Genomic DNA, 55939 nt, shown 5'->3' with positions numbered 1-55939 from the left:
CTGGAGGTTGATATGGAGATGAAAAAAACTAAAGGTTTTAAAAAAATATTAGCAGGTGTTGATAAGGCTAATTTTAAAGTTTTATTTATCGCAGGGCTTCTTTTTCTGTTTGCTACCGGTTTTTTTATGGTAAATGTTAATGATGTAGCAGCAAATGAAAAAGTAGTAGCAGGTAATAAGGTGGTAGTGTTTAAAATTGAGGATTTCAATTATTACTTAGTTGACCTTGATAATGACAAAGTTGACACAGTCCGTATGGATACCGCACCAAAGATTTATCCTCCCGGTAGAACTTTTGTACCAGTTAGATTTTTAGGCAATGCACTGGGAGTAGATGATAACAATATAACATGGCAGGCTAATACCCAGACTGCTATATTGAAAGGCAATAAAACTTTAAAATTACAGATAGGTAATAAGACTATGTATAGCAATGATAAGCCCGTCCAGATGGACGTAGCACCCCTCATTCAACATCCTGGCAGAACGATGTTACCTGCCAGATATGTTGCAGAGGGGTTGGGCTACATCGTTGAATGGGACGCCAGGAACCAGATGGTTATAGCCTATCCCGAAGGACAACCGAAGCCTGATGTAAATAAAATCAAAGAAATAATAGAGCAGAAAATTAAGGAACAGCATGAACAGCTTTTACAGGGTGATGGGTATTATAACGATGAATTGAAGCGTAATGTCAGAGGGTTTGTTTTATTCGAGGAAGGACAGAGATATGGTCATATGGCACTTGATAAACATATAAAGATTGACCCTTCCGGCAGAATAGTGGCAGACTTACCTAGAGCACCCAAAGGGACTAGATGGTATTTAGATGTGAATTACACGGTTAAAGAGAATGGAGAGGAAAGGACATACTGGAAGCCATTTGAGGAAAAATACGGTACAAGTTATTTTGAAGGTGGTCATTACGAAATTCAGATGGTAAAACCGCTTAATCAGATTATTGAAGGTTATTTACATGTTGGTCTAATCGCTGATGGTAGGTCGGCTACTAATGGTCGCGTAGTCTTATACCTGCATACTGGACAGAGATATGACCGAAAATAAGGGGGTAAGATTTATGCGGAAGGTACTATCATTAGTCTTGCTTGTATCTTTAATTTTTGGGTTTATTTACTGCCCAGCACCAAAACCTGTATTTGCCAGTAGTTTAAAGCAAATAGACTTCTCCGCTCCCAAGCCTGATGGCGAGCCTTTAGGTAGTTCTATGAGTTTCCCTATGTTTGAATTCTGGCATTATTCTGGAGGTTACTGGAAAGCAGGATTAGCTGGCGGGGACGCTATTTTATGGGATAAAGATGTAGCTAAAGCTATTAATGATACGGGCGAAATACCCTACCAGAAAACAATCAAAAATCAAGTTCCCTTACCGCAGGCGGTAAAGGACTATCTGAAACAGGGAGGCAGACCAGAAAGCATAAAATTGTGGTTTGAGTTTTTAGGTGGTGTAGAACCAGAAGAAATATTTGTAGATGGAAAAGTAAGTTATAGAGTAACAAATGATTATGTAGAGATACAGCTTTAGCTATATTTGGAGATGAGAAGGAGAACAAGGGGTATTAAAAAACAGGTGTATAGGATTTAGTTTATATGTTATATAATTGAAGACATGAAAAAGTATGTCCTTTCTTTGGATTGTTTTTGGGGTGTTTAGTTAACAATACCATAAAGGGATATACTTTTTCTATTTTTCTATTTACTCTTGCTTAAGCAGGGTTAAAAGCTATCGTGCAGCAATTTCGTTCTTCTTTTGTGTCGTTCTAAAACGACACAAAAGAACCGTCCCCTTGTGTCTGCTGGTCTACTTTTGTTTCCTGTAATCTTTCCTAAGCCCTTTTCCCCCTGTAAACTCAGCAGGAATAGACGAAGTTTCCGGAATAGAGTACTGCAAAGCCCCGGAAGGGCAGTTATCGATATTGCGCATAATAGCTACCGGATCAGCTCCTTTAAGATTTACCCAGGGCCTTTTCTCAGGAGCAAAAACCTCGGGAAGGTTTACGAAGCAGTTGGTATCATGTATGCATTTATCCGGATACCAGTAAACTATAAGGTCAGAACTCACATATTCGCGCATATTGCCAGTCCCTGCTTCCTCTTTACCCTCTCTAATATCGCTAAAAATAGGTAGAAAAATATTGGGGATATTTTTTCTCTTTTCCTGTATGGCCTCTACTAACCGTTCAGCAAAAGCTTCTGCTTCTTTAAGTTTTGCCCCATCAGGTTTTAACCTTACCCTCAATCCCGGTACTACATGCATACGCAGGGTAAGCAGCCTCTTTTCAATATTCAAAACTGCTTCTCCGCTCCAGCCATAAGAACCAAAAGCTGCTGCTACCAGCTGCTGATGTACCACCGGTGACAAACGGCTCAGGAAATCCCAGACCACAGAAGGAGCATCCTTGTTGATGGTAGGAGAACCTATAAGCAAAGCACAGGCATCTTCTAGATCTGCCAAAATTCTGGCATATTCAACACTTTCCAGATCATAACATCTTATCTCAAAATCGCCCAACCGGCTCATAGTTTCTATAATCTTATCCTTAAGCAAAGTGGTATAACCGTAGGCACTTGCATATACTATGACTATTTTAGGAATCTCCCTTGCCGGCAAAGGTTCAGACCATTTACGGTAAAGTTCAATATATCTTTGCGGCTCTTTCCTCAATAAAGGCCCGTGAGCAGGACATATCATCTCGATTTCTAAACCTTCCAGCTTGGTCATGGTGGCATAAACCTGCTTTTTAAACGGATGCATTATCTTGTCATAATAATAGGCAAAATCATGCATAAAGCTGTCTCCTATAATATCATCAAAAAGCCTCTCATCTGCATAGTGGCTGCCGAAGGAATCACCAGAAAAAAGTATTTTTTCTTCTTTTAAATAGCTGTATATGTTATCCGGCCAGTGCAGAAGAAGAGCACTTATAAAATGAAGGGTCTTTCCTCCCAAATCAAGCTCTTTTCCATTGCCTACCCGTTTATATTTAAAATCACGGTTTAATATTTCATGTAAAAATTCAACTGTATTGGGATGAGCAACTACTGTCATTTCGGGGTTAAGTTCAAGGATTTTTTCTACGGCTCCGGCATGATCAGGTTCAGCATGTTGCAACACCAGATAGTCTATGTTTTCAATCGGCATAATAGCCTTTATCCGCTCTATAAACTCATCGGCAAATTTAGCTTTAACAGTGTCAATAAGAGCATTTTTTTCTCCCCGCACTAGATAGGCATTATAACTGCTTCCGTTTTCGGTTCGCATTATAATATCAAAGGTCCTGAGTTCAGGATCCTGCACCCCTACCCAGTAAACATCCGGCCTTATCTCTACTGCCTGCATTTTCCCCTCTCCCTTGTACATTTTTACAATAAAATACCATACTTTTTCAGTTTGCGATAGACAGTATTGCGTGATACCTGCATTTCCTGAGCTACCCGGGTGATATTACCGCCATGCTTGGCCAGCAAACTTAAAAGTACGCGGTATTCTTCTCCTTCCCGATTTCTTTTATGCCTTTGTCTCTCCTGCTCTACTGAAAGCATGGGCTTTAAATCATAAAGTGTTCCCATCGTTTTTCCTATCTTCCTTTCCAGGGGAAAGCCTGTTATCTCTTCCGGCAGATGGGAAACAGTTATCCTTTCTCCACCGGTTATATTCAAAATTCTCTCTACTACATTATGCAGTTCCCGCACATTGCCGGGCCAGCTGTAACTGGAAAGATAAGCGAAAACCTCCTTATCTACCTCGGGCACTTTAATACCTATTTTTTTACTCATATCTTCTAAAAAATGGTAAAAAAGCAGAGGAATATCGGCTATCCTTTCTCTTAAAGGAGGAAGTATAATAGATATGACATTAAGCCTGTAATACAGGTCCTGTCTGAAGTTTCCCTTCATAACTTCTTGATAAAGATCCTTGTTGGTTGCACATATTATGCGTACATCAACGGGAATAACCTTATCATCACCTAAACGGGTAATCTCTTTTTCCTGAATAGCTCTTAAAAGGGCAACCTGTTTCCCCAAAGGCATCTCACCAATCTCGTCTAAAAAAAGGGTTCCTCCCGAAGCCAGTTCGAACTTTCCCGGCCTTCCCCCTTTGCAGGCACCAGTGAAGGCTCCTTCCACATAGCCAAAAAGCTCACTGCCCAGAAGTTCCCGGGGTATAGCACCACAGTTTACAGCTATAAAAGGTTCATTACAGCGTGAACTGGCATTATGTATAGCCTGGGCAAAAAGCTCTTTGCCTGTTCCGCTTTCACCTTGTAAAAGAATATTGCTGTTCGTATTAGCTGCCATGCGGGCAATTTTAACTGCTTCCAAAAACCTGGGATCTTTGCCTATAATATCCTCAAAGGAAAAAGTAGCATGGGCCCCGCTGAACCTGTTTACCAGCTTTTTTATCCTTTTTACCGGATTTATTATCATAAGCGTACCGGTTATCTCGCCTTTTTCATTGCGAACCATAATAGTGGAGGCAATGCAATTTATGTCTTCATGAGAATTCTTCACCGTAACTTCTATATCACTGTGCTCGCGCATTTCCCCCTTTTCCAGAGCATCGGCTACCTCGCGAGGAAAAGTGATTAAATCGCCAATAAAACTTCCTTTAAGGGCTGAGCTACCTTTTTTAAAAATCTTCTCCGCAGCAGGATTGGCATGTCCTATCCTTCCATCCCTTTCCAGAAATATTACCCCATCAGACATATTAATAAAGACATCCTGCATCTGTTTATTGACCACTTTAAGTTCCCAGTTCTTTTTTTCTATCCTCATATTAGACATAATAGCTTCCGCTGTAGCTACTACCATGCCTAAGGTATGTATATGGGTCAGGGCAGAAGGCCCGGAAATATCTAAAACCCCGATAAGTTCGCCATTTTCCCCTCTGATCGGTGCTCCTGAACAGGTCCAGCCGTGCAGAAAAGAACAGTAATGTTCCGGTCCAGAAACCTGCAGAGGTTTTCCCATTTTTATAACTGTCCCTATAGCATTAGTACCAGCAAACTCTTCTGCCCAGCAGGTACCTGGAACTAAAAGCTCATCTATCTTCGATATAATATCGCTATCCCCTAGCGCTTCCAGTATATATCCATTTTCATCGGTTAAAACCACGATAAATCCTGAACCAGCTACCAGTGCATAAAGCTTTTGCATTAAAGGAACAGCCAGTTTTAAAAGCCCGGCTTTTTTCTTTTTTATACTTTCTATCTTTTCACGGCTGATAAGCGGCAGGGTATGTTCACTAACAGGATCAACCTTATTTTTATAGCATCTTAGCCAGGATTCCCCGATTTCCTTGCGCACTTTGGCGACATCTAATTGGCCTGTCAGAATAAAATTTTCCCAGGCTTTCCTTACTTCTTCCATTATTATTCCCTCCTTAAATCCTGCCTTCAGGATTTAAAAAGCAAGCCCTAATTTAAATGATAACATAAAAAGCCAGCCTTATTGTAAGGCCGGCTTGGGAAATGGTTCTAAATTTTAAAACTATTACTAATCGAAAAATTTCTTGGCAAATTGCCTCTCTATCTCAACCCGAGAAATTTTTCAACCTGCCTGCCAGGTTTTGGGAACGGCAAGCTTCACAAAGAGCAGGCAAAGAAATCCCCGTCTTACGTTCCACCAGAGCTATCTGCTCTTCCGTGGCATAAGCTTTACCACAGTGCTGACATAAAACCAGATTAAAAACTTTGTTCCATATAATTCTTTGCCCGTTTTCTTCTTTCATCTCTATAGCTCCAGTAGGGCATACCTCATAACAGGCAGCACAGCCGATACATTCCTCAGCAGCTTCTTCATAAGGAGTGCTTATTTTCTTGTCAATTCCCCGCCAAACAGCAGCTAAAACCGAACTCCCCATCAGTTTACAGGCATTAACACAAAGACGGCAAAGTATGCATTTTTCATTGTCTAATCCCGGTAAATCCAGAGGCTCTACTCCATATTGTCCTGCTAAATCCTGTATATAATCACTCCCCTTTGCCCGGCTGGCCAAAAGCCTTATTATGTTTTTTCTAACTTTATCGATCTTGGCGGAAAAAGTAACAATCTTCAAACCTTCTTGTACCGGATAAGTGCAGGAGGCTACCATGCGCCTATTCCCATTTTCATCCTCCAGTTCTACCATACACATGCGGCATACCCCCTGCCCTTTAAAAGCCGGATGATAACACAAAGTAGGTATAAATATATTTTCCCGGCGACACACCTCTAAAATAGTCTCTCCAGGATAAGCACTGACTTCCCTGCCATCAATTATCAGCTTCAACTCCCAACGCCTCCTCTACTTTACCTTAACCGCTCTAAAACGGCAGCTGCGATAACACTCACCACACCGTATGCATTTATCCTGCTGGATGATATGCGCTTTTTTAGCTTCACCGGTAATAGCATCAACCGGACAATTTTTCTGGCAAAGAGTGCAACCGGTACACAGCTCAGCATCAATTTCAAAAACGGTCAGCTCAGGGCATACTCCGGCTGGACATCGTCTATCAATAATATGGGCTACATATTCATCTTGGAAATATTTGAGGGTAGATAAAACAGGATTGGGTGCCGTACGCCCCAGGGCACAAAGCGAGGCTTCCTGCATCACTTCAGAAATTTCCTGTAAGAGCTCTAAATCTTCCATTTTTCCTTCTCCCTTTACTATACGGGTAAGTATAGCCAGAAGAGCTCTTAAGCCTTCCCGGCAGGGAGTACATTTGCCACATGATTCAACAGCTAAAAAGTTAGTATAGTAACGGGCCACTTCTACCATACAGGTAGTATCATCCATGACAATAATGCCCCCTGAGCCCATCATAGATCCTTCCCGGGTAAGGGTATCAAAATCTATCTCTAAATCTAAAAGCTGGGCAGGTATACAGCCTCCGGAAGGCCCGCCTGTCTGTACAGCTTTAAACTGCCGGCCATTCGGTATACCTCCACCTATTTCATAAATTATTTCCCGTAGGGTTATGCCCATAGGCACTTCTACTAACCCGGTATTTACCACTTTGCCTACCAGAGAAAAAACCTTGGTCCCCTTACTTCCTTCCGTCCCCAAAGAAGCAAATTTTTCCCCGCCTTCCAGTATAATTACCGGTATATTAGCCCAGGTTTCCACATTATTGATAACTGTAGGCTGTCCCCATAATCCGCTTTCGGTAGGAAAAATATACTTATCACGAGGTTCGCCTGGGAAACCCTCAATGGACTTTATCAGTGCGGTTTCCTCACCACATACAAAAGCTCCCCCGCCCCTTACCAGCTCTATATCAAACGAAAGGGAACTTCCCAAAATATTTTTCCCTAAAAATCCACATCGGCGTGCATCTAAAATAGCCTGGGTCAAATGTTTGACAGCCAGGTCATATTCATCTCTTACATAAATGAAGCCTTTTTCAGCCTGCAGTACATAAGCACATATAAGCATCCCTTCAATGATAGTATGCGGATCTCCTTCCATTATGCTGCGGTCCATAAAGGCTCCCGGATCTCCTTCATCTCCGTTGCAGATAATATATTTGGGGAAACGGGGTACTTTTTTACAAGCCTGCCACTTGCGCCCGGTCGGAAAACCTCCTCCCCCTCTTCCTCTTAAGCCCGATTTAATAACTTCTTCCAGGACTTCATCAGGCGTCATATACTTCAAGGCTTTTTCCAAAGCCTTATAGCCATCCCTCTCTATATAATCATCTATCGAAGCTGGATCTATTTCCCCGATATTGCGCAAAGCTATTTTTTTCTGTTTGCGATAAAAATCAGTCTGATGCAAAGATACTAAAAACTCTTTGGTTTGGGGATCGCGATACAAAAGCCGCTTTATCTTTTCCCCTCGCAGCAAAGTTTTTTCTATTATCTCATCTACATCTTCTGCCTTCACCTGACAGTAGGTAATATCCTCAGGCATAATCTTTACCAGCGGTCCTTTTTCACACCATCCATTACATCCCGTAGCCTTTAATACTGGTACCACTTCAAAATTCTTATTTCCTCTAAGTTTTTCCTCCAAACGAGCCAAAACTTGCCGCGCCCCGTTAGCTGTACAACCTGTTCCGCAACACACCATTATTTTGGTACAGCCTTTTTCCTTAACATTGTTTTCCTTCATCAGCCCAGCCTCCATATTCCTTGATAATTCTCTCTATATCTGCAGGGGTAACCTTACCATAAACCTTCTCATTTATCACCATTACCGGAGCTAGAGCACAGGCTCCCAGACAATTTACGGTTTCCAGAGAAAAACTGCCATCCCGGGTAGTCTCCCCCGGCCTTATCTGCAAATATTTATAAATCTGCTCTACCAGGGTTTCCGCACCTTTTATATGACAGGCAGTTCCATCACAAACCTTTATTATATAACGCCCTTTAGGTTTGAGGCTGAAGGCCTTATAAAAAGAAGCCATAGCATATACCTGACTAAACGGAACCCCCGTATAGCTAGCCAGCATTTTAAGCCCTTGCGGTGGGAGATAATTAAACCTCTTCTGCATATCCTGCATAATAGCAAGGATATAACGCGGTTCCGGTGCATAATGGTCTAATATTTCTTTACATGCTTTTTCTATAGCAGTTGCATCTATAATCTCCGGCATAAAAATCCTCCTCAAATAAAGTTGTAAAAAGCATAACAAAGAAGCCTTCCCAGAAGAGACAATCCCCCCTAACAGGAAAGGCTTCTTTTATGCCCACGGCAAACTTAACCTTAAGCTAAGCCTAATTCTTTAAGTTTTTCTTCGGTAGGTACTCCGTTTTCATCCCAACCGCGCACTTGGTAATAAATCGGCAGCATAATATCCAGCTTAACTACATTTCCGGCATGAGGCCCGCCCTTCATCGGCTCCTTAAGCAGTCTTTCCGGCAGGGTATCATCTTTCTTGCTGAAGCCTGCCTTAAGGTTAAAAAGCCGTTCCAGATTCCAGATACGCTCACCGGCTTTTAAGTATTCTTCATCACTTATATTAAGTCCGGTAGCCGTTCTGAGCTGCTCGGCGATTTCGGGAAGACCGATGCCAAAAGTTGTAAACAGGCAAATCCCTGCTGAATCAACCAGGGCGGTCAAATCCTGGAACAGCTTAAGCAGTTCTGGTTTGCCTTCAGTAGCATCAGGATCGACCTTTTCCGGTACTCCTAAAACCTCAGGCGAAGTCATATAGCCTCTTACATGACATCCTCCCCGGTTAGAGGTAGCATATTCCAGGCCGATCCCCTGCTGTCCCCGGGGATCATAAGCAGGAAGCTCCTGTTTTTTAACCGTCATAGAAAATTCCGGATGTCCATATTTTTCAGCCAGGCGATAAGAACCTTCTGCCAGTTCATCGCCAAAACCTTCCCGGTAGGCTGTCTTTCTTACCATCTCCACCAGCATAGCTCCGTCGCCCCAGTTCAAATCAGCCTTATCCCGGGGAATAATGCCCTTTTGTACCATCTCTACGGCACAGGCTAAAGTTCCTCCCATGGTTATAGGATCAAGGCCTAGTTCATTACAGAGAAAATTAGCTTTACTTATGGCCTCAAAATCATCAATTCCCAGATTAGCTCCAAAAGCCCAGGTAGCTTCATATTCCGGTCCTTCCCCCAAGCTCTTGAAAGGCCCTTCCTTGATGCGGGTAACCCGCCCACAAGCTATAGAACAGCCAAAACATCCTTTATTGCGTACCAGATATTTTTCCGCCTGGTATTCTCCTGATATCTTCTCCGCATTAGGAAATACAGCTGCCTCGCTGAAGTTCTTAACGGGAAGTCCACCATGCTCATTGAGAATATTTATAAGCACATTGGTACCATAAGCGGCAAGACCACTGCCGGTTACCGGATGTTCTTTCAGTTTCTTTCTGGCATCCAGGGCGGCATTTTTAAATCCTTCGCGATCTGCTACTTTGATTCCTCCCGTTCCCCTTACCGCTATGGCCTTAAGCTGTTTAAAACCTAATACCGCACCTACACCGGAGCGTCCAGCTGCTCTATTATACTCATTCATTATGCAGGCAAATTTGACCAGATTTTCTCCTGCCGGCCCTATACAAGCTACTTTAGCTTCTTCATCCGTTTCTCCCTTTATCGTATCAACCGTAGTTACCACATCAGCCCCCCACAGGTGAGATGCACTCCTCAATTCTACATGTTCATCATTTATCCAGAGGTACACAGGCTCTTTAGCTTTACCTTCGATAATTACGCCATCATAACCGGCATATTTTAATTCTGGCCCAAAACTTCCTCCTGAATTGGAAGCAGCAATAGTACCGTTTAAAACCCCTTTGGTAACTACATTATAACGGCTACCCGAACTGGCCAGGGTACCAGTCAAAGGTCCCGTCATAAATATAACCTTATTCTCTTCACTTAAAGGTTCTACCTTCGGATCTACTTCATCACAGAAAATCTTGGTCCCCAATCCGCGCGCTCCTATATAGTTGTGCAGCAGCTCAGGATTAAGGTCTTCCTTAGTGATGGTACCTGATGTAAGATTAACCCTTAAAACTTTTCCCATCCATCCGTACATCTTTACCTTACCTCCTCTAAAACTTCTTTAATCTTAGCTGCTGCCGCCCGTTTCTTGCTGCCTACCGCCGGATTTAAACTGCTAAAACTCAAAGCTTCTCCCCGGCACATTTTTACACAAGCTGGATCTCCTCCACATAAATCACACTTGATAATCTGGTTAGCCCGTTCATCATAAAAAGTGGCACCAAAAGGACAAGCTATCATACACATCTTGCAGCGGATGCATATTTCATGATTTACTTCCATGGCTCCTGTAGATGCATTGCGAGATATAGCTCCTGTCGGACACACCATCATACAAGGAGCCGGGCTGCACTGCTGGCATACTGCCGGGTAGAAAAAACCTTCTTTTTCAAAGCTCACTACACTTATGCGGGAACGCAAAGGATTAAACTCCCCGGTGTGCAAAAAAGAACAGGTAAGTTCGCAGGTACGACAGCCAGTACATTTTTCTGGTTGTACATAAAGTATTTTTCCCATACTCCTCCTGTCCTACCCCAAGGCAAGACAGTTTACTCCCTCCCTTACTCTTTTTTATAACCCTCTTTATCGAGGCTAATAGGTCCGCACCTATTTTCAAAATATGATCTATTGCAAATTTTATGCCAATAAAAAAAGGCGCTAAAAGCGCCTTAAAACCGGCATTTATCATCACCGCTGTGTAACATAACTGCTACACTATTGTCATTATATTAACACTGATGTTACACATATGTAGCAAAGCTTTACCATGCTAAAATCTCGGTTTCCATATCTAAAAGGTCAATTAAAAAAAACTTGTTGCGCAAAAGTTCTCCCCGTCCCAGTATAATCTTAACTGCTTCCGCTACTTGTATAGAAGCTATAATTGCCGGTACAAAGGATAAAACCCCTTCTTTTTCTTCTACTCCCTTTTCCTTGCCCGCTAAATGGCAAATCTTATCCAGAGTATTTTCCCCCGGAAACTGGGTTCCTACCTGTCCATACCAGCCTGCTACCATGCCGTAAACTAAAGGCAGCTTTTTGGCCCGGCACCAGCCTGCAAGCTCCCGTCTGTCCTTCAGGTTATCCAGAGCATCAATTACTACGGTGTAATCCCCCCTATCATCAGTCCAAAAATCCTGAAATCTTCCTTTAAACCCATAAAACTCCACTTCCGGGTTAATATCTCTTAAAGCTTCCTCAATAACCTCCACCTTGCTTCTTCCTAGAGAAGAAAGCCCGGAAAAAAGCTGGCGATTGAGGTTATGTTCAGCAAAAACATCAGGATCAAAAGCCGTAATCCTTCTTACTCCCAGACGGGCCAAATGAGAAATCACATATCCCCCCAGGCCTCCACAGCCGACTACAGCAACATGGGCCTTAAATATTCTTTCCTGTTCTTCCTCCGTTATAGCTTCTATATTGCGTATATACCTCAAAAGCAGCCTGGTTCCTGGCATCCTAACCACCTCCTACCAGGGGAAAAATAGACAGAACATCCCCCTCTTTAAGCTCAGCATCCAGGGAAGCATCTTTACCGTTTATAAAAACTATTCCCAGCTCCTTTAAAGGTATTTTCAGCTCCTCAATGACATCCCGGACTCTGGTTCCTTCTGGATACTCAAACACTGCTTCCTTAAAGCGTCCCTTGCGGAAAGTAGCAAAAAGCTTAACTTTTACCTGCATCCCTTTCCCTCCTTATTCATATAAAATTATAAACCCCTCATAAGCAGGTATCCAGCCCTGAATATTCTAATTTATTCGCCGTTTTTTCTACCCAAAAAAGAAGATTCATTTCGTCAGTCTAAACATAGCTTCTTTTTCCCAGATCACAGAGGGAAATCTATCTTTGCCTCTCCTCTTTCCATATTACCCATCCAGCCATGACCGATTCCTTCACAGCTTAGGTTGCAGATAATACAAAACCTGAAATCAGCATTATAAATCTTTGAGGGTAGCAGAAGGGCCTTTATTCAATATGCATTCAATAAGCTCGGCTTCACCGCACATACCAAGTATGTGCTGTTCTTTATCTACTACTACTACCAGGGTATATTCTTCCGGCTTTAAAGTACTTAAAATTTTTTTTATTTCCGTATCAGGATAGCTCACCAGCTGCCGGCTTTTCATAAAACCTTTACCGGCAAGCTCCCTTTTCTTGTTCACCAAAAAACGCATAAAAGCATAATTTAAAAGCCATTTCTCCCTTTGGGCTCCCCAAAATAAAAACCCTCCTATCACGGCATAATTAACCCCTCTTAAATCCCCATAAACCATACAGTATCCTCCGCAAACCATCAGTAAAAAAGCCAAAAAAACTCCGGAAAAAGCAGCCGCCTGTGTCGCCTTTCTATAACCCAGCAACCTTGACAAGAAAGCTCTTAAAATCCGTCCCCCATCTAAAGGCAGAGCAGGCAGCATATTAAAAGCTGCCAGCAGTAAATTAACCTTTACGAAATAATGCAGGTTTTTACCGGTAAGAAAATAAAAGACGACTGCAGTAAATAAACTGGCTGCCGGCCCTGCCAGAGCAACATATATCTCTCTATCCGGATGCAGGCCGGTAAAATCTTCAATTTTAGCCTGCCCGCCAAAAGGAAAAAACTCTACTTCCCATACCTTAACCCCTATAGTTCGGGCTACAAAAATGTGCCCCAGCTCATGCACCAGTACGGCAGCTGCTACCATCAGCATTTCCTGACCCCACCCTAGCAATATGCAAATAAGGCATAAGGCCAGAACCAAAAAATTAACCTTTAAGCTGATATTACCAAATCTTCCAATTTTCATCTACTCGATAATGCTTTCCGGATTTATCGGCCCCTCTTCATCCCTGATTTCCAGATATAAAAAGTCAGTGCTTTTGCCCAAAATATCGTCTTTATCTACTTTATCCCCTTTCTGCACTAAAATCTCTTTCAATCCTCCATATAAGGAAAAAAAGGCATCATCATGTCTTAGCAGTAAATATCTTCCCTTATCGTTTTCTCCTATTTCCTCTACTATCCCTTTCATTACAGGTTTTACCGGAGAATTATTTTTTACTTTGCATTTTATTCCCGGTGAAAATTCCTGCCTCTTACTTTTTTCATTCCAGTACCAGCCATAAGGTTTTTCTACATATAAAAAATCACAGGGCTTTTGCCACTTTATCGTATCCGCAGAGGCAGGTAAAACTTCATCTTCGTGTTCCTTACCCTGCAATAATGAGATAATCTTATCTTCTACCCCGTAATCTCTTAATATGTATCTTAAGGCCGGCTCTACTACTTTCTGGCTACTATGCCCTGATTGCAAAGATAAGCTAGCAAATATAGCCAGAAGCAAAGCCAACAACATCCGCCACCGGAAACTTCCTAACACTTCCCTTCCCCCTTTAATCAGGACATACTTTTTTACATAAATATAAAAACCGGGCTTTATTTATTACTCTTATTTTTATACCCGATACAAAAATATTTTGATTTAAATATCTTGTTATTGTAATATATAATTAAGCATAAAGCATACATCTTAAGAGGGGGACTATTTATGAAAATAAGCATGAAAACCCGCATAACAGAATTGTTTGGCATTGAATACCCGATCATCTGCGGGGGAATGTTGTGGCTGGCTACTCCGGAATTATGTGCTGCCATTTCCAATGCCGGAGGGCTAGGAAACATAACTGCCTGCAACTACAACACCGGAGAAGAGCTAAGAGAGGCTATTCAAAAAGCACGTCAGCTCACCAGTAAGCCTATAGGCGTAAACATTACCCTGCTCCCTTCCATGCGCTTTACCGAAGAAATATTTGATGATTTTTTCAAGGTCTGTGCCGAAGAAAAAGTAGAAGTGATCGAAGTATCAGGCAAACCAGCAGTAAAATATCTGGATATGCTGCATAAGGCCGGAGTCAAAGTCATGCATAAAGTGGGGGCAGTTCGCCATGCCAAAAATATTGAAAGATACGGCTATGATGCGGTAATAGCAGCTGGCATCGAAGAAGGCGGTCATCCTCTCAATGATGATGTTACCACTATGGTCTTGCTTCCCCGCATCGTAGAAAGTGTCAATATCCCGGTAATCGCAACCGGTGGTATTGCTACCGGCAAGCAAATGGCAGCCGCTTTAGCTCTAGGTGCGGAAGGAGTGCTTATGGCTACCCGCTTTATCGCTACCAGAGAATGTCCGGTTCATCCTAAAATATGGGAAGAACTTATTAAACGCGAAGAACATGAAACCACCCTCATCTGCAAAACAGTCGGCCTGCAGGGAAGAGCTTTAAAAAACAAGCTTACACAGCAGGTACTGGAAATCGAAGCTAGAGGCGGAAGCTTAACGGAAATTATCCCTCTCCTTTCCGGACAAAGGGCTAAAGAAGCCTGGGCCACAGGAGAAGTCGACAATGCTGCTCTTATGGTCGGCCAATCTATAGGTATGATTAAAGAAGTATTAACCTGTGAAGAACTCATAACCTCCATGGTAAAAGAAGCCAAAGAAACCCTGGAAAAACAGCTAGCTCGCTTCAGTTAATCCATGAAAAATGGACAGGGAATTAAAAACCCTGTCCTCTACTTTATCTCATATTCCACATCAATATACTCTTCTCTTTTTCCCTCCTTTGTATATTCAGCTTTCTTTATCAACTTGCGATAAATGCCCGGGGGGATAAAACCTATGGCTAAATTTATAATCTTCTCCGTCGTTTCCAGGAGATTCTGATCCCCATCCCAGTAAGAAAGCAGCACCTCACGATCAACACTATCCATAAGACGCTTGGTAGTCAGAGCTAAAAGCAGAAGATCATCTAATTTCCCTAAAAAAGGTATAACATCAGGCAAAAAATCGAAGGGAGATAATACATAAGCTACGGTAGCTCCCAATAAAATTTTATCTCCCTTAGGTACCCTTTCATCTTTCATCAGCCGGTACATAAGCTTCATAAAGTTAGGGATAAAAAGAAGGGCTTCTTTTAACCAGTCTTCATCGTCATATTTTTTTTTATCATCTGCCTTAAAATCCACCGTTTTACCCCCCTTAACAATTTTTTAAAAAACGATTTTCTTGCCTCTTATATTAACACTTAAAATCAAACCTACAGCTACTATATTGGTAAGCATTGAACTCCCTCCATAACTTACAAAAGGCAGGGGTATCCCTGTTATGGGCATAATGCCTATAGACATACCTATGTTTTCAAAAACATGAAAAAGCCACATAGCACTTATACCGGCTACTACCAGGGTACCGTATAAATCACGCGCACTGTAGCTTATATAAACAGAGCGCAAAATTAAAACCCCGTAAAGAATGATTACTATCGCAGCCCCTATAAACCCCAGCTCCTCACCGATAACCGCATAGATAAAATCAGTATGGTGTTCAGGAAGAAAATTAAGCTGTACCTGGGTACCGTTAAAAAGCCCTTTTCCCGTTAACCCACCTGATCCTATAGCAATTAAAGATTGAATAGTATTCCAGCCAAATCCTCTTCCCCCTTGCCCATCATTATAAGGATCAATAAAAGCCAAAAGCCTCTTTATCTGGTAATCTTCCAGAGGTAGCCAGGTGCCAAACTGAAAATGCATCCATATCATGATAAAAGCTGCCGTTAAAGCTCCTAGCACCAGGGTCCATATAATGCGCGGATTGGCTCCGGCTATTAACAGCATTACCAGAGTAAAAGCAATATATACAAGTCCGGTACCCAAATCAGGTTGTAACATTATAAGACCAAAAGGAACTCCAATATAAAGCAAACAAAGCATTATCCCTTTTAAGGAATGTAATTCGCTCTTTCTCCTGTTTATAAAATCAGCAAAGGCTAATATAACCAAAACTTTAGTAAATTCAGCCGGTTGTACGGGAGGAAGAGGTCCTATGCTTATCCAACCCGTAGTTCCTCTCACTTCCTGCCCCAGAACAAGTACAGCAAGCAGCATAACTACTGCTATCCCATATAAAATCCAGCTGTAACGTGAAAACTGGGTATAATCATATTGCATAATAAAAAAGGCCAGCAGTAAACCTATAAATATAGCTGCCAGCTGTTTTTTTACATAAAAATAAGAATCAGAGGCCATCCCACTGGAAGCACTGAATAAAACAACTAAACCTAAAGCCATAAGCAAAGCCCAGGCAAAAACAAAAGATTTATCTATAAATTTAAGTCTCTTAAGTTCCACTATATATTACCTCCCACGCCTATTATATCACAGGAGGTTTTGGTTAAAATAAAACTATAAACTATTTAATAATTGCAAAAATAAGAAAAGGAGGTAAATTAACCCCCTTTTTTTAACTTTTTTGGTTAGGCATTAACTGCCCTCTTAAATCCTCTTACCGGAATATTAGCCACCAGAGCCACAGAATTTTCTTCATTTTCTAAATTAACCAGAAGAGCATCTTCATCTATATCCAGGTATTCTTTTATAACCTTTATCAAATCTTCTTTAAGCGCATTTAAAAACTCGGGAGAGACGGAAGCCCTATCATGTACCAGTACCAGCCTCAGCCTTTCCCGCGCAATATCCTTGCTGGCCACCGTGTCTTTATTAAATATTTTGCTTAAAATATCTAACAAAACCATACCCTCCCTCACCTATCTTGCTAATTTAAGCATCCTGCGAAATCTTTCCATAAAGTTTCCTTCATCGAGGGACTCGATAGGAACATTTTCCCCTGTTATCCTGCGGGCAATGCGTTTATAAGCTGCTCCGGCTCTGGAATTACTATCGGTTACAGCTGGTTCTCCTTTATTAGTAGAAATAACTATAGCTTCATCTTCAGGCACTACTCCTAAAAGATCTATGGAAAGAATTTCAATTATATCCCCTATATCCATCATGTCTCCCCGTTTAACCATTTTGCTTCGCAAACGGTTTATTATAAGACGCGGATTATTGAGCCCGGCCGCTTCTAATAGACCTATAATGCGGTCAGCATCTCTTACCGAGGACACTTCAGGGGTAGCTACTACTATGGCATCATCAGCCCCGGCAATAGCATTTTTAAAACCTTGTTCTATGCCAGCCGGACAGTCAACCAGAATAAAATCAAAATCTCCCCTAAGTTCATTAGTAAGATTTTTCATCTGATGAGGAGTTACTGCCGTTTTGTCCTTGGTTTGCGCGGCCGGCAAAAGATAAAGCCCCTCGAACCTTTTGTCTTTGATAAGTGCTTGTTTTAATTTGCAGTTATTATTTACCACATCCACAATATCAAACACAATGCGATTTTCTAATCCCATAACTACATCCAGGTTGCGCAGACCAATGTCAGTATCAATCAGAACAACCTTTTTATTCATCATAGCTAAAGCAGAACCTATGTTGGCGGTGGTTGTTGTTTTACCTACCCCACCTTTCCCAGAAGTAATAACAATAACTTTTCCTTTCATCCTTTTTCCTCCTCATATTTTTAACTTTTCAATAACTACCTTACCAGCTCTTATACGTGCCAATTCCGGAGTATTTACCATGATTACCTCTCCATCGGGAGGGCGGGTGATATGATTGGCTATTCTAAGTTGAGTAGGGATAAGCCTGTAAGCAGCTATAATAGCCTTTTCATCTCCAAATGCCCCGGCATGAGCCATTCCCCTTAAAACCCCCATCACCAGAATATTCCCCCCGGCTATAACTTCAGCTCCTGGATTTACATCGCCCAAAATCACTATATTCCCTCGCGCAAAGCATTTCTGCCCTGACCGCAAATTTTTTCTAATAAGTGCTGTTTCTTCATACTCCGGCATATCAGCCGGGAAACCGGCATTTTCTTCATTTTGGGGTAAAAAAAACGAGTTTTCTTGCCCCGGCGGACCGTTAGTCATAAGTTCCTTAAGGTGTAAACCATAATCAAGCAAAATATCTTCCAGTTCCCTTATTTGTTTTTGACTTAAATTTTTATATCCTATATAAACATTTACTTTATCCCCCAGACGATACTTTTGATTTTGCCTAATTTCTTCCTTAAGTCCTTTTTTCATATCCATAAAAGTATCATAAATCTCAAGGTTTATTATCTTTTCTCCTTCCAAAATTTTTACTGCTGATGACACCGGTAACCCTCCATTCAAAAAGGTGTTCTTTCCTAACAATTCTATTGTTTCATTTTTTTTCCTTTAATGAAAAATAAAAAAATAGGGGATATATTTTCTAAACACCCCTATTTTAGTCGTAACCGAAATAAAAAATTATCTTATTATTCGAGATCAGTATTCGACAATTTTTTATCTATTCATTTGTAGCTTCTATTTCCGCTATATAATCTCTTATGCCAAAATACTGCTCAAAAACAGCCTTGGCTACATAGCCAGCTGATCCTCCACCACTAAAACCATATTCTACTATACCGGCAAAAGCTATTTGGGGATCATCTGCCGGAGCAAAAGCGATAAAAACCCCGTGAAAATCCCGTTTACGATCATCGCCTGCCCTTCCTGTTTCAGCTGTTCCTGTTTTAGCAGCCACCTTTATCTCAGCAGGGAAATTAGCAAAAAGATGATAAGCAGTTCCCCCCGGCTGCGTAACTTCCAGCATAGCCCTTTTAGTTTCGGCAATAGTTTCCGGTTTAACATTCATTTTTCTTACCACTGTCGGTTTAAATTCTTTTACCACTTTACCCTGGGGATTGACTATTTTTTTTACCACATGAGGCTGCATTAATTTGCCGCCGTTGGCAATAGCCGCCACATAATTTGCCAGCTGAATTATAGTGTAATTATTGGATCCCTGTCCAATTGACATGTTAAAAGTATCAAAAGGCTGCCATTTGGTATTAAAATTATAATCAATTTGATACTGAGCTTCTAATATAGTCTTTTCATTAGCTTTCTTCTTTAGGAGACGTTCTCTTTCTTCTTTGGAAACAGCCTCCTGCAGCAACAAGGCATATTTTTCTTCCATTTCCTTTCTTTTTTGTTCGTACTTGCGGTCAACAAGCAAGGCATTAATTTCTCTTTTCCATTCCGGGGTAGGTAAAAGGCCACGCTTTTCACCCGGCAAGTCAATGCCTGTTACCTGGCCTAAACCAAACTCCGAAGCTACTCTTATCAGCTGGTCTTTGCCAGCACGGCGCCCCATTTCCTGAAAGTAGGTATTACAGGAAACAGCCAGGGCTTTATAATAATTAACATTGCCGTGTACCCCGGTACATTTTATATAAGGCGCCACCCAGTATCTGCCCTGACAATTGACATAATCCTTCAAGGGATCTATTACTCCTGCTTCCAGGGCTGCCATACCGGTTATCGGTTTAAAGGTGGATCCTGGCGGATAAGCTGCCTGTATAGCACGGTTAGTAACCGCACCGGGATTTAAAGGATCGTAAACCTGTCCTTGAGGGAAGTAATAAGCTGCTTTCTCCGGTGCTAAATTGCCTTTAAAATCATCGGGATTTAAATCGGGCTTGCTTACCATAGCCAGAATTGCGCCTGTTTTTACATCAATAGCCACCGCAGCTCCCACTTTAGCCTTCGGATGCCCTGATTTTTGCAAGCTAGCAAGCACTTCATCCATGCTTTTTTCCATTACTTTCTGCAAATTCATATCCAGAGTGAGATATATATTATTACCAGGTACAGGCTCCAGAGTAACCAGTTCCCTTATGGGGTACCCCCTGGCATCTACTTCTACCCGGCGAGCCCCATATTTACCCCGCAAATATTTTTCATATTGCTTTTCTACCCCTGACTTTCCTACCAGGCTGTTGATATTGTAAACCCCTTCTTCTGCCTCTGCCAGTTCTTCCCTGGATATGGAATGGATATAACCTAAAACATGCCCGGCCAGAGTACCGTGAGGATAAGTGCGCAGGGGTTCAACATCTACATCAACTCCGCTCAAATATCTCCGATTTTCCTCAATTTTAACTACCAGATCCCAGGGAATATCACGCATAATAACTACCGGTTCATACAACCGGTAACGCTGTTCATTTATTTTTTCCTCAATTTTATCGGCAGTTATTTCCGGATAATAATCAGCTAGCATAGCGGCTAGTTTTTGTATTACCGGTTCCTTATTTCCTTCCAGCGGAGATATGGTGAGAGTATAGACTAACTTATTTGTTGCCAGAACTTCGCCCCGGGAACCATATATTTCCCCCCGCAAAGGTTTTACCGCCAGAAGCCTTATGCGATTCTGCTTGGCCTGCGTTTGGTAAACCTCATTATGCCAGAGTTGAAGTATGGCCAATCTAATTATCAATACAGCTAAAAGCCCTATAACAACATAAGTATATATTTTAAGTCTTTTTTCTAATCTGGATGATTTCATTAATTCTCTCCTCACCCTGTTTCAGCACTCCAAAATGAACAGCCTTGTAATACCATATATAAACAGGAATAGCTAAGAAAATATTATAAACAATCTGCCAGGCTACCATTTTTAATATATTTAAGCTCAAAAAAGCCCCGTTTAACCAGGCTAAGTTTAAAATTAAAACCAGAAAGCTATTTACAACGGTTGCTAAAAATACCCCTAAAACCCCTACCATTAAATTTTCCTTAAAAACCGTCCCCTGCAGGCGGCCAATAATATAAGCAGTCAGAGCCTTGGCAAGAGCGTTAACCCCGATAAGCCTTCCCAAAAATAGATCTTCCAGCAAACCGCATAAATAGCCATAAAATGCACCTCTAACCGGCCCGTTAAACAAAGCAAAAAAAACAGCGAAAATAAGAACTAGATCAGGTATCACACCATTTATACTGTAAAAACTAAAAAAAGTCGACTGTAAAAATAATGCCATAATTGGTAGCAGGGTAAGGACAAAATATCGCATTATTCATTCTCCTCAGCTACATTTTCTACAACCTGCTTAAAATCAGTAATAATTAAGACTTCTTCCAGCTTATCAAAATCCACAGCCGGCTTTACGTCTGCTGATAACAAAATGCCGCCTGCCTCGCGATATACCTCCTTTACCGTACCTACCTTTATCCCTTTGGGATAAATCTGGGACAGCCCCGAAGTTACAATAACATCATTTTTTTTGATAGCGGAATAATAAGGTATATTAGTCATGCGCAAAATATTACTCTCACCAGTTCCCTCCACTATCCCGGTAGTCTCACGGGTATTTTGGATCAATACCCCAACCGCAACGGATCTATCAGTCAGCAGGTTTACATAGGAGGAATATGAGCTGGTACTGGTAACAACCCCTACCAGTCCTTCGGGGGTTATTACCGGCATATCTTTAGTTACCCCGTTCTTTTCTCCTTTATCAATAATAATCACCTGATACCAGTTATTGGGCTTTCTGGCTATAACTTTGGCCGGCAGCAGGTTATAGACCTCCAGATTGTCATTTTGGAATCCTAAAATATTTTTAAGGCGCAAAGCCTCCATTTTATACTCACGTAAGGCCTGGTTCTCCAGTTTGAGTTTATCATTTTCCGCTTCCAACCTGGCAATAGTCTCTTCCAACTGCTTTCTCTCTTCAAAAAAAACGCTTATCTGCGATATCTTTTCCTTAACGCCACTAACCCCGCTAAAAAGCGGGGTATAAATCTCACGCAGCAGGTTTTCCGCCCAGGTTATATCATATCGCTCCTCCGAACTGGAACGAATCAATATAAGCGAAATAAGCAGGATAAAAAATATTATCCAAAAATATTTTTCCCTCATCCATCTAAACAAAGCTTTTCACCTGTCTAAAAGGTTTTTTTCGGAGAAATCAATACTCGTTTTAAAACTTCAATATTCTCAAGCACTTTACCAGTTCCTCTCGCTACTGCCCGCAAGGGGTCTTCACATACATATACAGGCATATTGGTCTCCCGGCTTATGAGTTTATCCAAACCGCGCAGAAGCGAACCGCCGCCAGCCATAACAATACCGCGATCCATAATATCGGAAGCCAGTTCCGGTGGAGTCTTTTCCAAACATACCTTTATGCCATCAATAATAGCATCTATCGTTTCTTTTAAAGCCTGCTGGATCTCTAAACTCGACACCTTTATGACTCTAGGCAGCCCGGTTACCAGATCCCTTCCCTTAACTTCATAATATTCTTCCGGTCCTTCCCATAAAGCAGATCCTATCGATATTTTAATATCTTCTGCCGTTCTTTCGCCAATCAAAAGATTATAATTCTTTTTTAGATGGTGAATTATAGCTTCATCCATATCATCCCCAGCTACCCGCACCGATTTTGCCGTTACAATGCCCCCTAAAGATATAACTGCTACCTCAGTAGTTCCTCCTCCAATATCCACAATCAAATTTCCCGTAGGTTCATGTACAGGAAGCCCGGCTCCAATGGCTGCTGCCATGGGTTCTTCAATAAGATAGGCTTCCTTCGCTCCTCCCTGCAGGGCTGCTTCCCTAACTGCTCTTTCTTCCACCGTCGTACATCCGGTAGGAACACTTATCACCACCCGGGGCCTTGCTAGAGGGTTTTTTTGTCCTAAAGCTTTGGTTATAAAATATTTAAGCATAGCCTGGGTTACATCAAAATCAGCAATAACCCCGTCTTTCATAGGCCTTATAGCCACAATATTCCCCGGTGTCCTGCCTATCATCCTTTTAGCTTCATCCCCAACTGCCAGCACTTTTCCCGTATCACTCTGGATAGCTACTACTGAAGGTTCATTTATTACTACTCCTTTGCCCTTAACATGTACCAGGGTATTAGCAGTTCCCAAATCTATTCCCAGATCTTTCCCAAACAAAGCTTTTTCCTCCTTCATTAAATGAAATGTTCAGCTTTTAAACTGCAGTAGCGGTTATCGCCGATTATTATATGATCAAGCACTTCAATCCCTAATATCCTGCCTGCTTCTATAAGCCTCTGGGTAATTTCTATGTCTTCCCGGCTAGGAAAGGGATCACCGCTGGGATGGTTATGTACTAATATCACAGCTGCTGCACTCATTTTAACCGCATTTTTAAAAACTTCCCGGGGATGTACTACCGCACTATTAAGTCCTCCTACCGATATGTCTTCCATAAAAATAATGCCATTTTTGCGGTCCAGATACAAAACCCGGAAATGTTCACGGTCAAAATACCTCATTTCTTCCATTACTATATTTTTAACATCTTCGGGAGATTTTACAACCTCCTTCTGGTTGCAGCTCAAAGCAGCACGCCTTCCCAATTCAAAAGCTGCTTTAATAGCCACGGCTTTAGCCGGTCCCACCCCATGTTCACTTATAAGTTCATTAAGGCTTACTTCCCTTAAATTACGAAGCCCTCTGTATTTTACCAGCAAATATTTGGCCAAATCCAGAGCACTAAGATTTTTTGTCCCCATGCCCAGTATTATAGCCAGAAGCTCTTCTTCGCTCAGGCTTCTTTCTCCTTTAGCCATCATCTTTTCCCGCGGGCGCATAGCAAGGGGCATATCCTTAATCCCAATATTATATTCGCCCAAAGCCTTACCCCCCTAAAAGATTTACCCCCATTTGTTTCAACATAAGGTATAACCGGTACAGCGGTAGTCCTACCACATTAAAATAGCAGCCTTCTATTCTTTCCACAAACAAAGCTCCTAACCCCTGAATTCCATAGGCCCCTGCTTTATCCATAGGCTCTCCTGTCCTTATATAATGCCATATTTCACCTTCTTCTAAAACCCGAAAATAAACCTTGGTCCTCTCTGTTTCCAGCAAAGTTATACCCCTTTTTATATCCCTAAGACATACAGCCGTAATCACCTGATGACTCCTTCCGCTCAGCATAGCCAGCATCTCATAAGCCTCTTTTGCCGAGCCAGGCTTTCCTAAAACTTTATCCTCTAAAACTACTATGGTATCGGCAGCAATAATTATACCTTCATCATAATTACAGCTGCCGGCTACATACTCGGCTTTATTTAATGCCAGCCTTCTAGCCCCTTCTTCCGGAGTTTCGTAAGGAAAAATCTCTTCTTCGGTATAAGCAGGATATTTTATAAACTCTATCCCTATATTTTGCAAAAGCTCACTGCGTCTTGGTGAAGCAGAAGCAAGTATTATCCTGGACAAGCTATCTCCCCTTTACGGCATCATATTTTGCGGTAGAGTATATAAGCCAGAACAAATCCCAGCAGGGTAAATAGATTTATATTAAGCATAAATCCAAAGGTAAAAGTTAAAACCTGTAAATCAACTGTAAAACCGGGTATGCCCAGGCTCTGATTCGTACCTAAAAAACTCAAAGCTGGCCATAACTTTATTATAGCATTCCCTATCCATCCCCCAACAATTCCACCTAGAATGACCAGCAATAATAGTACCTGCCAGCCAGGATATGAACGTGATCTTGCCACCATGCATTCCCCTTTTATCCCATGTTTTTCTAAAGTTTAGCATTACTTACCGCTAAAAACAAGGCAGGTAAAAACAGCAAAAGCCCTCATAAGGAGAGCTTTTGGCTATTATTTGCAGCTATTCTGACTTATCTATTAAAAGCAAGATTGAAACTTAACACTTCTAGATTTACTGACAGATCAACATTGCGTAAAACTACTTCCCGCGGTACCTTTAAAACCCGGGGAGAAAAATTCAAAATAGCTTTAACCCCTGTCTTTACCAGACGGTCCGTAACCTCCTGAGCCGCTGAAGCAGGTACAGCTATTACGCCTATAGTTATATTTTGCTCTCTTACTCTCTCTTCCAGCAATTCCAAAGGTTCTACCTCTATATTCCCCAGCTTAGTACCTATTATATCAGGATCAACATCTAATACGGTGACAATCTTAAAACCCCGTTCGGCAAAGCCTTGATAAAGAGCCAAAGCCGACCCTAATTTCCCGGCTCCTACAATTATAACATTCCATTCCCGATCTAATCCTAATATCTTTATAAGGTGATTATAAAGCTCATCTACCTTATACCCTACTCCACGCGTGCCAAATTCTCCAAAGTAAGCCAGATCTTTTCTTACCTGGGCTGAACTCACCCCTGTTCCCTTGGCTATATCTCCGGAAGAAACCGTTTCTACTCCTTCTCTAGCTAACTGGTTAAGGTACCGGGAGTAAACCGAAAGCCTCATAACAGTCGCCTCAGGAATCTTAAAGACCTTCAAAAATCTCCCACTCCTTTTACCTCTTGATAATCTATTTTAACATTTTGTGAAAAAAATAGCTATAATAATGCCTTAACTTATTATGAAAAAAATAGCATAAAATATGGCTGCCACCAGTCCGGAAGAGGGAATAGTTATTAACCATGCCAGTATCATCTGACGGGCAATATTCCATCTTACCCCCTTAAACCTTTTAGCTGCTCCTACTCCCATTATGGAGGAAGAGACAACATGGGTGGTACTTACCGGCGCTCCCAGCAGGGTGGCAGTATAAATAGTTAGCGCAGAAGTAAAATCAGCTGCAAAACCATTTATCGGTTCAATACGAAAAATTTTTCCTCCCATAGTACGGATAATCTTCCAACCGCCAACTGCTGTTCCCATAGCCATAGCTGTTGCACAGGCCATCTTTACCCATAAAGGAACCTGAAAGCTGGATATTAAACCTCCTCCTACCAGAACCATGGTAATAATCCCCATCGATTTTTGCGCATCATTGGAGCCGTGGGCAAAAGAAGCCATAGCCGCCGCCAATCTCTGCAGCTTGCGAAACTTATTATTGATCCTTGCCGGTGAACTCCAGCCAAAAAGCCAGAAAAAAATAGTCATAACCGTACCGCCCATAACAAATCCTATTACCGGAGAAATTATCAGTCCCGCAAATATTTTTATAAAACCATGCCAGTTTATAATATCAAAACCAAAGGCTGCCGCAGCAGCTCCACTCAATCCTCCGATTAAAGCATGAGAGGAACTGCTGGGGATGCCGAAATACCAAGTAAAAAGGTTCCAAAAAATAGCTCCCATAAGAGCAGCAATTAATACTAAAGGAGAAATCACTTCGGGCGGCACAATATTTTTCCCAATAGTAGCAGCTACAGCCGTTCCACTCAAGGCTCCCAAAAAATTTAAAACGGCTGCCATAATCACAGCAGTACGCGGCATTAACGCTTTGGTGGATACAGAAGTAGCAATAGCATTAGCGGTATCATGAAAGCCGTTTATATAATCAAAAACCAGAGCTAATAAAATAACTACAAATATAAGCCAGAGACTAAACATACTTTACCGCAATCGCCTTTAATACATTGCTTACATTTTCACAATCATCCAGGCTGCTTTCTAAATGTTCATAAATTTCTTTCCATTTTATAACCTCGACTACATTCTCCGTTTTCTCAAAAAGAAGGGCAATACCTGCCCGATACAGATAATCCCCTTCATGTTCCAAAGCTCTTATCTTGTCACAAGATTTTATTATCTCCCTGTACTCTTCACGGATTTTAGGAAGCTTTTTCACCGCATTTTTGATTTCCAAAGCAGCTTCTTCCAAAACCGCAGCCAGTTTCAATATATAATCTGCCTTCGGTTTACCGGCCTTATATATAACTATTTTTTCCATAGTCCCCTGAATATGGTCAACAACATTATTAAGCTCTCTTACCAGCAGCAAAATATCTTCCCGGTCAAAAGGAGTAACTAAAGAACTGTTAAGCTGTCTCATAACCTGGGATAATATTTTATCTCCCTCTTCTTCTACCTGATTCATTTTCTCCAGATTCTTTTCCGGTTCTTCATAGGCAGATAAAAATTGTTTTAATAGACAAGATGCCTCCCACAGGATATCTGCCATCTGGTTAAAATAGACAAAAAATTTTTCATCACGCGGCTTCAAGCGAAAAAGCACTTTTTAGCCTCCTTAGCAGTTTCTGTATACATTATATCAACAACTAATTTAAATTATTGTTAAGAATATGTTAACAGCCTAGGGTCTTATAAAAACTCGCCGGGCCTGATTTATTACATAAAAAGATCCGGTTATAAGCAGGTAATCATCTCCTGCCAGAGCTTTTAGGCCTTTTCCCACCGCTTCTTTTATATCTTCGACCTGATAAACTTCCACCTGCGGATATAGAGAATGTATAATAGCGGCTACCCGGTTCCAGTTTTCCCCGCGCGGGCCTTCCGGTCTGGTTACTATACATTTTACGGTATCTTTTCCTAAAAACCTCAGTGTCTCTACGGCATCTTTATCATCTACTATCCCGCATACCAGCACTTTTTTCCGGCCGGGGAGCAAAGTATAAAGCGATGTGCTAAGTGCTTCCGCCCCTTGCGGATTATGAGCCACATCTACAATAACCAGAGGATCCCGGCTTACTATTTCTAAACGGCCCGGTATTTTAAGAAAAGATAAAGCACTTCTTATATGTTCATCACTTATCTTAAATCCCTGCTTCTTTAAAAGCATCAGGGTGGTATAGGAAGTGGCCAAATTATCCAGCTGATAGTCTCCCAAAAGGGAGAAAAAAACCCCTTTTAATTCATGCCCCGCAAATTCAATTGTCACCTCTTGGCCGTAAATATCCTGCTTTTCCCTTTCTACCCAGGTCATACTGCTGGCATAAATAGGAGCTGTCTTATTCATGGCTTCATCAACTATAACCCGGAAAGCCTCTTCAGGAACCCGGCCTACTACTACTGGCACCCCATGTTTTATGATCCCTGCTTTGTTATAGGCAACTTCAGCTATAGTCCCCCCTAGAAAATCCATGTGATCAAGCCCTATACTGGTTATTACCGAGACCAGGGGAGTAATTACATTGGTAGAATCATACCTTCCCCCCATTCCCACCTCTATAACGGCTATATCTACCTTTTCATCTTTAAAATATTGAAAAGCTATAGCCGTCAGCACTTCAAATTCTGTGGGATGGGGAAAACCTTTTTCCGTCATCGTTTTTATCCCTGCTTCAACCTGGTCTATATACTGCTTCAAAGTTTGCGCATCAATTTCCTGTCCATTGATAGTAAACCTTTCCCGGTAAGAATGCACATGGGGGGAAATAAACCTCCCCACCTTATAACCAGCTTGGGCCAGAACTGAAGAGATTATGAGGGAAGTTGAACCTTTCCCGTTGGTACCGGCTATATGCACATAATGCAGATCTTTTTCCGGATTTCCCATTTCCTTTAACAACTGTTCTATGCGCTCTAATCCCGGCTGGCTCCCTAAAGCGGTGAGCCTGTATAAATGTTCTTCTATGAGTTTTTCAATATGGCTAATCGTTGTAAAATCCCCTCCTTCTTCAATTTAGCCTCCCTGGCTTTGCCCTCTTCTTTTGCGATTACTTCAGGCGGGGCTTTAGCCAGGAAGTTCTCATTCTTAAGTTTATTTTCCGCTTTGGCAAGTTCATTTTCTACCTGAGCTAATTCCTTATTAAGCCGGGATATTTCTTTCTCAATATCTATAACCCCTTCTAAGGGAACATAAATTTCGGCCCAGGCCGTAAGAGCCGACACCGCTTGTTTTGGTTTATTTTCCATCTTATCGACTATTTCGGCTTCAATTAAATGAGCAAGCTCTTCTATATAAGGTTTATTTTCGCTAAATACCGCTAACTTATCCTTATCTTTAACCAATACTATGGCCTTTATTTTGGCTCCTGGCCCTACATTAAATTCAGCCCTTATGTTTCTTATAGCTCTTATAGTTTGCATAATATGCTGCATCTCTTCTAACGCATCCTTCATTACTCTATTCTCGTCAAACTCCGGCCAGGGATCCAGCATAATAGTTTCCGTATGGCCAGGTAAATGTTGATAAATTTCCTCGGTTATAAAAGGCATAAAAGGATGCAAAAGCCTTAAGGTAGTAGTTAAAACTTCTACCAGAACATTTTGTACTAGCAGCTTTTCCCGGTTATCTTTGGGCCTAAACAACCTGGGTTTAGCCAGCTCGATATACCAGTCGCAAAACTCATCCCATATAAAATCATACAAACAGCGGGCTGCTTCCCCTATATCATACTGTTCCAAAAGCCTTTCTACCTCTTTTATGGTAAGGTTAAGCCTTGATATTATCCATTTATCAGGAAGTGCCATCTCTTTCTCATCCAGGTCTATTTTTCTGTATCCTTCTAGATTCATAAGCACAAAGCGGGAAGCATTCCATATCTTGTTGGCAAAATTGCGCGTATTCTCAACCTTTTCCCAGTGGAAACGCACATCATTACCGGGAGTTACGCCGGTAATCAGAGAAAACCGCAGAGTATCAGCTCCATATTTTTCGATAACTTCAATAGGATCTATGCCGTTGCCCAGAGATTTGCTCATTTTGCGCCCTTGGGCGTCAAGTATAAGCCCGTGAATATTTACCACCCGGAAAGGTACTTTCCCGGTATGCTCCAGGGAAGAAAAAATCATCCTGGCTACCCAGAAAAATATTATGTCCCTTCCCGTAACTAAAACATCAGTAGGGAAGAAGTATTCCAGATCCGGGGTAGAATCCGGCCAGCCCATAGTAGAGAAAGGCCATAAAGCACTGGAAAACCAGGTATCAAGAACATCCTCATCCTGTTTTAAGTTGTCTGAAGCACAGGCGGTACATCTTTCCGGATCTTCTTTGCTGCAGATAACTTCTCCACAATCCTGGCAATACCATACAGGAATCCGATGTCCCCACCACAGCTGCCTTGATATACACCAATCTTTTATATTCTCCATCCAGTTAAGATAAATGCGGGTAAATCTCTCCGGCACAAAACGTATTTCTCCATCTACTACCGCTTTGATCGCCGGCTCAGCCAGGGGTTTCATCTTTACAAACCACTGTTTCGATACCATAGGCTCAACTATCGTATCACACCTCTGGCAATGCCCCACCGCATGGTTATGCGGCTCTACCTTCAATAAATAACCTTGCTCTTCTAAATCTTTTACAATAGCTCGGCGACATTCGCTGCGGTCTAAACCCTGGTACTTACCGGCATTTTCGTTCATCACTCCATGTTTATCCATAACCACAATCTGTTCCAGATTATGTCTAAGGCCCATCTCAAAATCGTTGGGATCATGAGCCGGGGTAACCTTGACAGCACCGGTTCCAAATTCCTTATCTACATACTCATCAGCAAAAATAGGTATAACCCTGTTCACCAGAGGAAGCACTACTTTTTTGCCAATAAGATGTTTATATCTTTCATCTTCCGGATGTACAGCAACTCCCGTATCTCCCAGCATCGTTTCCGGCCTGGTGGTAGCTACTACTATATATCCATCTTCCCCTTCTACGGGATATTTTATATACCACAAATTTCCTGCCGTTTCCTCATGTTCTACTTCAATATCAGAAATAGCTGTATGACAGCGCGGACACCAGTTTATTATGTAGTCCCCCTGGTAAATAAGCCCTTTTTGGTAGAGATTAACGAAAACTTCCCGTACCGCCCGCGAACATCCTTCATCCATAGTAAAGCGCTCCCGTGTCCAGTCACAGGAAGCTCCCAGGAGACAAAGCTGGCTCGTAATACGGCTGCCGTAAAGGTTTTTCCACTCCCATACCCTTTCCAGAAACTTTTCCCGGCCTAAATCATATTTGCTCAAACCTTCTTTAGCCAGAGCTTCTTCTACTTTAGCCTGGGTCGCAATACCGGCATGGTCAGTTCCCGGCAGCCACAAAGTATTGTATCCCTGCATACGGCGCCAGCGTACCAGAATATCTTGCAGAGTATTATCCAGAGCATGTCCCAGATGAAGTGAGCCGGTAACATTAGGAGGGGGCATCACTATAGAAAAAGGTTTTTTGCTGCGATCTTCACTAGGAGTAAAATAGCCGTTTTTACGCCAGTATTCATACCACTTTTTTTCTACATTCTGCGGGTTATAAACACTCGGCAGTAGATTGTCAGCTGACATCTAAAAACCTCCTCTGATTAAGGAATCTCTTTGCGCTTTTAAACTATACTTTATAAATTTTAATTAATACCAGTTATTTAAAGCAAGCTTTTCTGTCCATATTTCAATTATTAGGCAAAATCCCCTTTAATAAACATGAGCTAATTTCCCATTGTCCATACTACCTGTATTATGATAAGCTAAACCTGAAACACGGTCAAATTATTAAAACAGCTTGGGGGTATAAATAATGGCTATCCTTAAAATAGGCAGAAACGAACCTTGTCCCTGCGGCAGCGGAAAAAAATATAAAAAATGCTGCGGGCAGCTGGAAGAACTTGCCGAGATATCATCTGACCCTTTTATTCACTATAGCCAGCTTATCCTGGCTGCTAAAGCCAAGTTAGACAGCCATTACCAGTCAGGACTTAGAAAAATAAGAAACGAAGCTAAAGAACTCTTTTTGCGCTTTACTACCAGTAAAACACTTCCCCAGCAGAACGAATCCATCTTTTCCGACTGGCTGTGGTTTGATAAAACCGATTCTAAAGGAAATACCCTGGGTTACTACTATCTCAAGGAAAACGGGAATTTTATGGAAACCAATCTTAAATCATGCTTATCAGCCCTGGTTATGTCATATCTCTCGGTATATGAAATAATAAAGGCAGAAGAGAGAACATTAACCGTAAAAGATATCTTCCTAAACCGGGAAGAGAAAGTTCTGCTTAAAGAGCCCTGGGAAGAAGAAAAAAACCCCGGTTCTTATCTGCTTCTGGGAAGAATCTTAAAGCTCCCTCAGACAAGCCTTTTTTCCGGTATGGTTTTACTGGCCAAAAACGAGCCGGAAACGCGGGATTTTATCATAAAACATATGGAATATCTGCAAGAAGTGCTTAGAGAAGATATAAGCTGGCTTTTGAAATTCAAAGGGGAAATTCTATACGGCATCTTTGATCATGCCCTGCATAAAACCTGGGTAAATCTTCATGATATGCGTTATATTCCTCTTAACCAGGGAGAAAAAGATATTATAATAGCTAAACTGCAAGAAAATCCTGCCTACGAATTGCTACACAGCACCCTGGGCATAAACTGGTTTCGCCCTACCTGTCCCAATCGCGGGTACATAAGAATAGCTGTGAGTGATGACTATGCTGTCGCCTGTGCAGATGTGCTGGAGGATGTATACCATCTTAAGGAAACAATTAAAAATATCTTTCCGGATAAAGAATGCCAGGTGTTAAACAGCTTTTTCCTTACCAGACCTCCTTCTCCGGAGACAGCTGATATATGGTTTACCATAATGAAAGATTATGAAACCGAACGCTGGCTGGATATGCCTTATGAGCAAACAGAAGGAAAAACCCCACGCCAGCTTTTGCAAGAAGAAAACGGCAGGCAAAAAGTAGCCCAAATGCTTAAAGAATTTGCTTCGCGGGCAACTTCTGAGCCCCAAAAAGAATTAATCACCTACATGCAGGCCAGAATAAACTAAAAGACCGGAACCCCTCCGGTCTTTTCGGTCTTTTTATAAAATTTCTTCAATAGCAGCTAAAACTTCTTTGACCCCTTCACCTGTTTCCGCGGAAAAAGGGATCAAAATATGGTTGGCATCCAGTTCTAATTTTTCTCTTATCTGCCTTATATGTTTCTCTCTTTTTCCCCGCGAGATTTTATCGGCCTTAGTAGCCACCATTAAAATAGGTATTTCATGGTACATAAGCCAGTCTTTCATCAGAACATCATTTTCGGTAGGAACATGACGGATGTCCAGCAGTTGAATTACTCCTTTAAGCTGCCGGCGCTGACTCAGGTAGCCCTCAATCATCTTTTTCCACTTCAGCCTTTCCTCTTTGGAAACCTGAGCAAAACCATAGCCAGGCAAATCCACAAAGTACCAGCTGTCATTTATCATGTAAAAATTGATAGTGCGGGTTTTACCAGGATTGGAACTTGATTTGGCTAAATTCCTGCGGTTTACAACCTTGTTTATAAGTGAAGATTTTCCCACATTCGACCTGCCTACCAGGGCTATTTCTGGATATTCGCCTTGCGGGAGTTTATCCAGATCTACAAAAGCCCCTCTGAATTCAACTTTTTTTATCTCTATCATCCTTACCACCTTTTAAAGCCTATTTTAGTTGAAAGACCAAGCTTTTAGGCTTGGTCTTTTACCAGGGTTTCTTTTAAAACTTCATCCATATGTTCCACCAGGACAAAGCGCATCTTCTTTTTTACATTAGCCGGGATTTCCTCTAAATCTTTCTTGTTTTCAGCTGGCAGGATGACGGTATTAATCCCTGCCCGGTGGGCAGCCAGCACTTTTTCTTTTACTCCCCCAATAGGAAGCACCCTGCCTCTTAAGGTTATCTCTCCGGTCATGGCCACATCGCTTCTAACTGGTTTTCCTGACATAGCCGAAGCTAGAGCCGTAGCAATGGTAATACCGGCTGAAGGCCCATCTTTGGGAATAGCACCTTCGGGAACATGCAGGTGTACATCATAACTATCCCTTACCTCATCACTTATTCCCAGCTCTTCGGCTCTTGAACGCACATAGGTAAGTGCCGCCTGCGCCGATTCCTTCATGACATCTCCTAATTTTCCGGTAAGGGTTAAATTGCCTTTGCCTTTAAGCAAGGCTACTTCGACCGCCAGAATATCTCCACCCGTTTCCGTCCAGGCCAAGCCAGTTGCCACCCCTACCTGATTTTCTTTCTCCGCCGTCCCATAGCGATACTTTTCGGGCCCGAGCATATTTACCACGCTATTCGCCGTTATACGAGCATAGTAGTTCCTATCCTCCACTACCTTGCGGGCTACCTTGCGGCAAATAGCTGCAATCTGTCGTTCCAGATTTCTGACTCCTGCTTCTCTGGTATATTCCCTTATTATTTTGCGTATAGCACCTTCGCTGAAAGATATATTAGTCTCTTTAAGCCCATGTTCTTTTATCTGTTTAGGTATAAGATAATCCATGGCAATATGCAGTTTATCTTCTTCAGTATAGCCGCCTAGTTCGATTATTTCCATACGGTCAAGCAGAGGCCGCGGAATGTTGTGTACTGAATTGGCCGTCGTTATAAACATGACTTTGGAAAGATCAAAAGGTATTTCCAAATAATGATCACTAAAGCTGTTATTCTGTTCAGGATCCAAAACTTCAAGCAGAGCAGATGCCGGATCTCCTCTAAAATCCATAGTCATCTTATCAATTTCATCCAGAAGGAAAACAGGATTTTTAGAACCTGCCTGCTTCATTCCCTGCAAAATCCTTCCCGGCATAGAACCTACATAGGTGCGCCGGTGTCCTCTTATCTCTGCCTCATCTCTTATACCCCCCAGCGATATGCGGACAAAATTGCGGTTTAAAGCATGGGCTACTGATCTCCCCAGCGACGTTTTTCCTACTCCGGGAGGTCCTACCAGACATAATATAGGACCTTTCATCTTTTTAGCCAGTTTGCGTATAGCCAGATATTCTATGATTCTCTCCTTGGGTTTTTTTAAGCCATAATGCTCTCTTTCCAATATTTCTTCTGCCACTTTTATATCCAGCCGGTCCCGGGTTTCCACCGACCAGGGAAGGGATAAAAGCCAGTCCAGATAATTTCTCACTACTACTGCTTCGGCCACCATAGGAGGCATTTTTTCAAGCCTTTCCAGTTCTTTGTAGGCTTTCTCCCGGGCATGTTTGGGTAAATTAGCCTTTTCTATCTTTTCTTTCCATTCTTCAATCTCCATGCTCTTCTCATCTTTTTCTCCCAGCTCTTTCTGAATCGCCTTCATCTGTTCTCTTAAGTAATATTCCTTCTGGGTCTTTTCCATCTGCTTGCGTACCCGGATATTTATCTTTCTCTCCAGTTCCAGAACTTCCATTTCTTTGGCCAAAATTTCACAAAGATATTCTAAGCGCTTGTTTACATCCAGAGCTTCCAGTATCCTTTGTTTTTCATCGATTTTCAAGGTCAAATGGGAAGCAATCACATCTGCCAGTCTTCCGGGTTCTTCAATGGCTACTACTGATATTACCGTTTCCGGAGGAATTTTTTTGCTCATCCGCACATACTGTTCGAACTGGGAAACCAGGGTACGCATAAGAGCTTCAATTTCGGCATCTTTTTCCAGGTTATTCTCCTTAAACTGCTCCACCTTTACCTTCATATACGGTTCCATAGCTATAAACTCTTTTATCTGCGCCCGGCACAGCCCTTCTACCAGTATGCGCATGGTTCCACCCGGCATTTTTAATATCTGCCGGATCTCCGCAATCGTACCTATATGATAAATATCATCTTCATAAGGATCTTCATTTTGAGCATCTTTCTGGGTAACCAAAAATATTTCCTTATCGGCCAGCATGGCTTCTTCTATGGCATTAACCGATTTTTTTCTTCCCACATCCAGGTGAATAACTGTATAAGGAAAAACCAGCACTCCTCTTAAAGGAAGCAGCGGCATAATTCGGTATTCATTTTCCTGCTGCAACTATAACACCTCCCAAGCAAATACATTCTACTACAAGTGGATACTCTGTGCAATAATTCCTGTTTAACCCAATATAATTATATTATTACCTGCGCAAAAAGCCGACCTAAAAAGCAATACCCCTTTCTAAAAAGACAAAGTGCTAAACTCTTTTACCCCACCTGTTTTTTCAGGAAGCAAAGCTATTTTAAATACTTCATCAAGTTTTTTTACCGGTATAACTTCTAATTCAGGGAAATCTTCAAAAATACCCAGCCAGTTATCAGCAGGTATTATAACCTTTTTTATTCCTGCACGTCTTGCCGCTTCAATCTTACTTATTACGCCTCCCACCGGCTTTATCCACCCGTGTACCGAAACTTCGCCCGTCATGGCCACCTCATTATCCACAGCCATTTTGCATATAGCAGAATAAACCGCTACGGCAATGCTTACCCCGGCTGAAGGTCCATCAACCGGAATACTTCCCGGAAAATTTATATGAATGTCATAATTTCTGATATTAAGTCCATACAGGCTTTTTAGCACTGTAAGCACATTTTCTACGGCTCCTTTGGCCATACTCTTACGCCGCACCTTGCGATTTCGGTTTTCTACCTGCTCTTCTTCTACCACCCCGGTAACTATCAATTCTCCTTTACCCTGCCAGGCTGGAAAGGCTGCCGCCTCAATTTCTATCAATGTTCCCATACCTGCTCCATAAACAGCCATCCCGTTAACAACGCCTATTCTAGGTGTAGCAGAGGGTCTTACATCTATTCTAGGGGAAAACCTTCCATTATTCAAAACTTTTTCTACTATCCTGGCATCTATTTTTTTCTTTCCTTCCATCATAGCTATACCAGCTGCCAGCTGTACCATATTTACTGCTTCCCGGCCATTGCTTGCATACTTGACTATTTCCTGCAGAGCTTCTTCCTCCAGCATAAAATCGACTTTTAAAGCTGCATTGGAAGCAATAATTTTTATATGTTCCTTCTCTAAAGGTTTGAAAAAAACTTCTACACAACGCGACCTAAGAGCGGGGGGAAGTTCTTCCGGCATCCGGGTAGTAGCTCCCACTAATCTAAAATCAGCAGGTAATCCATTTTGAAAAATATCATGGATATGAGGGGGGATATTACGGTCATTTTCGTTGTAATAAGCACTTTCCAGCATAACCTTGCGATCTTCCAGAACTTTTAAGAGCTTATTCATCTGCATGGGATGAAGTTCACCTATCTCATCTATGAAAAGAATACCTCCATGTGCTTTGGTACAAGCTCCCGGTTTAGGCTGAGGAATACCAGCCGAGCCCATAGGCCCTGCCCCCTGATATATGGGATCATGTACCGAACCTATCAAGGGATCAGCAATATTCCTCTCATCAAAACGGGTAATAGTAGCATCTACCTCTACAAAATTAGCATCCTTACCAAACGGCGATAAAGGGTTAGCCTTGGCTTCCTCTAAAACTAGCCTGGCAGCAGCTGTTTTCCCTACTCCTGGAGGCCCATAAATAATAACATGCTGAGGATTAGGCCCACATAGAGCAGATCTTAAAATACTTATCCCCTCTTCCTGCCCTATAATATCTTGCAAACAAGTCGGTCTGGTTAAACTGGACAAAGGTTCAGTAAGCCTTAGGCTGCGCATTTTTTTCAACCTTAAGCTTTCGCGTTCTGATTCTCTAGTAACAATAATCTTTTTACTCTGTTGATTTTTAAGAAGGGTCCAAAAATAAATGCCGATTATTATGGCAAAAAACAGCTGTACCAGATACAAAACTCCGCCATACTTTATAAAAAACTCATTCATAATTTTTCCTTCCCTCAAGGAATTTTTAATATTATCCCCGGTAATTCCCTGAGAAATGAAAAAAAAGCCCAAGTAAAAAAAGGTAGCATGAGCTACCTTTTCCTCATCTTAAATTAATTAACTAATTAACTTTTCTTTTGGCATCTATAGTAACCAGCAAAGGCTTTTCTTTTTTCTCAATAACTTCTCTGGTTATCACCACTTTGGTTACATCAGCACGGGAAGGGACTTCATACATAACATCAAGCATAATATCCTCTATAATAGCCCTAAGCCCTCTAGCGCCGGTATTCCTTTTAAGAGCTTCCGTAGCCACTGCATCCAATGCATCCTCGGTAAACTCAAGCTCAACTCCATCCAGTTCAAACAGCTTTTTATACTGCTTTATAATAGCATTTCTGGGCTCGGTAAGAATTCTAATTAGGGCTTGTTTGTCCAGAGCATCAAGAGTAACTATTATGGGAACCCGGCCAACAAATTCTGGAATCAGTCCATAGCGCAAAAGATCCTGGGGCAGAATCATTTCCAAAATCTCACCGATTTTCTTTTCTTCCTTACTCTTTATATCTGCCCCAAAACCTATGCTCTTTTGCCCTATGCGCTGCTGAATAATTTTATCTATACCTTCAAAAGCTCCGCCACATATAAACAGGATATTAGTGGTATCAATCTGTATAAACTCCTGATGCGGATGTTTGCGCCCTCCCTGGGGTGGAACACTGGCAATAGTACCTTCCAGTATTTTAAGCAAAGCCTGCTGTACCCCTTCGCCTGATACGTCGCGGGTAATGCTGGGATTATCTGTTTTACGCGCTATTTTATCTATTTCATCGATATACACAATACCTTTTTCGGCCTTCTCTATATCATAATCAGCAGCCTGGATAAGTTTTAAGAGAATATTTTCCACATCTTCACCAACATATCCAGCTTCCGTAAGAGAAGTAGCATCAGCAATAGCAAAAGGCACATTCAATATTTTAGCCAAGGTCTGCGCCAAAAGAGTCTTTCCGCTGCCAGTTGGGCCCAAAAGCAAAATATTGCTTTTTTGCAGTTCAACATCATCTAATTTATTGCCCAAATTTATGCGTTTATAATGATTATAAACAGCTACCGCTAAAGCCTTTTTAGCCTTTTCCTGTCCGATTACGTATTCATCAAGTATAGCTTTTATTTCCTGAGGCCGCGGAATGTCTCCCAATTCAAAATCAAAATCATCAGCTAATTCTTCCTCAATTATTTCATTACAAAGCTCAATACACTCGTCACAAATATATACGCCAGGTCCTGCCACCAGTTTTTTTACCTGATCCTGACTTTTCCCGCAAAAAGAACATTTTAATTGGCCTCTGTCGTCCCCGTATTTATGCATAACTTCACCTCTTCTTTAAAAAAGCTATTTAGAACTAGCTTTTTTCGCTTTAGTTATCACCTCGTCGATGATACCATATTCTTTAGCTTCCTGAGCCGTCATGAAATAATCCCTTTCCGTATCCTGCTGTATCTTTTCTAATTTCTGCCCGGTTCTTTCGGCCAGGATACGATTCAAAGAATCTTTCATTTTTAATATCCGACGAGCATGGATTTCGATATCAGTTGCCTGACCCTGAGCCCCTCCTAAAGGCTGATGAATCATAATCTCAGCATTGGGGAGGGCATATCTTTTGCCCTTTTCCCCAGCTGCTAAAAGAAATGCCCCCATGCTGGCTGCCAGTCCTACACATATAGTACATACATCAGGCCTTATATACTGCATAGTATCATAAATAGCCATTCCCGCACTTATAGATCCACCTGGGCTATTTATATAAAGATATATATCTTTGTCTGGATCTTCTGCTTCCAAAAAAAGCAATTGGGCTATAACCAGGTTAGCTACGGTATCATCAATAGCACTTCCTAAAAATACTATGCGATCCTTAAGCAAACGCGAATAAATATCATAAGCTCTTTCTCCACGGTTCGTCTGTTCTACTACCATGGGAACAAGATAAGACATCTGCTCCACCCCTTTCCCAATGCCTACATTATAACCAATTATGCACCTGGCTTACAAACTATATTATTCTTTATATTATATTTTTTTTACTCAGATTTTTCTTCCTTTTCCTCAGCCTTTTTTACCTCTATATTTGCTTTGCTGATCAGATAATCGAAAGCTTTATCAACCTTAAGAGCATAAGCCATCCTTTCCCGCATACCCGCAAAAACTTCTTTGGCCTTTTCCAAATCCATTCCCATGTTTTCAGCCATTTCTCCTATTTCTTTATCTATTTCTTCATCGGTAACGGTAAAACCTTTTTCCTCAATAATTTTTTCCAAAATAAAGTTGGTTTTTACCCTTTTCTCAGCCTCCGGCCATATATCCTGAATAAATTCATCTTCGGTCATATTCATAGCATTAAAATAAGCCTGTAAATTAAGCCCTTGTGCATAAAGGTTGCGTTCAAATTCCTGCATCATCCTTCTGGCCTGATCCTCGACTACGGCCCTGGGCACTGCTATCTCACATACCTCTAAAAGCTTTTCTACGATTTCATTTTTCAGTATTTCTTTTTTCTGCCTTTCTACGGTTTCCTCCAATCTCTTTCTTATATCATCTTTTAATTCATCCAGGGTATTAAATTCACTTATTTCCTGAGCAAATTCATCATTTAATTCTTTTAACTTTTTCGTCTCCACTTTGTTTACCTTTACTACAAAGCGGGCTTCTTTCCCGGCTAAATCTTCAGCATGATAATCTTCCGGGAAAATCACATTTACTTCTACGGTATCTCCTGCTTTAGCACCTATCAGCTGCTCCTCAAAGCCAGGAATAAAAGTATTGGAACCTAATTCCAGAGGATAACCTTCTCCTTTGCCTCCTTTAAACGGTTCATCTCCTATAAACCCTTCAAAATCAATAACTACCGTATCTCCAGATGCAGCCGGTTCATCAACTTTAGTTACCAGTTCTGCATAACTAGCCCGTAAATTTTCCAGGCTTCTTTCCACTTCTTTTTCCGTCACTACCAGTTCAGGCACTTCTATCTCTAAGCCTTCTATATTACCCAGCTTCACTTCAGGTTTAACGGGAACAACCGCCTTAAAGGTAAACGGTTTTCCGGCTTCAATCTCCCCTATTTCAAAATCAGGTTCAGCAATAGGCTCAATATTCAATTCTTCCAATGCCTTTTCATAGGCCTCAGGAACTATATATTCCAGAGCATCCTGATAAAGAATTTCCTTGCCATAATAAGCTTCTAGAAGCGGTCTTGGCGCCTTACCTTTGCGAAATCCAGGAATAGAAACTTTTTTTACTATTTTACGATATGCATACTGCAGACCTTCTTCCAGCTTATCGGCATCTACTTCAATCTGTATACATGCCTCACTGTTTTCTATCTTTTCTAACCTAGCCTCCATTTATGCTCCTCCTAACTGATAAATATTTAAATATTGATAAAAGGCTTAGAGAATATAGAACCTTACAATTAAATAGCCCTCTTAAAGAATTTACCCTAATTTTATTAAAAACACAACACCTCGGCTTATGCCGAGGTATTTTTTTCTTTATGGAGCGGAAGACGGGATTCGAACCCGCGACCCTCGCCTTGGCAAGGCGATGCTCTACCACTGAGCCACTTCCGCACTCAATTGTCTCCTATATAAGAATATATAATTCCTACCCTTTTCGTCAAGAGCCTGCACAACATTTTTCTATTTTCCTTAATTTACAACCTGTAATCATTATTAAGCATTATTACCCTAACCAAACTTCTTTAATCATTTTAATCACTATACTAATAATTTAATTTCCCCCCTCTTCTTTTAAACATTCCATAAGCCGAGCTCCTAGCTTTAATAAAAATATGCCTTGCTTTACCTCCAGCTCTTCATCCTCCAGATCATCCTGCTTCAAAAGAGCCAAAGATATCTCAGGATACCGGTTAAAAAATTTCGCCAGATGTCTTATCATATAAGTTTCCAGGCGTTTAAGGCTTCCTAAACTCCCCCGATAATCGCGGAAAAAAATTACAATATCTTCCTCTTTAAATGCCCGGCGTATGTCGCGAATCAGCTTATTCTTATCTTTACCTGGGGGGGTAGTAAAAAAGATCTTGTTATTAACTACTATAACATATCCCCACTGGTAATTTTGATCCGGAGAAAATGTCAGCCACAGAAAAGAAGCATTATCGCCATATTCCTCTAATAGTTGAAATCTCTTATAGCTTTTAAGCTGTTTTAAAGCCTGATGGGGATTTATGACTTCTCCTACCTGCCAGGAAATCTCCAAAGGTTGATTAATCAAATTTAAAGTGTTCTGTTCCATCTCATCCAGGGCGGTTATGTAAGATTGCAAAATGACATTTCCCTTAGCTTTCAGATAATTAAAATCGCTCACATCATAAGGATTATACTCTTCCAGAAACATAGGAACCTTAGACATAAAATTTTCTGCCATTTCAGGCATTACTACAAAAACAGGTGAAAAAATCCAGTAACTATCTCCCAGAGGAAGCAACCGGGTTATACATATCATACCCGGAATTACCTGTTCTTTTCGCCTTTTATCCAGTACCCCATATATTCTATACTTCTCCCCGGTAAAAATATCTTCCAGCCATATCTCAGATAAATTTTTAATCTTAATCCAGTAAGCACTGACATAACTCATCATCATATTGAAAGCAGCTGTTCTTAAATAAGGCGGAAACATAGACGCATGCAGTTCCCAAAACGCATGGGCCAGGGTTCTATCATCTTCCCCGGCCAAATCAAGCAAAAAAGCTCGTTTCCAAAATTCCCTATAAGTGGCCTGGAAATCCTTATTCCAGAATTTGCGCTTTTCATTTACCAATTGATAAAATTTTTTTCTGCTTTCTTCTTCTCTCCTCTCTACATCTTTTTCTATAGAGTTTTTAAAAATCTGCATATGCATCCATACTTCCTCATAAGTCCTTATTTTATCCCCGGCATCCATTTCCTCAAAACGCGGGTATTGAGCAAGAGGACGGGAAAAATCAAGCGGATATTGAGTAAAATGGCGCACTATCTCTTCGGAATTTTTTCTTATCAGGCTGCTGGCCACGCCAAATCTTTTTCCTACTTTAGAAAAATAGATCTTTTCCCCTGACAGCTCGCTATAAGCATATTCCAAAGCCGCCATCCACCATTCCGGCTTATAAATAGTTGGCTTAAAAATACTGGAAAATTCATTCCACATAAAAATCAGCCATGCCAGTTTAGTTCTCTTTTCAGGAAGGCTATAATACATCTGGTAAAAAGCTGCTGCTATCTGGCGATAAAGCTCATTAAGCCAGGTATAAGCGGACACATAAGGAGTAACCTCCTGGCGGGTTCTAAATTTTCCTACCCTTATCGCCAGCGTTTCTCCATCAGTTATTCCTCTAGGTACCTTACTTTTAGCCAGCTTAAGTTTTTTCCTTATGACATCAGCAGAAATATAATACTCTCCTAGAATCCTGGCTTTAATCTCGTTCAATTCTAATTCATCCAAAACCTGTTCCAGCAATACCCGTCCCTGCATACTATTAACAGCTTGCAGAGGAGTCATACCATCGAGTTCGCGTTTAGGAGTATTAAGCCAATTTTCCAAATATTTATCCTGCATTATTTGCCCCAATATTTCTTCGGCTTCTTCCCTATCCGTAAAATTGAAACCTTCGCTCCATTCCCCTGTCCAACCAAAATGGCAAATAATCTGGTTTATTTTATCTGTAATCAAATCCAAATAGTTTTTGCTCTCGGTAACTATTACCAATAAACTACTGCCTACATAAATTCTTTTAAAACTATTATCACCTTTTGCAACAGTCAGCTTTACATACTTACGGTCTTTTTCCAATACCAAAAAACCCTGCTTCTTTAAGCATCTTATCCAATCCTCTTTATTACCCTTTTTCCATATAAAGCTCCGGCTTTTCAGGCTGTTTTCTCTTATTCCCAGGCTTAAATCTATCACCAAACCGCACAAAACTTCGGCATATTCCCAGAGAAAAAGTTCCATATCACCAACCTGTTCATTTATGCGGCGTGAGTTTATTTCTTCACATAAAAACTCTTTATTCTCCCCAGGGATAATTACCGTTTTCCCAGCCGCTATTACCGAATTATTTATCCTAACCAATCTTAAAAGTAAAAGGTCTCCTTCCTCTACTGCTTTAGTTACATCCCCAAAATTTCTCTCTACCACAAAAGTTTTATCACAAAAAATATCCCTTAGTCCCACAGCATTATTTCTGATCCACTCTACCTGGTAAACAGATAGATAAGACCTCTTTAAAGCCTTTAAAATCTCTTTCATCTTTTCATCCAATTTGTCCTCATATTCCACAAAATAAAAATCAATAATAGGAGATACATCCCGGTAAAATCTGTAATTAGTCAGATACCATAACCAGAAGACCTGCTGCATCTTTTCATCTATTTCCCCTGCCTGAGTATAGGACATAAATTTATCCCGGGCGTTTTTTTCCCAGTTATAATAATAACTTTTAGCATAGATAGTAAGATTATTTATGGCTTTCTCCAGATATTTTCCATACTGGTTTTTCTTGCCTAAAGGAAAATGTATTACCAAACACTCATTAACCAAACATCGCTGTTCAGCATATTCTTTATTATCACTATATACACGGGCATCCGGTCCATCTATTCTGGTCATGCAAGACCCCCCCATACTCCTCCCTCATTTTATGACACTACAAAATTGTTATAACAAAATGATATAATATTCTATTATCATAATAACAAATTTTATAATGATTTGTATATTTATTTAGGAAAAAACTAAAAGGGGTTCTGGTATCCCCCTTTTCATTCTCCTATTTAATAATTTTTTTGTATAAATCACTTGTAACATACCCACTACCGGGAAAAAGTTCTTTAAGCTGAAGTAGCATCTCCCTGGCCCTATCCAGATCTCCTCTTTTATAATATAGAGCAGCCAGATAATAAAGGCTCTCATCATGATAATTAGAATGAGGAAATAAATTTATATATTCAATATAATACTTTTCAGCCCTATCATAATCTCCCTGTAGATAATAAACCCGAGCCAAATAATACAGAGCTTCCCGATTTATATAGCTATGCGACTTCATAGCCACAGCGTTCTCTAAATGCCAGGCAGCATTTTGCCAGTCCCTTTTTCTATAGGCCTTAAATCCTTCCCTATAATAATACATCTCGGCATCTTTATCGTAACATACTGCTCCTTCTTCCTTTATTTCGGCAAGTTTATCCTCATCCATCATACTCAAAACAGGTAGCGCTTCTTCTTTTTGGTCCCCTTTACTGCTGATAACCGTCCCCACTTCAGAAACTTCTTTTACCTTCGGTCTTATTAAATCATGGCTGTTAACAGCTGTAACTATCTGCCAGCTCAAAACGAGAGCAGCCATCCCTGAAAATGCCCAAACGGCTTTACTTTTACTAAAAGGCCATACTAAAGAAGGAACAAGAGAAATCTCCTTTTCTCCACCAGATGCACAATTTAACAGCAAACTTTCCCTTTCCTTCAAGGTTTGCGTAATAAAACCATGCAGCTCCTCATTATTCCTGTCCCTTTTCAGTCCTTGCCTCCATACCTTAAGCGCTTCATCAAGTTTGCCCATTTCTTTATAACACACACCCAAAAATTTGTATACACTAACAAAATTATCATTTTCCTCCAGCAGTTCATGTAAAATAGCCCCTGCTTCTTCGTATTCCCTAAACTTAAGCAAAGCCAGAGCTTTATAATAACGTTTAAGCCAGAACTTAAAAGCCGGATTCCTAACCTTTTTTAAATTGCTCCGGGCAATTTTATTAGCAGGGTCAAATTTTAAAACCTCATCCCAGTAAGATTCAGCCTCTGCAAATTCCCCCAACACATAACAACAATCAGCCATAAGATTAAGCATCATTACATCCCTGGCATCAGCCAGCAAAACTTCTCTTATTTTTTTCATCGCCCCGCTTATATCCTGCTGGCTAAGCATCTCTAAAATCTGACGACGTTTTACTTCCATTCCCCCATCAGCATTACTGTACACCACTAAAATTACACCACCCTTGTCCTGCCGTTTTCATAATTATTTCCACAAGGGTGGTGTAAATTCCTTCCATTTATTTATTTATTTTCTAATTGCTTCCAGAATCTTATCTATCCCAGCTATAACTTGCCCGGAAACCTTGTTCATTTCCTCTATTCTGGATACCGCCTCGTTTTTGCGCCCTTCATTATTTAATCTTACCGCTTCTTTAGCAAGAGCATGCAGCTCTTTATGCGGTTTATCCACATATTCATTAAATACTTTAAGCACTTTTTCATCCTGCACATTTCTGATCCATCTGCCTAACCGGCACTGTTCATGGTTAAATATAGTCTCCGGATCTATATAAAGGTCGTGTTCAACTATAAATTCATGTTTTTTTACAAAACCCAGGTGATCCTGTTTTACCTGATCAAGAACTACTTCAGCCGGCAGCTTATACTGAGCCAGTATCGCCCGCAAACGATCAGATATATTATTAGTATCCTCGATGACTTTAATAAGCTCTTCAAAATCACCTATGCGGTTTTCGGTTTCTTTAATCTGTCCCTCTAAAGCAGAAATGAGCATGGTTACCGCAGCACTAACTTCATTTACCACCGCAGAAATCTCTTCAGAAGAAGCACTCTGCTCTTCTACTGCACTGCTTATCTCAAGTATGCTGGCTTCAACTGCAACAATATTATTAACTATATTCTCCAAGCTTTTTACTACGGTCTCAGTTATCCGGCCGCTTTCCGCCACTGCCGAACCTACGGATTCAATTTCCCCGGCAAAACTGTTAATATTAGCCTGCACCCGCTCGATAAGGCTGCTTATCTGCTTGGTATAGCCTGCTGTTTCCTCGGCCAGTTTCCGAATTTCCTCGGCTACTACGGCAAATCCCCGGCCATGTTCTCCCGCCCTGGCCGATTCGATAGCCGCGTTCAGAGCTAAAAGGTTAGTCTGTTCAGACACCGCCATGATAGTACTGGTAATCTGCCCGATATCATTAGATATGGCCGTAAGCTCCCTCACTTTTTCTACGGCTCTGCCTGCTCTCTCTCCAAGCAGACTCATCACTTCTTTTATCTGCTCAATTTCTTCTTTTCCCTTACGCGCATCATCAGCTAAGACTACATAAGTTTCCTGCAGGTTCTGGGTCTGCTTGGCCACCATCTGGGAAGCGCCGGCAATCTCCTCTACCCCGGCATCGGCTTCGCGCAGATTTTCCCCCGCTTCCTTAAGCCTTCTTCCTATGCCTTCTAACTCGTCTATGCTGTTTTTAAGTTTAAAAACAGCCGATGCTGCTACATCATTCATAAAATAGGCATTGGTAGTAAGGCTAGAAGTATTATGGAAAAGTTCATAGAAGACATTTTTTATCTTTTCCAGCAGCCTGGAAAAATCCCTGGCAATTAAACCAATTTCATTTTTGGAAGCGATATCTACAACTCTGGTCAGGTCGCCTTCACTGACTTCTCTTATCACTTCTTTCAAAGGAGCAACATGTTTAAGGGCATTATGTAAAACTATATAAGCAGCCAGACAGAGAATAGCCAAACCGGCTATTATAATCAGCAAGGCCCGATGTTTAGCTTTGGCTTCGGCTGCCATAAAAGCCTCGCGGGGCACTTCCCCCTGGGCAAAAGCTATTACCTTTCCCTCGGCATCTTTAATCGGAACTAAAGTCAAAATATATCTCTTATCAGAACTCAGGCGATAAAAGGCTTCTCCTTTACCTATCTCATTTACATCTTCTTCCGTAAGGCTTACCCTTGCTTCTCCATTCTGCCACAAAACCTGGCCATCAGCCTTTTTTAAAACATATATGCCATCAAGCTCAGCTAACCTTTCCCCTATTTCTTTTTCCAAAGACATGCCTATTTCAAAAACGCCGATAAACCGGTCATTATGATATACAGGATTTATACAGCGTATGCCGTAACCTGCTACTCCTTCTTCCAGTGCCACTACCTGCTCTTTATTCCTTATCGCCTGCATAAGAGCCGGGCGAAAGCTTAAGTCATCCCCATATTTTTCCGGCATATGCGCCCGGTAAAAAGAACGCCCGTTTTCATCTATAAACTGCAGCTGGGCTACGGCATGTTTTTCCTGCCATCTCTTATAGATAGGATCAACCACTTTTTTCAACCCTTCCCTGTCCCTGGCGGCAAAAGCTGTTATAATATCTTCATGCGCAGCCAGAGAATCAGAAAGCAAAACTGCCTCCTCCTTGGCTCTTTCCACACTTGCCGCGGTGGTGGCTATAATTTTCTTAGCATACTCATCTTCAAAATCCTTGATGAGCAGTTTCTGTAAAGCCAGGTTATTCCAGTAAAATACCGAAAAAATAACTACATTAAATAAAATCAGGTAAAATATAATCCTTACTTTTATACTGTTTTTAATTTTAAATCTTGCCATCCCCCATCAACCCTCCTGGAATACAAAGCATTAATTTTCCATCTAATTTTAACATATGTTCAGATACATTTGACATTATATTAGTGTAAAATTAATATTTAGCAATTCTTAAATATGCAGCCGAAAAAACACAGACACATAATTCAAGAAAGCAGGTGGGAATTTGCAATTAACTGTCAAAAACATGCTCGATATGTTTGCTGACTTTAAAGTTATTGCCGGCAGGAGGGGAATCTACCGCCAGATAACTACGGTGAGCGTCATAGATGCCCCGGACATACATGAATGGCTGAAAGGCGGAGAATTTTTGATAACTACGGGATATATAATGCGCGATAACACTTTAAAATTCGCTGTCTAGTAATAGAACAGAGAAAATGTCCCATGTCTCGCAGGATAGAAGCTAAGTCTTTTCCTGTAAATAGATAACATGGGGGTTGATAGAATAGTGAAAAATGTCCTTTTGGGGATCCACGGATATTTCAACATAATCAAAGACCAAAAGAACCTTAATTTCTTGGGTTGTAAAGACCACGCTCATATCTTCCATACTGACCGTCCGGGGATAGTTATTCTCATCCGGCGGATATTTCTTAATTATGTGCTTAATATAATCTTTCATATCCTCCTTTAGAATCTCCTTATCATTTAACACTATCCTTAGAGTGGGAAGACCATAAGGAGGATTAACCAGCCAGTAAATTCTGTATAAACCGCGTTCGCTTTCTACGGTTGCCGGTTTGCTCGTCAGATCGTAGCCCTCCAAGACGGTGACTGCCCATTTATACTGGCTGATATCAACGGCCCCCAGCGGTCTCTGCAGGACAATGGCTGGGTAAGGTATTCCTCTATCCTGGCCACTGATTTGAGGCCACGCTTGTTCAAATCCCAGTTTGGTTTTGAAGGTTTCCGGGTTAATCAGATTCCGATCCAACCAAGGCGGAAGCTCGGCCTCTGAAGATGAAACCAGAAAAACCAAAGCATCGGTTATCGCCTCCCGGACTGCTAATTCCGGCTCCTTAACTGCCGCCACCAGCTTGCCGTCAGTAAGCATCCCCTGGCTGACGAGCAGGCTCTCCAGCCGATTAACTTGCCACTTAACAGACAAGTCGTGGTAACCAACCATGGGAAGAACAGATATTAATGCCAATATGCAGGCGAGTTCGGCTATAAAGCGGTGTCCTTTATCCTTCTTCACTATCAAGATAATAGCGGCACATACCGACAGTATCCAGATCATACCGAACCAGTACTCGGTGGTTTTAAGACCCCAGTGGCCAAGCTGGATCCAGAAGGCCCGGGCTTCAAAAGCCAGGATTATCAGAGCTGCATAAGGGAAAAACCGACGGTAAAAGCCAGCAAGGCTTGATTCATGATGGGTCACCATGATGTGCAACAGGAGTCCACCTAAGGCATAAGTAGTGGCAATGGACGAAAGCTGGGTAAAAGAAACCTCGACCCCGGTTATTAAAGATTTAACCGTCCACAGCAAAAGAACCAAGGTCATAGCCAGCATAAGCGGGATTAAGATGGAAGAAAAGAGCACTTCCACAAAGCGCGGCTGTTTCTCAGCTTCCTGGCGGCGAAAATCCATTTCATCCTTGGTAAAGTCAGGAAAGTAGCCGACAAAAATCGCAAAGCTAATAAAACCGCTTATAGTCGCCAGGTACAGGTAAACCTTCTCGCTCATTTGGCTATACAATAAGACCTGTACAGCTCCAGCCACAGCGGAAAGTCCGGCCATAATGGTTCCCCCATAGATAAGGGCGATAAAAAAAGCCTTTAGGATCATAAACAAAGATTTCGCCAAATCTGAACCGACTTTCTGATCCCCCGCCAGCACCACAAATCCCAGAAAACATATTAGCATAGCAGCAGTTACCCGTGCCGCTGCCAGTTCAGATAGTACCGGATAGTTATAGAAATCAGTAAGGAGAGGATCAACTCTGCCGCAATAATAAAGCAAAAAGAACGTAACCAGAGGAACTAACAAACCCAAGCCATTGGCCACCATAAACATTTTATGGCTTTTATAAATCCTCTGAGCTGCGGTTATGGCAGTCAGGCTAAATACTGCTCCTAAAGCCAGGGAAAGATGAAGACAGTTGAAAAGAAAATTATATAACTCTTGTTGCGGCCAATCAATATTTATCCTTATGATAGTCACTATGGCAAAGGCCAAAGCATTTACCATGGCCGCCGGAAAACTTTTAAAAGCATTCAAGGCATCTTTGGTTAATTGAATTACCCTTCCCCATAAACCTTCCAAAAAATCACCCTCTAGTTCCTTTTCTCCAATTAATTCTAGAGTTTTTTGCCTTCCTCCTTGGCCCTTTATTTCATCAAGGCTTTTTTAGATAAAAAAAAATGGTGGGCGATACAGGATTCGAACCTGTGACTTCTTCCGTGTGAAGGAAGCACTCTCCCGCTGAGTTAATCGCCCCCAACTGTTTATGTATTTTCTTGCTCATATGATAATACCGTTGCCGGTTAATTGTCAACTTCAGCAGCTAGTATAATGAGCAGATGATCAAGGCAGCTTTAGACAGCATGAGTCTAATGAGCTACCGGAGGATCCCCGGTTTGGACCATATGCCCTTTAATGACAAAATTAAGATTATTTAAAAACAGCAGTAATGGTAGTAAAAAATTTCCCCTATTTCGTAATCGTACACTGCATTACCGTACTATGGACATAAAAAAAGTAGCAGGTATTTGCTCCTCACCTGCTACCTTAACTATCCTAAAGAAACTAGCTACATAATGGTCGGGGCGACAGGACTTGAACCTGCGGCCTTCTGATCCCAAATCAGACGCGCTCCCAAACTGCGCCACGCCCCGAACAGCGTAAATATATTATCATTTTAAGCTGATTTTTGTCAAGGCAAATAACTCATCAATTTTTAGGCGGCTGCCATACTTCCCATACCTTGCCGGCCAAAGCAGTAGAAGGCTTTAAGGTAGCCTGTCCTTCTTGCCATCCGGAGGGCATAACTTCACCTGTATTCCTGTTATGCTGGAAAGCCTTTATCTGTCTTAACAGCTCTTCGGGATTTCTGCCTACCGGGGGAGCTAAAATTTCCGCTGCTTGAATTACTCCATCCGGGTCAATCAAAAACCTTCCCCTTATATCTACTCCGGCTTCTTCATCATATACACCATATAAACTCCCTATCTTGCCTCCGCGATCTGATAACATGGGAAAAGGTATACCACCATCTACCATTTTCGCAAGCTCAGTTTCATTCCAAACCTTGTGAGAAAATACACTGTCTACACTCACAGCCAGAACTTCGACCCCTAGAGCTTGCAATTTATCATAGCTTACAGCTATGTGTGAAAGCTCCGTAGGTCATACAAAAGTAAAATCCCCGGGATAAAAACAAAGCACTACCCACTTGCCCCGATAATCGGACAATTTCACCTTAGTAATTTTCCCCTGATAAAAAGCATCGGCTTCAAAATCAGGAGCTTTTCTCGTTACCAGCATACAGACCCTCCTTTTTGCAAATTTTTCTATATAACTTAATTTTATCATTTTTTAGACAACAACAATATAAACCCCCTAAAAATCGGCACTAAATAACTTATAAACATTTATAAAATAACCAAAATTTATAATTATATAAACATCTCCGGGCTATCCAAAATCTGTAAACAACAAAAATCCACAAAAACATTAAAAACTACCAGGGCGCCAGCACACATATTTGCTTGTATTTTATTTTCCAGAATATTATAATTTTTATATGAAAAATTTTTACTTTATAAACAAAAGGAGGTTCTTGTATGGCATACCAGCTCCCCCCTCTGCCTTATGCAGCAGACGCATTAGAACCGGTTATATCCCGCGAAACTATTGAATACCACTACGGCAAACATCATCAAACTTATGTAAATAACCTGAACAATCTCATCAAAGATACCCCCATGGAAAACCTAACCCTAGAAGAAATAGTCCTGCGCTCTTCAGGAACTATATTCAATAACGCCGCCCAGGTATTTAACCATAATTTCTACTGGAACTGTCTGACTCCTAACGGCAAAGGCCAGCCTTCCGGAGCTCTGGCTGAAGCCATATGCCAGCAGTGGGGAGATTTTGCCAAGTTTAAAGAAGAGTTTAGCAAAGCTGCCATTTCCCTTTTCGGTTCGGGCTGGACCTGGCTGGTTAAGGATGAGCAAGGAAAGCTCTCCATCGAAAACACCAGCAATGCCGACACCCCTATCTTGAGAGGTAAAAAGCCGCTTTTGACTTTCGATGTGTGGGAACATGCCTATTATATAGACTACCGCAACGCACGGGCTACCTATGTAGAAAAGCTATGGGATATAATAAACTGGGATTTTGTAGAATCCAACTTTTAAAAAAAGAAAGGGGGGCACCAGATTTGTCCCCCTTGGCTATTCCTTATTCAGCATCCAGAAGATAGAGGTCATCTCCCCAGTAAAGATGGCGAAGTCCAATCTTCTGATCTTTTCCTTTTGCTTGACGGAAATATTCAGATATATAAACATCTACACCGTCAATAGTATCCAAAACAAATTTCTCCCTTTCCTGAGGCCTGCCCAATTTCACGGACCTCATAGGCTGAGGAGGAGCTCAAGAACAAGGCTGATATATGATATCTATCACTACTTCCCCTCCGTTATTTAATATAAAAGCACGCGCTTCTTCTTCTATCCCTACTATATTAATAATTCCACCTCCTCTCTGGGGGTTAAAAGCTTTTTGTTATATAATTTAATAGACAGGTTTGCTCCTGTCAAAAGCTAACCTCGATTTTCCGGGGTTTTAACAAACCCCAAAAAAATTTTAAAATTTCTCTTGCATTCATATTGGAAACATAGTATAATACTTTTCGCGGGCGGGTGTAGCTCAATGGTAGAGCCCCAGCCTTCCAAGCTGGTTGCGAGGGTTCGATTCCCTTCACCCGCTCCATTTTTATGTCCCTGTAGCTCAGCTGGATAGAGCAACGGACTTCTAATCCGTAGGTCGGGGGTTCGAATCCTCCCGGGGACGCCATTTGTGGTGGATGTAGCTCAGCTGGTCAGAGCACCAGATTGTGGCTCTGGGGGTCGTGGGTTCGAGTCCCATCATCCACCCCATAATTACCCTTGACAACCCCGGACGAAAATTGATATAATTCGTACCGTTGGGGTGTAGCCAAGCGGTAAGGCAACGGACTTTGACTCCGTCATTCGTTGGTTCGAATCCAGCCACCCCAGCCAGTTTGATACATGGGTCATTAGCTCAGTTGGCAGAGCACCTGACTTTTAATCAGGGTGTCCCGCGTTCGAGTCGCGGATGACCCACCATCTTAAGAAAAATAATTTCCTCCGCTGTAAGCGGAGGTTTTTGTATTTCAGGAACAATTTTCTATTTCCTGCAGCAGTTTAATATATTGGTCTATTTCCCATTCCGGCCGGTATTTTGCCCGGACTAGCTCTTTCGCATTTTTTCCCATTCTCTCCTTTTCCTCAGGATTCTCCACGAAAAAGGCAGCTGCTCTAGCTAGTTCATCAAGGTTTTTTACATACAACCCCTCTTTTTTATCTTCGATTACCCCCAGATTACCTGGTACGGCTGTCAATATAGCCGGCTTGCCAAGTCCCATAGCTTCTAAAGCCGCCTGCGGCTGTCCCTCAGATAAAGAACAGTTTATAACTACATCGCTTAAAGCCAAGTAATCACCTATTTTTTCATGCTCAATTTCCCCTAAATACCTTATCCAGCTATATTCTTTTACAGCCTTTAAAACCTCTTTCCCATAATCCTCATCTATCAGAGGACCTAATATAACCAACCTTATTTGCGGATAGGATAAATAAACCTTGTGCAGGGCTTTTACTGCCAGCATAATATTTTTTACCGGCCTTATTCCACTAGGTAGAATAAAAACTATTTCTTTTTCCTCCCATCCTAAATCTCTTCTGGTTTTTCCCTCAACAAGAGGAATTTTTACTCCCTGGGGAATAATACGAATCTTTTCTTTAAGATCTGGATAAACCTTGCTTAAACCGTGGGCAAAATAAGCTTGAAAAACTACAATATAAGAAGCCCAGCTTAATACCGGGTAAAAAGTATACCCTCTATCCTCATTTATATCGGTTCCGGTAAGGGTAAGTAAAAGAGGCAACTTTTTTAATTCCGGCATCCTTTCTAAAGCATTCATCATATAACGGGCATTGAACCCATGTAAAACAGCCAGATTATTGGTATTTTTCAAAATATCCCTTATTTTAAAAATCCACTCCGTATCATCCAGAGAAACGAGATAAGCTTTAACTCCTCTACCCCTATATCCCGCCCACAATCGGGAAGCAGTGATCTTATTACCTCTCTGCTGACTATAAAAAGGGGTCAAAAGAATCACTTCTTTACCCAAACCTTTATATTTTTTAAGCATATATTCCTCCCTTAAAAACATCATGGCATAAGTATACAGGCATAAACCTTATAAAATAACGTAAAAAAGCCGTCCAGGCAAATATTCCCGGGCGGCTTTTTTTATCTTATTTAAGCCAGATTAGCTAAATTATGAGCCATGCGATCAAGTTCTTCGGCCATAGCTTCTAACTGCTCTATATTAGCAAAAACTGATTGGGTTAAGTCGGCCTGTTTTTGTACTACCTGGGCCGCAGCTGTAACCCCTTTAGTAATTTTCTTCACCGAATCTTCTATATTACCTAATATACTGGAAATCCTCTGCACCGAAGCCGAGCTATTTTCAGCCAATTTACGCACCTCATCGGCTACAACAGCAAAGCCTTTGCCATGTTCGCCGCTTCTGGCCGCCTCGATAGCGGCATTAAAACCTAAAAGCTTGGTCTGTTTGGCTGTATTGTTTATTATGTTGAGCACTTCCCCGGTTTCTCCTAAATGAGTAGAAGCCAGATTGCCCAGTTCAAGCAGAGTCTGTCCGCCACTGGCTACTTCCTGGGCAAAATTGGCCACTTCTTCTACTATCCGGCTCACATTCTGCATAGTAGCCGTCATCTCTGAAGCCATATCCGCCAATTTTTGCGCTTCAGCATGCAGTTTCCTTATCATCTCTTCCCGGGCCTCTACCATAGTCATCATAAGATCAGCTCCATGCGAATCAACTACAGCTACATTTTCTTTTTTATTTTCATATATAATCTGCTGTACTTTGGAACTACCCGTAGCTTCAACAATAACATTCACTCCAGCTAAATTAAGTATACGATTTATATCTGTATAAAAAGGGATTCCCTTTTCCCGTGCCAACACAGCTCCCGGAGCCCTATCATTTACATCACATACTCCCAGTACCTTCACCTGTTCAATCCCTTGCAGAGCTTTTAAAACCGAAGTTCCCCCGGCTCCTAATCCGACAATTGCCACATTAATCATTTACCATCCACCCCCTGGCAATATTTTAACTATTTTTCCACAGCTTAACCTGCCGTCCCAACTTTTATATACATTATAACAAAGATTCAAACACAAAATAGGATAATCTTTATATTTTTAAAAATTAATTTAATATAAATCTACCATCCGGTTAAACTAGGTACAAAGGAGGTGAGGAAATATCGAAAAAGACCATAACTCCCGCAAAAGAGTAGCTTATCTGCAGGACATAATCTGCAACAACCCACTTATAAAAGATTCGCTGGACAGCAATTACTACCAGATTATAGATCAAAACAGCGATTTAGAAGATTTAACCTAAAAAACGCGTACAGAAGGAGGTTAAAAACTTCCTTCTGTTTTTATTAAGCAGGTAAATGCCATAATAAATAGAATTATATAAATAACTCAAGTTTCGCATCCAGAAAACCCTGCTCAAACAGCAATAAATCGGGGGTAACTGAGCAAAAAAATTGTTGTTGACAATAAAAAACGCCTTGTTCTGCGATGAGGTACAGGATATTGACTACCAGACCGCCATACGGTATCTTTTGCTTTTTATTGCCGAACTGCGCAAAAAAATTTCCCAGGATTTATACGCAGAAATTTTGTGTCAAGTTCGATATTGGATTGCTGGTCAACCAGCATACATTAGGGCTTTGATGCCTGTTTTAAACTGC

Annotated in this window: 48 protein-coding genes, 8 tRNA genes and 1 pseudogene; 12 read left to right on the top strand and 45 right to left on the bottom strand. The window is 41.4% G+C overall.

Annotated features, from left to right (window positions below; translation table 11 throughout):
* Both BUB92_RS04930 and BUB92_RS04925 read left to right on the top strand, forming a co-directional pair.
* The coding region (locus tag BUB92_RS04930) for a copper amine oxidase N-terminal domain-containing protein (protein ID WP_143156864.1) at positions 1–1065 on the top strand (1065 nt) is incomplete at its 5' end.
* Positions 1066–1078: 13 nt separating this feature from the next.
* Complete coding sequence (locus tag BUB92_RS04925; protein ID WP_073090877.1) at positions 1079–1543, top strand: hypothetical protein; 465 nt, start codon at positions 1079–1081, stop codon at positions 1541–1543.
* 276 nt (positions 1544–1819) lie between these two features.
* Here the strand turns inward: BUB92_RS04925 and BUB92_RS04920 are convergent, their stop codons facing one another.
* From BUB92_RS04920 to BUB92_RS04870, 11 genes are all read right to left on the bottom strand, one after another.
* Positions 1820–3358 (bottom strand): oxygen-binding di-iron domain-containing protein, encoded by a 1539-nt coding sequence (locus BUB92_RS04920; protein WP_073090874.1) that lies wholly within the window; start codon positions 3356–3358, stop codon positions 1820–1822.
* Between the two features lie 23 nt (positions 3359–3381).
* Positions 3382–5388, bottom strand: coding sequence for a sigma-54-dependent Fis family transcriptional regulator (locus BUB92_RS04915; RefSeq protein ID WP_073090872.1), 2007 nt, complete (start codon positions 5386–5388; stop codon positions 3382–3384).
* 163 nt (positions 5389–5551) lie between these two features.
* Positions 5552–6289, bottom strand: a complete 738-nt coding sequence (locus tag BUB92_RS04910) for a 2Fe-2S iron-sulfur cluster-binding protein (protein WP_073090870.1) — start codon at positions 6287–6289, stop codon at positions 5552–5554.
* 15 nt (positions 6290–6304) lie between these two features.
* Positions 6305–8119 carry an NADH-ubiquinone oxidoreductase-F iron-sulfur binding region domain-containing protein gene (locus BUB92_RS04905; RefSeq protein WP_073090867.1) on the bottom strand — a complete coding sequence of 605 codons (1815 nt, stop codon included), beginning with the start codon at positions 8117–8119 and terminating at the stop codon, positions 6305–6307.
* Positions 8100–8603 carry an NADH-quinone oxidoreductase subunit NuoE gene (gene nuoE, locus BUB92_RS04900; protein WP_073090865.1) on the bottom strand — a complete coding sequence of 168 codons (504 nt, stop codon included), beginning with the start codon at positions 8601–8603 and terminating at the stop codon, positions 8100–8102. The genes BUB92_RS04905 and nuoE overlap by 20 nt, the downstream gene beginning before the upstream one ends.
* A 110-nt stretch (positions 8604–8713) precedes the next feature.
* Positions 8714–10513: an aldehyde ferredoxin oxidoreductase family protein gene (locus tag BUB92_RS04895; RefSeq protein WP_073090863.1), complete on the bottom strand. Its 1800-nt coding sequence runs from the start codon at positions 10511–10513 to the stop codon at positions 8714–8716.
* Positions 10514–10515: 2 nt separating this feature from the next.
* Positions 10516–10995, bottom strand: a complete 480-nt coding sequence (locus BUB92_RS04890; protein ID WP_073090860.1) for a 4Fe-4S dicluster domain-containing protein — start codon at positions 10993–10995, stop codon at positions 10516–10518.
* A gap of 245 nt (positions 10996–11240) precedes the next feature.
* A complete protein-coding gene (locus tag BUB92_RS04885; RefSeq protein WP_073090858.1) occupies positions 11241–11936 on the bottom strand; it encodes a HesA/MoeB/ThiF family protein in 696 nt (231 codons plus the stop codon).
* Position 11937: 1 nt separating this feature from the next.
* Positions 11938–12162, bottom strand: coding sequence for a MoaD/ThiS family protein (locus tag BUB92_RS04880; protein WP_073090856.1), 225 nt, complete (start codon positions 12160–12162; stop codon positions 11938–11940).
* Between the two features lie 252 nt (positions 12163–12414).
* On the bottom strand, positions 12415–13170 hold the full coding sequence (locus BUB92_RS04875) for a M50 family metallopeptidase (RefSeq protein ID WP_159432306.1): 756 nt from the start codon (positions 13168–13170) through the stop codon (positions 12415–12417).
* A gap of 96 nt (positions 13171–13266) precedes the next feature.
* Complete coding sequence (locus tag BUB92_RS04870) at positions 13267–13839, bottom strand: M23 family metallopeptidase (protein WP_073090851.1); 573 nt, start codon at positions 13837–13839, stop codon at positions 13267–13269.
* A gap of 168 nt (positions 13840–14007) precedes the next feature.
* Between BUB92_RS04870 and BUB92_RS04865 the strand changes: the two genes are divergently transcribed.
* On the top strand, positions 14008–14991 hold the full coding sequence (locus BUB92_RS04865; protein ID WP_084728336.1) for an NAD(P)H-dependent flavin oxidoreductase: 984 nt from the start codon (positions 14008–14010) through the stop codon (positions 14989–14991).
* 38 nt (positions 14992–15029) lie between these two features.
* On the opposite strand, the gene BUB92_RS04860 is transcribed toward BUB92_RS04865, so the two are convergent.
* From BUB92_RS04860 to BUB92_RS04780, 17 genes are all read right to left on the bottom strand, one after another.
* Complete coding sequence (locus tag BUB92_RS04860) at positions 15030–15482, bottom strand: YkvA family protein (protein ID WP_073090848.1); 453 nt, start codon at positions 15480–15482, stop codon at positions 15030–15032.
* 24 nt (positions 15483–15506) lie between these two features.
* Entirely contained in the window at positions 15507–16643 is a 1137-nt protein-coding gene (gene rodA / locus BUB92_RS04855) for a rod shape-determining protein RodA (protein ID WP_084728335.1), read from the bottom strand.
* 125 nt (positions 16644–16768) lie between these two features.
* Complete coding sequence (minE, locus tag BUB92_RS04850; RefSeq protein WP_073090843.1) at positions 16769–17041, bottom strand: cell division topological specificity factor MinE; 273 nt, start codon at positions 17039–17041, stop codon at positions 16769–16771.
* A gap of 18 nt (positions 17042–17059) precedes the next feature.
* A complete protein-coding gene (minD, locus tag BUB92_RS04845) occupies positions 17060–17857 on the bottom strand; it encodes a septum site-determining protein MinD (protein WP_073090841.1) in 798 nt (265 codons plus the stop codon).
* Positions 17858–17869: 12 nt separating this feature from the next.
* Entirely contained in the window at positions 17870–18517 is a 648-nt protein-coding gene (gene minC / locus BUB92_RS04840) for a septum site-determining protein MinC (protein WP_341372072.1), read from the bottom strand.
* Between the two features lie 175 nt (positions 18518–18692).
* Positions 18693–20735, bottom strand: a complete 2043-nt coding sequence (locus BUB92_RS04835; RefSeq protein ID WP_073090839.1) for a penicillin-binding protein 2 — start codon at positions 20733–20735, stop codon at positions 18693–18695.
* Positions 20704–21240 (bottom strand): rod shape-determining protein MreD, encoded by a 537-nt coding sequence (gene mreD, locus BUB92_RS04830; protein ID WP_073090837.1) that lies wholly within the window; start codon positions 21238–21240, stop codon positions 20704–20706. The genes BUB92_RS04835 and mreD overlap by 32 nt, the downstream gene beginning before the upstream one ends.
* Positions 21240–22100: a rod shape-determining protein MreC gene (mreC, locus tag BUB92_RS04825; protein ID WP_073090834.1), complete on the bottom strand. Its 861-nt coding sequence runs from the start codon at positions 22098–22100 to the stop codon at positions 21240–21242. Before mreC ends, mreD begins: the two co-directional genes overlap by 1 nt.
* Before the next feature lie 14 nt (positions 22101–22114).
* Entirely contained in the window at positions 22115–23152 is a 1038-nt protein-coding gene (locus BUB92_RS04820; RefSeq protein WP_073090832.1) for a rod shape-determining protein, read from the bottom strand.
* Positions 23152–23838: a RadC family protein gene (gene radC / locus BUB92_RS04815; RefSeq protein WP_073090830.1), complete on the bottom strand. Its 687-nt coding sequence runs from the start codon at positions 23836–23838 to the stop codon at positions 23152–23154. Before radC ends, BUB92_RS04820 begins: the two co-directional genes overlap by 1 nt.
* Positions 23839–23842: 4 nt before the next feature.
* Positions 23843–24430: a Maf family protein gene (locus BUB92_RS04810; RefSeq protein ID WP_073090827.1), complete on the bottom strand. Its 588-nt coding sequence runs from the start codon at positions 24428–24430 to the stop codon at positions 23843–23845.
* Between the two features lie 20 nt (positions 24431–24450).
* Positions 24451–24714 (bottom strand): DUF4321 domain-containing protein, encoded by a 264-nt coding sequence (locus tag BUB92_RS04805; RefSeq protein WP_242939004.1) that lies wholly within the window; start codon positions 24712–24714, stop codon positions 24451–24453.
* A gap of 128 nt (positions 24715–24842) precedes the next feature.
* Positions 24843–25472 (bottom strand): redox-sensing transcriptional repressor Rex, encoded by a 630-nt coding sequence (locus BUB92_RS04800; RefSeq protein WP_073090822.1) that lies wholly within the window; start codon positions 25470–25472, stop codon positions 24843–24845.
* Between the two features lie 72 nt (positions 25473–25544).
* A complete protein-coding gene (locus BUB92_RS04795) occupies positions 25545–26534 on the bottom strand; it encodes an inorganic phosphate transporter (protein WP_073090820.1) in 990 nt (329 codons plus the stop codon).
* Positions 26527–27159, bottom strand: coding sequence for a DUF47 domain-containing protein (locus BUB92_RS04790; protein ID WP_073090818.1), 633 nt, complete (start codon positions 27157–27159; stop codon positions 26527–26529). Before BUB92_RS04790 ends, BUB92_RS04795 begins: the two co-directional genes overlap by 8 nt.
* Before the next feature lie 78 nt (positions 27160–27237).
* Positions 27238–28461: a bifunctional folylpolyglutamate synthase/dihydrofolate synthase gene (locus BUB92_RS04785; RefSeq protein ID WP_278280499.1), complete on the bottom strand. Its 1224-nt coding sequence runs from the start codon at positions 28459–28461 to the stop codon at positions 27238–27240.
* 53 nt (positions 28462–28514) lie between these two features.
* The gene (locus BUB92_RS04780) at positions 28515–31169 is read right to left on the bottom strand and encodes a valine--tRNA ligase (RefSeq protein WP_073090813.1); all 2655 of its coding nucleotides are present in this window, start codon (positions 31167–31169) and stop codon (positions 28515–28517) included.
* Between the two features lie 229 nt (positions 31170–31398).
* On the opposite strand from BUB92_RS04780, the gene BUB92_RS11970 reads away from it, so the two are divergent.
* Positions 31399–32646, top strand: a complete 1248-nt coding sequence (locus tag BUB92_RS11970) for a YecA family protein (RefSeq protein WP_073090811.1) — start codon at positions 31399–31401, stop codon at positions 32644–32646.
* Positions 32647–32679: 33 nt separating this feature from the next.
* On the opposite strand, the gene yihA is transcribed toward BUB92_RS11970, so the two are convergent.
* From yihA to BUB92_RS04725, 10 genes are all read right to left on the bottom strand, one after another.
* A complete protein-coding gene (gene yihA, locus BUB92_RS04770) occupies positions 32680–33264 on the bottom strand; it encodes a ribosome biogenesis GTP-binding protein YihA/YsxC (RefSeq protein WP_073090808.1) in 585 nt (194 codons plus the stop codon).
* Positions 33265–33308: 44 nt separating this feature from the next.
* Positions 33309–35612 (bottom strand): endopeptidase La, encoded by a 2304-nt coding sequence (gene lon / locus BUB92_RS04765; RefSeq protein WP_073090889.1) that lies wholly within the window; start codon positions 35610–35612, stop codon positions 33309–33311.
* A 153-nt stretch (positions 35613–35765) separates the two neighbouring features.
* A complete protein-coding gene (gene lonB, locus BUB92_RS04760; protein WP_073090886.1) occupies positions 35766–37436 on the bottom strand; it encodes an ATP-dependent protease LonB in 1671 nt (556 codons plus the stop codon).
* 121 nt (positions 37437–37557) lie between these two features.
* Entirely contained in the window at positions 37558–38808 is a 1251-nt protein-coding gene (clpX, locus tag BUB92_RS04755; protein ID WP_073090805.1) for an ATP-dependent protease ATP-binding subunit ClpX, read from the bottom strand.
* Between the two features lie 24 nt (positions 38809–38832).
* Positions 38833–39435, bottom strand: a complete 603-nt coding sequence (gene clpP / locus BUB92_RS04750) for an ATP-dependent Clp endopeptidase proteolytic subunit ClpP (protein ID WP_073090802.1) — start codon at positions 39433–39435, stop codon at positions 38833–38835.
* Between the two features lie 86 nt (positions 39436–39521).
* Positions 39522–40841, bottom strand: a complete 1320-nt coding sequence (gene tig, locus BUB92_RS04745) for a trigger factor (protein WP_073090799.1) — start codon at positions 40839–40841, stop codon at positions 39522–39524.
* Positions 40842–40991: 150 nt separating this feature from the next.
* Positions 40992–41066: transfer RNA gene (locus tag BUB92_RS04740), tRNA-Gly, on the bottom strand.
* Positions 41067–41226: 160 nt separating this feature from the next.
* Complete coding sequence (locus BUB92_RS04735) at positions 41227–44106, bottom strand: MbcA/ParS/Xre antitoxin family protein (protein ID WP_073090796.1); 2880 nt, start codon at positions 44104–44106, stop codon at positions 41227–41229.
* Positions 44107–44266: 160 nt separating this feature from the next.
* Positions 44267–45481, bottom strand: a complete 1215-nt coding sequence (locus BUB92_RS04730; RefSeq protein ID WP_073090794.1) for a tetratricopeptide repeat protein — start codon at positions 45479–45481, stop codon at positions 44267–44269.
* A 78-nt stretch (positions 45482–45559) separates the two neighbouring features.
* On the bottom strand, positions 45560–47884 hold the full coding sequence (locus tag BUB92_RS04725; RefSeq protein ID WP_073090791.1) for a methyl-accepting chemotaxis protein: 2325 nt from the start codon (positions 47882–47884) through the stop codon (positions 45560–45562).
* A 163-nt stretch (positions 47885–48047) separates the two neighbouring features.
* Between BUB92_RS04725 and BUB92_RS04720 the strand changes: the two genes are divergently transcribed.
* Complete coding sequence (locus BUB92_RS04720; protein ID WP_084728332.1) at positions 48048–48245, top strand: PucR family transcriptional regulator ligand-binding domain-containing protein; 198 nt, start codon at positions 48048–48050, stop codon at positions 48243–48245.
* 42 nt (positions 48246–48287) lie between these two features.
* Here the strand turns inward: BUB92_RS04720 and BUB92_RS04715 are convergent, their stop codons facing one another.
* From BUB92_RS04715 to prxU, 4 genes are all read right to left on the bottom strand, one after another.
* The gene (locus BUB92_RS04715) at positions 48288–50153 is read right to left on the bottom strand and encodes a DUF4153 domain-containing protein (RefSeq protein WP_073090788.1); all 1866 of its coding nucleotides are present in this window, start codon (positions 50151–50153) and stop codon (positions 48288–48290) included.
* A 99-nt stretch (positions 50154–50252) separates the two neighbouring features.
* Positions 50253–50327, bottom strand: a tRNA-Val gene (locus BUB92_RS04710).
* 321 nt (positions 50328–50648) lie between these two features.
* A tRNA-Pro gene (locus BUB92_RS04705) sits at positions 50649–50725 on the bottom strand.
* 55 nt (positions 50726–50780) lie between these two features.
* Positions 50781–51374 (bottom strand): thioredoxin-dependent peroxiredoxin, encoded by a 594-nt coding sequence (gene prxU / locus BUB92_RS04700; RefSeq protein WP_143156863.1) that lies wholly within the window; start codon positions 51372–51374, stop codon positions 50781–50783.
* Positions 51375–51673: 299 nt separating this feature from the next.
* Here prxU and BUB92_RS04690 point away from each other — a divergent pair, with 299 nt between their 5' ends.
* On the top strand, positions 51674–52249 hold the full coding sequence (locus BUB92_RS04690; RefSeq protein WP_073090781.1) for a superoxide dismutase: 576 nt from the start codon (positions 51674–51676) through the stop codon (positions 52247–52249).
* Between the two features lie 43 nt (positions 52250–52292).
* On the opposite strand, the gene BUB92_RS11945 is transcribed toward BUB92_RS04690, so the two are convergent.
* On the bottom strand, positions 52293–52421 hold the full coding sequence (locus BUB92_RS11945) for a hypothetical protein (protein WP_278280497.1): 129 nt from the start codon (positions 52419–52421) through the stop codon (positions 52293–52295).
* A 328-nt stretch (positions 52422–52749) separates the two neighbouring features.
* On the opposite strand from BUB92_RS11945, the gene BUB92_RS04685 reads away from it, so the two are divergent.
* The 5 genes from BUB92_RS04685 to BUB92_RS04665 all read left to right on the top strand — a co-directional run bounded on the left by BUB92_RS04685 (position 52750) and on the right by BUB92_RS04665 (position 53200).
* Positions 52750–52823: transfer RNA gene (locus tag BUB92_RS04685), tRNA-Gly, on the top strand.
* Positions 52824–52830: 7 nt separating this feature from the next.
* Positions 52831–52907 (top strand) — tRNA-Arg (locus tag BUB92_RS04680).
* Positions 52908–52913: 6 nt separating this feature from the next.
* A tRNA-His gene (locus BUB92_RS04675) sits at positions 52914–52990 on the top strand.
* A 48-nt stretch (positions 52991–53038) separates the two neighbouring features.
* Positions 53039–53113: transfer RNA gene (locus BUB92_RS04670), tRNA-Gln, on the top strand.
* An 11-nt stretch (positions 53114–53124) separates the two neighbouring features.
* Positions 53125–53200, top strand: a tRNA-Lys gene (locus tag BUB92_RS04665).
* 47 nt (positions 53201–53247) lie between these two features.
* Here the strand turns inward: BUB92_RS04665 and BUB92_RS04660 are convergent.
* Together BUB92_RS04660 and BUB92_RS04655 are read right to left on the bottom strand one after the other, a co-directional pair.
* Positions 53248–54291 carry a glycosyltransferase gene (locus BUB92_RS04660; protein WP_073090778.1) on the bottom strand — a complete coding sequence of 348 codons (1044 nt, stop codon included), beginning with the start codon at positions 54289–54291 and terminating at the stop codon, positions 53248–53250.
* 110 nt (positions 54292–54401) lie between these two features.
* The gene (locus BUB92_RS04655) at positions 54402–55259 is read right to left on the bottom strand and encodes a methyl-accepting chemotaxis protein (RefSeq protein WP_073090775.1); all 858 of its coding nucleotides are present in this window, start codon (positions 55257–55259) and stop codon (positions 54402–54404) included.
* A 479-nt stretch (positions 55260–55738) separates the two neighbouring features.
* On the opposite strand from BUB92_RS04655, the pseudogene BUB92_RS04650 reads away from it, so the two are divergent.
* Positions 55739–55939: pseudogene (locus BUB92_RS04650) on the top strand (hypothetical protein); the annotation flags it as partial.

The organism is Thermosyntropha lipolytica DSM 11003 (assembly GCF_900129805.1).
GTDB classification, from domain to species: domain Bacteria; phylum Bacillota; class Syntrophomonadia; order Syntrophomonadales; family Syntrophomonadaceae; genus Thermosyntropha; species Thermosyntropha lipolytica.
The sequence above is the reverse complement of the archived record's forward strand: the minus strand, read 5'-3'. Positions and strand labels throughout refer to the sequence as shown.

Excerpts from the sequence above, each read along its gene's own strand:
- BUB92_RS04925 (WP_073090877.1), top strand. The coding sequence starts at position 1,079 with ATGCGGAAGGTACTATCATTAGTCTTGCTTGTATCTTTAATTTTTGGG.
- BUB92_RS04920 (WP_073090874.1), bottom strand. The coding sequence starts at position 3,358 with ATGCAGGCAGTAGAGATAAGGCCGGATGTTTACTGGGTAGGGGTGCAG.
- BUB92_RS04915 (WP_073090872.1), bottom strand. The coding sequence starts at position 5,388 with ATGGAAGAAGTAAGGAAAGCCTGGGAAAATTTTATTCTGACAGGCCAA.
- BUB92_RS04905 (WP_073090867.1), bottom strand. The coding sequence starts at position 8,119 with ATGAAGGAAAACAATGTTAAGGAAAAAGGCTGTACCAAAATAATGGTG.
- nuoE (WP_073090865.1), bottom strand. The coding sequence starts at position 8,603 with ATGCCGGAGATTATAGATGCAACTGCTATAGAAAAAGCATGTAAAGAA.
- BUB92_RS04895 (WP_073090863.1), bottom strand. The coding sequence starts at position 10,513 with ATGTACGGATGGATGGGAAAAGTTTTAAGGGTTAATCTTACATCAGGT.
- BUB92_RS04890 (WP_073090860.1), bottom strand. The coding sequence starts at position 10,995 with ATGGGAAAAATACTTTATGTACAACCAGAAAAATGTACTGGCTGTCGT.
- BUB92_RS04885 (WP_073090858.1), bottom strand. The coding sequence starts at position 11,936 with ATGCCAGGAACCAGGCTGCTTTTGAGGTATATACGCAATATAGAAGCT.
- BUB92_RS04880 (WP_073090856.1), bottom strand. The coding sequence starts at position 12,162 with ATGCAGGTAAAAGTTAAGCTTTTTGCTACTTTCCGCAAGGGACGCTTT.
- BUB92_RS04875 (WP_159432306.1), bottom strand. The coding sequence starts at position 13,170 with ATGCTGATGGTAGCAGCTGCCGTACTGGTGCATGAGCTGGGGCACATT.
- BUB92_RS04865 (WP_084728336.1), top strand. The coding sequence starts at position 14,008 with ATGAAAATAAGCATGAAAACCCGCATAACAGAATTGTTTGGCATTGAA.
- minD (WP_073090841.1), bottom strand. The coding sequence starts at position 17,857 with ATGAAAGGAAAAGTTATTGTTATTACTTCTGGGAAAGGTGGGGTAGGT.
- BUB92_RS04835 (WP_073090839.1), bottom strand. The coding sequence starts at position 20,735 with ATGAAATCATCCAGATTAGAAAAAAGACTTAAAATATATACTTATGTT.
- mreD (WP_073090837.1), bottom strand. The coding sequence starts at position 21,240 with ATGCGATATTTTGTCCTTACCCTGCTACCAATTATGGCATTATTTTTA.
- BUB92_RS04820 (WP_073090832.1), bottom strand. The coding sequence starts at position 23,152 with ATGAAGGAGGAAAAAGCTTTGTTTGGGAAAGATCTGGGAATAGATTTG.
- BUB92_RS04795 (WP_073090820.1), bottom strand. The coding sequence starts at position 26,534 with ATGTTTAGTCTCTGGCTTATATTTGTAGTTATTTTATTAGCTCTGGTT.
- BUB92_RS04780 (WP_073090813.1), bottom strand. The coding sequence starts at position 31,169 with ATGTCAGCTGACAATCTACTGCCGAGTGTTTATAACCCGCAGAATGTA.
- BUB92_RS11970 (WP_073090811.1), top strand. The coding sequence starts at position 31,399 with ATGGCTATCCTTAAAATAGGCAGAAACGAACCTTGTCCCTGCGGCAGC.
- yihA (WP_073090808.1), bottom strand. The coding sequence starts at position 33,264 with ATGATAGAGATAAAAAAAGTTGAATTCAGAGGGGCTTTTGTAGATCTG.
- lon (WP_073090889.1), bottom strand. The coding sequence starts at position 35,612 with ATGCCGCTGCTTCCTTTAAGAGGAGTGCTGGTTTTTCCTTATACAGTT.
- lonB (WP_073090886.1), bottom strand. The coding sequence starts at position 37,436 with ATGAATGAGTTTTTTATAAAGTATGGCGGAGTTTTGTATCTGGTACAG.
- clpX (WP_073090805.1), bottom strand. The coding sequence starts at position 38,808 with ATGCATAAATACGGGGACGACAGAGGCCAATTAAAATGTTCTTTTTGC.
- clpP (WP_073090802.1), bottom strand. The coding sequence starts at position 39,435 with ATGTCTTATCTTGTTCCCATGGTAGTAGAACAGACGAACCGTGGAGAA.
- tig (WP_073090799.1), bottom strand. The coding sequence starts at position 40,841 with ATGGAGGCTAGGTTAGAAAAGATAGAAAACAGTGAGGCATGTATACAG.
- BUB92_RS04735 (WP_073090796.1), bottom strand. The coding sequence starts at position 44,106 with ATGACCAGAATAGATGGACCGGATGCCCGTGTATATAGTGATAATAAA.
- BUB92_RS04725 (WP_073090791.1), bottom strand. The coding sequence starts at position 47,884 with ATGGCAAGATTTAAAATTAAAAACAGTATAAAAGTAAGGATTATATTT.
- BUB92_RS04690 (WP_073090781.1), top strand. The coding sequence starts at position 51,674 with ATGGCATACCAGCTCCCCCCTCTGCCTTATGCAGCAGACGCATTAGAA.
- BUB92_RS04660 (WP_073090778.1), bottom strand. The coding sequence starts at position 54,291 with ATGCTTAAAAAATATAAAGGTTTGGGTAAAGAAGTGATTCTTTTGACC.
- BUB92_RS04655 (WP_073090775.1), bottom strand. The coding sequence starts at position 55,259 with ATGATTAATGTGGCAATTGTCGGATTAGGAGCCGGGGGAACTTCGGTT.